Below are 56,503 nucleotides of genomic sequence, written 5' to 3' on the forward strand. Positions count from 1 at the left end.
GCCCTCCCGGCTGCTAGAGAACTGTCACCTATGTAAACGGTCCGTTCTGTTACCTATCTATCCGGGTCGGACACCCGCCGGGCATCTCCCCCACAGGTGGGGAGATTGGCTGGGCGCAACGACTCGCCCAAACAATCAGCGGCTCAGCTCGGCTTAACGTTCAAGATGCGGGAAGGTCATGCCACTTGTGATCTCCCCACCTGTGGGGGAGATGGCCGGCAGGCCAGAGGGGGGCCTGCTCGGCACGAGTCGGGTTGTAAATCAAACTTATTCGAACCGAAACGCCAACCGCTTGTTCGTCAGTCTCGACAGCTGCTGCAGGCGGCCGTCCAGGCGTTCGCCGGCGAAATCGCGATATTCGGGGGGCACGACGAATTCGAGGTCGAGGTCCGGGTTCGAGGATTTACGGAAGGTCAGATTTTTGACGATGCCGGGCATCGAGGCCGAGAAGAGGTAGACGACGCGCAGCATGCCGCCGAGCAGCTTGGCGCGCTCGATGAGCTGCGGCGTGGCGATCTGCGCCAGCGGGCCGGTGGCGCCATCGTCATGCAGGCCTTCGAAACGGTAATAGTTGGACAGCGCGATGAAAGCGCGGCCGGGATGGCTGATGCCGACGAAAGAAGAGTGGGCGATGACGTTCAGCGCCTGCAGGCCGCGATAGTCAGGATGGGCGCGCCAGCTGATATCGGCCAGCAGACAGGCGGCCTGACGGTAGCGACTTTCCTCGTCGGTTTCCTGGATGCCGAAAAGGGGCATCATGCGGCCGGTCCATTCCGCGAGCTCCCGGGCATGCTCCGGCGAACGCGCACGCAGGATCGCCAGTTCGCCGGCCGCGGCAAGCAGCGGATCCAGGCGGCGTTCGGACTCCGACAACAGCGAATAAAGATATCCCTCGCGCACACCCTGCGCCGAGAAGGAAATCACCGACGGCTTCATCGCGCTCAGGACTTCCTTCATGGCGATAGCGCCGAAGGGCAGCAGCGAACGACGGTGCTTGGAAACAACCTGCAGCGCCGGCTCCCGGGAATCGCGCGCGGTCAGCTGTTCGAGGAACAGCATCATCGCTTCGAAAGACACCTCATAACCCTGCATCATATGCAGCGGATAATGGGTGATTTCCATATGCAGCTTGGCAATGTTTCGCCAGGTGCCACCGACGGCGTAGAAGGTGCGGCCCTCGCCTTTCGACAACAGCTTTGCCGTCTTCAGTTGCTTGCGGGCAAAGGTCTGGGCCTTGGAGAGCGAACCGCCGGCATATTCCGACAGGCGCAGGCCGCCGAGCGGCAGCGTGATGCCCTTGCCGAACTCCTTGCCCTTGATATCGATCAGTTCCAGCGAGCCGCCGCCGAGATCGCCGGCAATGCCGTCAGGATTGTAGAAACCGCTGATGATGCCGAGCGAAGCGAATTTCGCCTCCTCCTCACCCGAGAGCACGCGGACCTTGCGGTTCAGGATGGTTTCTGCCTGATGAATGAAATCGGGACCGTTGCTTGCCTCGCGCGCGGCCGCCGTTGCCAGCACATACATGGTGGCGGCGCGCGCCTGGTCGGATAGAGCCTTGAAACGGTGCAGCGCCGCCAGAGCCCGCGCGACGCTGTCTTCATCCATCTTGCCGGTAAGGGCGACACCCTTGCCGAGGCCGCAGAGGACCTTTTCATTGAAGAGGACGGTGGGCGAACGGGACATGCCTTCGTAGACGACAAGACGAATCGAATTCGATCCAATATCGACGACGGAGACCGGGGCGATCCCCGGAAGGCGCCCCTGGGCTTCAGATTCAACCATTTAGGTCCAGTATTACTTGTTGTTGCGGCCTTCGAGCAGGCCGGCGATCAGCTTCGGCGCACTGGACTTCAGAGCTTCACCACGGCCTGACAGGCTCGGATTGGTCATGAAATACTGCTGCGCATTGAACGGTTCTTCGCCCCTGCGCACTTCCATGCGACGCGACGTACCGTCGGGCAATATCTCGTAGCTTTGTTGATTGTCAATCACGTTGCCGAGCATAATCTGTGACAAGACCTGCTCGTGGACGGTCGGATTTGTCAACGGAACCATGGTTTCGACACGGCGATCGAGGTTTCTCGGCATCATATCGGCCGAGCCGATATAAACCAGCGCCTTGTCGGACGGCAGGCCGTGGCCATTGCCGAAGCAGAAGATGCGGCTGTGTTCGAGGAAGCGGCCGACGATCGACTTGACGCGGATCTTTTCCGAAAGACCGGGCACCTGCGGACGCAGGCAGCAGATGCCGCGCACGACAAGATCGATCTCGACGCCGGCATGGCTGGCGCGATAGAGCGCGTCGATGATGTCGGGATCGACAAGCGAATTCATCTTCATCCAGATCGCCGCCGGCGCACCGTTCCTGGCGTGCTGGACCTCTTCCTCGATGTGACGCAGGATGCGCGAGCGCATCGTATAGGGCGAGATCGCGAGCTGCATGCCCTGTTCCGGCTCGCCGTAGCCGGTGATGAAGTTGAAGATGTTCGCCATGTCGTGGGCGATGACGGGATTGCAGGTGAAGTAGGAGAGATCGGTATAGATCTTCGCGGTGATCGGGTGATAGTTGCCGGTGCCGAGATGGCAATAGGTGCGCAGTTTGCCATCCTCGCGACGGACGACCAGCGACATCTTGGCGTGGGTCTTGAGCTCGATGAAGCCGAAGACGACCTGGACGCCGGCACGTTCGAGGTCGCGCGCCCAGCGGATGTTCGCCTCTTCGTCGAAGCGGGCCTTGAGTTCGACCAGCGCCGTCACCGACTTGCCGGCTTCGGCGGCATCAATCAGCGCGCGAACGATCGGGCTGTCGTTGGAGGTGCGGTAAAGCGTCTGCTTTATCGCCAGGACGTCAGGATCGCGCGCAGCCTGTAGAAGAAACTGGACCACCACGTCGAAAGATTCGTAGGGGTGATGGACGACCATGTCCTTTTCGCGGATGGCGGCGAAGCAATCGCCGGCGTGCTCGCGGACGCGCTCGGGAAATCGCGCATTGTAGGGGGCAAAGCGCAGATCGTCGCGCGGCGCCTTGGTGATCTCCGACAGCGTGTTCAGCGCCAGAAGACCCGGCAGAACGGCGACGCGGTTATCGGGGATGCTCAGCGCCTGGACGACGAACTGGCGCAGCGACGCCGGCATTTCCGAATCGGTCTCGATGCGGATAACCTTGCCGCGCCGGCGGCGTTTCAGCGCCGTTTCGAAGAAGCGGACGAGATCCTCGGCCTCTTCCTCGACTTCGATATCGCTGTCGCGGATGACGCGGAACGTACCGGAGCCCTGCACCTCGTAACCCGGGTAGAGCCGATGGATGAAGATGTTGGCGACATCTTCCAGCGTGATGTAGCGGATGGTGTTTCCATCATCCGGCAGGCGGACGAAGCGGTCGAGCGCCACCGGCAGGCGCAGCAGCGCCGTCATCGGCTCGCGGCCGTTCTTGCTGACGAGCTGCAGGCCGATCGAAAAGCCGAGATTCGGAATGAAGGGGAACGGATGGGCGGGATCGATCGACAGCGGCGTCAGCACCGGGAAGATCGCCTGTTCGAATTCGGCGGCCAGCCACTGGCGGTCGCCCTCGCTCAGGGCGCCGGGGCGCACGATCAGGATGTCTTCCTTGGCGAGATATTGTTGCAGCACAGCGAGCGAGGCCTGCTGCTCCATCTGCAGATGGTCGATCTCCTGCAGGATCGAATCGAGCTGCTCGGCCGGCGTCTTGCCGTCGGGGCTGCGGATGGCGATGTTCTGGCGTACCTGGCCTTCGAGGCCGGCGACACGCACCATGAAGAACTCGTCGAGGTTGGCGGCCGAGATCGACAGGAAGCGGACACGCTCGAGCAGCGGATGCTCGGTATTCAGCGTTTCTTCCAGGACACGGCGGTTGAACTGCAGCCAGGAGAATTCTCGGTTGATGAAGCGCTCGGGGCTCTTGAGCAGCTCTTCCAGCGGGGGGGTGTTGTCGTTGATTTCCGGAGTGAGTTCCTGATGTTCTGCGACTGCGCTATCCATGGTCCGCTTACCCCGTTTTCAATCGCCAAAGGCAATTATATCAGTTTGACGACGGAACTGTGACAGTCAATCGGCCGGTTCCGAATTTCCCAATTCATTCAATACTTCGGCAGCAAGAGACCGGGTAATTTTCGTGCCCCGCGACAGGGCCAGCCGGTCAAGCCTTTCGACGATTGTCTGGGCCGCGTTCAGCGACCGCTCCATCCGGTTCACGATATAAAGCACGAGTTTGTCATCTATATAAAGCTGCCGGTCGGCGAAGAGCTTGACGATCACCTGCGACAACAGCGCCTCATCGGGTTCGCCGATCTCGACGACGGTTGCCGCTTTCAGGCGCGAGCGCAGATCGGGCAGCGAAACCGGCCACGACATCGGCCAGAGACGGCTGGTGATCAACAGACTGGTGCCGTTTTCGCGGACGCTGTTGATGACGTGAAAGAGCGCATTGTCGTCGAAGCCGAGGCGGTCGGCGTCCTCGAACAGCACCGGGCCGGCGGCAGCTGCAACCGCCGCGTCCGAGCCAGGCTCGGGGTGGATGTCGACGGCGCCGCTCAATTCCCGCCAGATGCGGGCGAGATGCGATTTTCCCGAGCCGACGGGGCCGGCGAGCACGACCACCGGCGATGGCCATGCCGGCCAGGCATCGACGATCGAAACGGCGGCGGCGAGACGCTCCGAGATCAGGAGGTCGTCGCGCCCGCTTGCGGCATCGTGCGAAAAGACCAGCGGCAGTTGCTCTCCGGCCTTGCGCTTCGGATCAGCGTTTTTCACGTCATTCATTGGGAACTGATTTCGTCTTCCTGGCGCGGCCACTGAGCGATCCGCCAAAATAAAGATCGCTCTGAAGGTAGCGTGAAAGCGCGAAGCGAACAAGGACGCCAACGGCGGCGGCGGCCGGCACGGCAACCAGAAGTCCGACGAAACCGAAGAGCGCGCCGAAGGCAAAGAGGGCGAACATCAGCCAGACCGGATGCAGGCCGACGCTGGAGCCGACGAGCTTCGGCTGCAGAATGTTGCCTTCCAGGAACTGACCGCTGAAGAAGACGACGAGCACCAGGCCGATCCACGGATAATCGGGCCAGAACTGCACAAGCGCCACGCCGACGGCGAGAACGAGGCCGACCAGCGAGCCGACATAGGGAATGAAGCTGATCATGCCGGCAAAGAGGCCGATCAGCAGGCCGAAATTCAGCCCGACGAGAGAGAGGCCGACGGCATAATAAATGCCGAGGATGAGGCAGAGCGAGCCTTGGCCGCGGATGAAGCCGGCAATCGCCTGATCGATCTCCTTGGCGATCTGGCGGACATCGCTGACATAATCGCGCGGGATCCATTGGTCGACCTTGGCAACCATGCGGTCCCAATCAAGCAGGATGTAGAAGGCGACGACGGGCGTGACGACGAGCAGCGATATGACGTCGACGATCGCCTTGCCGGAATTCCAGATCTGCGCAAAGAGCCCGGTGAGGAAGCCCATGCCCTCCGACAGGATGCCCGAGAGATTGTCCTTGATCGTGCCCACCTGGTTCTCAACCCAGTCCGGCAGCAGCGAATTCTGCGCGTGCGCGATGAACTGCTGTAATTGGCTGATATAACCCGGCAGACGTTGAGCGAAGTCGTTGAACTGGCTGATCAGCACCGGAATGAGGATCATCAGCGCCAGCGCGAAGACGATCACGAATGCGACGAGAATGCCGATGGTCGCCATCATGCGGCTCAGTCCCAGCCGCTGCAACCTGTCTGCCACCGGATCCAGGAAATAGGCGATCGCCATGCCGGCGACGAAAGGCAGCAGGATCGAGCTGAAGACATAGAGAAAGACGATGAAGAAGACGAGCACCACCAGCCAGAAGAAAATCTGACGCTTGAGACTGTTGCCGCTGACTTGCTGTGGCATTGCTTCCCCGCTGATCGCTCGTCGCCGTCTGACGCCGCATCCGATCCGAAGCGGCCATTGAGCACATAGGATGCAGGCGCAAAGATGGTCAACCCTGTCGCGCCAAATCCCGGAAAGGCGGTAGGAAGACGCGGGAAATTGGGGGCTTTCGCCATGCAGCGCTTGCATAAAAGCCCCTGTCATGCAATTGCGACCGGCAGATGACGCGGCACGTTTGCCGCCGGAAATAGCCATCGGAGACCAGCATGAGCCAGTCTGGGAAAAACGGCCTGACATATAGCGATGCGGGCGTCGACATCGATGCCGGCAACCTGCTCGTCGAGAAGATCAAGCCGGCGGTGCGCTCGACCCGCCGTCCCGGCGCCGACGGCGAGATCGGCGGCTTCGGCGGGCTTTTCGATCTCAAGGCGGCAGGCTTTACCGATCCGGTTCTCGTCGCCGCCAATGACGGCGTCGGCACCAAGCTGAAGATTGCGATCGATGCCGACTATCACGACACCGTCGGCATCGACCTCGTCGCAATGTGCGTCAACGATCTCGTGGTACAGGGCGCCGAGCCGCTGTTCTTCCTCGATTATTTCGCGACCGGCAAGCTCGACCCCGACCAGGGCGCGGCCATCGTCGGCGGCATTGCCGCCGGCTGCCGTGAGGCCGGCTGCGCGCTGATCGGCGGCGAGACGGCCGAAATGCCCGGCATGTATTCCTCCGGCGACTACGACCTCGCGGGCTTTGCCGTCGGTGCTGCCGAACGCGGCAAGCTCCTGCCATCCGGCGATATTGCCGAGGGTGACATAATCCTCGGCCTTGCCTCCTCCGGCGTCCATTCCAACGGTTTCTCGCTGGTGCGCAAGATCGTCGAATTGTCCGGCCTCGATTGGGATGCACCGGCGCCGTTCACCGACGACAAGAAGCTTGGCGAAGCCCTGCTCGAGCCGACGCGTATCTATGTGAAGCCGCTTCTGAAGGCGATCCGCGAGACCGGCTCCATCAAGGCGCTGGCGCACATTACCGGCGGCGGCTTCCCGGAAAATATTCCGCGCGTGCTGCCGAAGCACCTGGCGGCCGAGATCGATCTTGCCGCCGTCAAAGTGCCGCCGGTGTTTTCATGGCTCGCCAAGACAGGCGGCGTCGAATCCAAGGAAATGCTGCGCACCTTCAACTGCGGCGTCGGCATGATCGCCGTCGTCGCCGGTGAGGATGTCGCGACGGTTTTCGCGGCACTCGAAGCCGAGGGCGAGACGGTTATCACGCTCGGCCGCATGATCGCCCGCGACGAGGGCGCTGCCGGCACGGTCTACAAGGGCACGCTTGCCCTATGAGCTCGCCGCGCAAACGCGCCGTCGTCTTCATATCAGGCAGCGGCTCCAACATGATGGCGCTGGTCGCGGCGGCGAAGGCAGCCGACTATCCGGCCGAGATCGTCGGCGTCATCTCCGACAAGACGGATGCCGGCGGGCTTGCCAAGGCTGCCGCCGAAGGAATCGCCACCTTTGCCTTTCCCCGCAAGGACTATGCCAGCAAGGATGCGCATGAGGCGGCGATCTTTTCGGCGCTCGATGAGCTTTCACCCGACATTCTCTGCCTGGCAGGCTATATGCGGCTGCTGACGCCGACCTTCATCCAGCGTTATGAAGGCCGGATGCTCAACATCCACCCTTCCCTGCTGCCGCTGTTTCCCGGCCTGCACACGCATCAGCGTGCGATCGACGCCGGCATGCGGATCGCCGGCTGCACCGTGCATTTCGTCACCGAAGGCATGGATGAGGGGCCGGTGATCGGCCAGGCGGCCGTGCCGGTTCTTTCCGGCGACACGGCCGAAAGCCTTGCCGCGCGTGTGCTCACCGTCGAACACCAGATCTATCCACAAGCCTTGCGGCTCTTTGCCGAAGGCCGTGTGACGATGGAAGACGGCAAGGCCGTCGGCGCGGAGGCCTCGACCGCTGTGCCCAAGGCTCAACTCATCTCGCTGATCGGCGACCGCATCTGAAGCGCATCGCCACGCGACGCGCTTCAGACTGGTGACAAACTCTTCTTTCGTGATGCTCGGGCTTGTCCCAATGCCGCGTGGATCGAATGGCTGCCCCTCATCCGGCTGCCGCCACCTTCTCCCCGTAAACGGGGCGAAGGGACCATGCCGCAACCTCTCGTATGGCACGTCCCCTCGCCCCGTTTACGGGGAGAGGGTTAGGGTGAGGGGCAGCCATCTCTCATTGTTTTATGCATATCTTCGTCCCAAAACCGCACTTTTGGGCGACATGCATCAAGCCGCCAGCGCCCTTAACGGATGCAACGTACCGTCGCTGTAGACGAAGTGGCCGGCGCGGAAGGTGGCGCGGATGCGGTTGATATCGCCCGGCTCGACCACGACCAGATCGGCGCGCTGGCCGATGGCGATCTCGCCACGATCCGACAGGCCGGCCGAGCGGGCAGCGTTGCCGGTCGCCATGGCAACGGCTGCCGGCAGGCCGCCTTCCACCATGTCGGCAAGCTTGAAGATGCCGAGCACGAAGGCTGCGGGATGATAATCGGCGGCGATGACGCTCAGCAGGCCGGCCTTCGCGGCATCGAGCGCGCTGAGATTGCCCGACATCGACTGGCCACGCAGTGCGTTCGGCGCGCCCATCAACGTCCAGAGGCCGCGACGGCGCGCCTCCTCCGCCGCAGGTGCGGTGACCGGAAACTCGCTGATGGTGACGCCAAGATCGTGCATCTCGGCGACCTTTTCGACGCTGTCGTCGTCATGGGAGGCAAGCGACAGCTTGTGCTTCAGCGACAGCGCGACGATCTCCTTCAGCTTGGCCTCGATGTCAGGATTGCTGCGCATGGCGATGCGCTTGGCGACGATCTCCGCCGCCGTTTCCTCGGAGACGGCGCGGCGCTCGGAAATGCTGAGGATGTAGCTCTGCAGGTTGTTGTACTGCCCCTGGCCGGGCGTGTGGTCGGTGAGCGAAACCATGTCGATCTGATCGGCATTCAGCAGGCGCTCGAGTGCCGCGGCTGCGCCGACATTGGTGATTTCGTAGCGGGCGTGGACACGGTGGTCGATCAGCAGATCGTCACGCAAGCGGTTGATGCCCTCGATCACCGCGGACGTCGTCTCCAGCGAGCGGACGTGGCCGTAGACGCTTTCGGTCGCGAAGGAGACGGCGGCAAACGCCGTGGTGACACCGGCGGCGGCAAGCTTCTTGTCGAGTTCGTGGATGCCGAAATCGATCGGCATCGTCGCATTCGGCCGCGGGGCGATCTCGCGCTCGATCATGTCGCCGTGCAGATCGACGAATCCCGGCATCAGCAGCCGTCCGCCGCCATTGATGACGGCACCGGCGACCGGCACCGGCCTGATCTCGGCGATGACGCCATCCTCAATACGCACGGAACCTTCGCTCACCACCTCGTTTGGGAGAACGAGGGTGAAATTGCTGAGCCACATGGGCTTTCTCCTGACCGCATCCGACGATTGACAAACCGCAGCGGATAGAACCGCTTCGTGACAGTCGTATGAAATTACGCGCCTTATCGTCTTAAAGCGGAAACTTGCGCTTTGGAAATGATCCGATGCGCCTGCCCCGCAGATTTCACCGGTCGCGATCCCGCGGAATGACCGCGATCAGCCCGTCAGCGTTGCCCTGTTCAACAGCGCCCATTGCAGAAGCACGATCGTCTTGACGTCGAATATTTCGCCGGTTTCGATCATCGCCGCAGCCTCGCCGAGCGGGATCTCGAGGACTTCGATATCCTCGTGTTCCTCGTCGAGACCGCCGCCTTCGGCGACGCGGTCGGCGGTGTCGACGAGGGCTGCGAAGAAATGCACGACTTCGGTGACGGCACCCGGCGAAGTATAGGATTTGAATAGGAAGCGCGCATCGCGCAGGTGGTATCCGGTCTCCTCCATCGCCTCGCGACGGATTGCCGCTTCGGGATGGTCGTCGTCGAGAAGGCCGGCCGGCACCTCGATTATCCAGGCGGGATCGCCGTTGAGATGAACGGCAAGACGGAACTGGCGGACGAGAACGACGAGGTCGCGCTTCGGATCATAAAGCAGGATGCAGGCGGCCGGTGTGCGGTGATAGACTTCCCGCTTCAACCGCTGGGTTGCGCCCCTGCGATCGATATAGTCGAGCAGATAGCTGCTCAACCGCGTCCATCCATTCGACAGGGTTTCTTCGCCGGCGATCTTCACGCGTGATTTTGGCTGCATCATACTGCGTCCCTGCGAAGCCAGACCTTGTTGTCGTGCACGGCTGCCCCGCCATAGGGCGCGACGGGGTCGGCGCCGGTCAAGACGTTGATGCCCTCGCCGTCGATATGCGCCTTGTTCGGCCAGAGCCCCTCGGCAATCAGCACGCCGGATTTCACTTCGGTGGTGATGCGGGCATGGATGCGCAGATCGCCGCGGCTGTTGCCGATGCGGACAAGATCGCCATGGACGATGCCGTTGGCTTCGGCATCGGCCGGATTGATCATCACTTCAGGGCGGCCCTCCTTCTGGCGAGAGGTCTTGGTCTCGGAGAAGCTCGAATTCAGGAAGTTGCGCGCCGGCGACGTGGCGAGACGGAAGGGATGCTCGGAATCGGCGACTTCGATGACATCGACCTGATCGGGGAAGGCCGGAAGCGCGGCGTGCGGCCCGAGCGCGCCGATCGCCGCCGGTGGCTTGTTCGGCGCCGGCTGATTGATCCAGTCCGGGCGGAAATGGAACTTGCCATCCGGATGGGCAAAGCCGTTCAGGTAATGCGCTTCCTCAAAAGCCGGCTGGCGGTCGAACCATTTGTGTTCGAGGAAATGGTCGTAGCCCGGCAGGCCGCTCGATTCGAGGATGCGGTCGACCATCTCGCGGGCGGTGAAGCCGAAGCCGGGGCGATCTGCGACGCCGAGGCGTTTGGCCAGTTCCTCGATGACGAAGAGATTGGTGCGCACGGTTGGCGGCGGCTCGACCAGCTTCGGCCCCAACAGGATATGGTTCTGGCCGCCGGCCCGGTAGATATCGTCATGCTCGACGAACATCGTCGCCGGAATGACGATATCGGCGATCTCAGCCGTTTCGGTCATGAATTGCTCATGGACGGCGACGAAGAGATCATCGCGGGCGAAGCCGCGTCTGACGAGGCGCTGCTCGGGCGCGATGTTTGCGGGATTGGTGTTCTGGATCAGCATCGCCGTGACAGGGCCGCGGTGGCGCAGCGCCACGGCATCGCCGGTCAGGACGCGGCCGATCTGCGACTGGTCGAGCATGCGGATATCGGCATCCTTCATCGACCGGCCGGTCAGTTCGGCACTGTTCATGCGGAAGATATCGCTGTTCGAATGGAAGGCGCCGCCGCCCTCATATTGCCAGGAACCGAGAACGGTAGCGATCGAGGCCGCCGCATGCATGGCGACCGCGCCGTTGCGCTGGCGGGTGAAGCCGTAACCCAGGCGGAAGAAGGTCTTCTTCGTCGTACCGACAAGGCTGGCGAAGGCTTCGATCTCCTCGACCGAAAGGCCGGTGACAGCGGCGGCCCATTGCGGCGTCTTGGTTTTCAAATGCGCTTCGAGACCGGCGGGATCATCGGCATATCTCGCCATATATTCGCGGTCGGCGTAACCGTCGCGGAAGGCGATGTGCATGACGGCGCAGGCGAGTGCGGCATCGGTGCCGGGCCTGACGATCAGCGCCATGTCGGCCTGCTTCATCGTCGGATTGTCGTAAATGTCGATGACGACGATCTTCGCGCCGCGCTCCTTGCGCGACTTGATGGCGTGCGTCATCACATTGACCTGCGTCGACACCGCATTGGTGCCCCAGATGACGACGCAATCGGTGCGGCCCATCTCGCGCGGATCGGGACCGCGCAGCGTGCCGGTCGCCATGGTAAAGCCGGTCCAGGCGGGATTGGTGCAGATCGAGGAGAAGAAGCCGGAGTAGCGTTTGGCATGACGCAGGCGATCGATCGAATCGCGCTGCACCCACCCCATGGTGCCCGCGTAAAAATACGGCCAGATCGCCTCGCTGCCGTCCCTTGCCTCGGACTTCACAAAGGCTTCGGCGATCTCATCCAGCGCATCGTCCCAGGAAATCTGCTGCCACTGCCCTCCCCCCTTGGCGCCGGCGCGGCGTAGGGGATGCATCAGGCGATCGGGATGGTAGAGCCGCTCGGCGTAACGGGCGACCTTGGCGCAAATGACGCCCGACGTGTAGGAATGGTCGTTCGCGCCGCGCACACGGCCGATGCGACCATCCTCCGATATCTCAACCTCCAGCGCGCAGGTGGAGGGACAGTCATGCGGACAGGCCGTGTGGCCTACCCTATTCTCCGGCTTGGATGATTTGGCGTGGATGGGGGTCGCAATGTTCATGGCATTTGTATATTCCAAGGCTTGCACGGCCAAAAGCCACAAAAATTCCCCATGACGCGAATTCATACGGACATCAGCAAAAATGAACTACCGCCACATCTATCACGCGGGCAACTTTGCCGATGTGCTGAAACATGTCGTGCTGACGCGGCTGATCCGCTACATGCAGAAGAAGGATGGCGGCTTCCGCGTGCTCGACACGCATGCCGGCATCGGGCTTTACGACCTCTCCTTGGAAGAAGCGCAGAAAACCGGCGAATGGCTCGATGGCATCGGCAAGCTGATGGAGGCAGACCTCGGCCCTCAGGTTTCTGAACTGCTGGAGCCCTACCTCTCGGCGATCCGCGAACTCAATCCGCAGGGCGGCATCCGCTTCTATCCCGGCTCGCCGAAACTTGCGCGCATGCTGTTCCGGCCGCAAGACCGCCTGTCGGCGATGGAACTGCATCCCGAAGATTATGTCAGGCTGCACCGGCTGTTCGAGGGCGATCACCACGCCCGCATCACCGAACTTGACGGCTGGCTGGCGCTCGGCGCGCATTTGCCGCCGAAGGAGAAGCGTGGCATCGTGCTCGTCGATCCGCCCTTCGAGGAGGAGGACGAATATCGGCGGTTGGCCGAGGGGCTGGAAAAGGCCTATCGGCGCTTTCCCAGCGGCACCTATTGCCTGTGGTATCCGCTGAAGAAGGGCGCGCCGATCAAGGAATTCCACGAGACCCTGCAGGCGCTCGATATCCCGAAGATGCTCTGCGCCGAACTTGCCGTTCGCAGCGACCGCGGCATTACTGGATTGACCGGCTCAGGCCTCGTCATCGTCAACCCGCCCTTTACGCTGAAGGACGAGTTGCACCAATTGCTGCCCGCATTGAAGGACCATCTGGCGCAAGACCGTTTCGCCTCGCACCGCGCCTTCTGGCTGCGCGGCGAGAACAAGGCGGTCAAGGACGATTGACCCGTTAAGCTGCTTGCGGAATAGTCCGCGCCGCAGCTCCACAATCTCATCAGGTGTTCCCCATGAAGCTCCTTTGTTCACCCGCCTCGCCCTATTCCAACAAGGTGCGGATGGCCGCGCATTTTCTGGGGCTGGAGCTGAACGCCATCCGGGTCGACACCAATACCGGACCGGCGATCCTGGTGGACAACAATCCGCTCGGCAAGATCCCGACGCTGCTGACCGATGACGGGATCTCGGTATACGACAGCGTGGCGATCATGCATTATCTCGACCGGCTGACGAAGGGCGGGCTCTACCCTTCCAAGAACGGCAAGCGCACGGATGCGGAAATCCTCGAGGCGCTCTGCGATGGCGTCTGCGACTGCCTGCTGGCGATCGTCTACGAGCGGCGCTTCCGCGACGAGGAAAAAATTCACCAGCCGTGGATCGACCGGCAATGGAAGAAGGCGACGAGCGGGCTCGCTCATCTCAGCGCCAATCCGCCGAAAACAGGCAAGAAGCTCAATGGCGGACATTTCGCGCTGGCCGCCACGCTCGACTATCTCGAGCTGCGCTTCAAGGACCAGTGGGAAGCCGATCATGCGCCGCTGATCGACTGGCTTGCCCAGTTCGAGAAGAAATTCCCTGCCCACCGCGAGCTCAAGTCTGAGGGTTGAGCTCCCGGAAACAACGAGATGACAGCAAAAAGCCGGGCGACGTGCCCGGCTTTTCCATGTTCGGATATTCGACCAGCTTAGAACTTGACGCCGATACCGAGCTTGACGCTGTTCTCGTCGTAACCGCGCGAGAAGCTGCCGGAGTCGAGGTCGTAATCCTTGCTCTGGTAGTCGGTGTAGCGATATTCGAGGCGCGTCGTGATGTTGTTGGTCACGAAGGCTTCGACGCCGGCGCCGACCGTATAGCCGAAGTTCGTCTTGCTTTCGTCCGAAGTGTCGTCGGAAACCTTGACGTCGCCGATGGCAAGACCGGCCGTGCCGTAGAGCAGGAAGGGGTTCATGTCGTAGCCGACGCGGCCACGGACGGAGCCGTTCCAGCCATACTTGTTCTCGACCCCGCCCGAGGAGACGTCGTCGCCGCTGTAGCCGAGATCGGATTCAACGCCGTAAACGATCTGGCCCTGCTGCCAGTTGTAGCCGGTGAAGACCTGGCCGCCGAAACCGTAGGTGTGGCGGTCGGAACCGAAGTCACCCATGTTATAGGTGCCGGCGCCGCCGAGGTAGAAGCCCTCCCAGTTGCCAGCCGGCTTGACCGGAGCTTCCTGGGCGACCGGTGCTTCCGGAACCTGGTCGACGGCATCGGCCGCCTGAGCTGCCGAGACGCCCGCAATTGCAAAAACGGAGGCCATGAGGCCAGCAATGAGTACACGCATACTTAGTCTCCTTTCAGTCCCGCGTCGCTTGATCACTGTCTATCAGTGAAGCATTGGCGGGATATTGCCAGATGTCCCTTCCGGATCGAGACTGAAATTGGAACTGAAATGCGGATTTGAAAGAGCCAAATTGTGATATCATTGTGGCTGCCGCATGGCCGAAATTCGATGTTGCTTTGGCGCAACATATACTTTGTTAACCCTACCGAAGAGTTAAACTTAAAATACTTATTTTAGGAAATCGCATTCTTAAATAATACATAGAATATCCGGCCCGCCGACGCAACTGGAACAGCCTATTTATATAATCTTCGCTGCCCCCTATATAGGTTGCGTACAGACTCGCGGGATCAGAAGGCAAGATTTTGGACCACAAAAGACTTCGCTCGGCCCTCATAACAGGGGCTGCTAAAAGAATAGGCCGGGCAATCGCCGAAGACCTTGCTGCAAATGGCTTTTCCGTCGCGATCCACGCGAACGGCTCCATCGGTGAGGCCGAAGCGCTGGTGGCGGAATTGCGGCAGAAGGGCTATCGGGCGATCGCCCTGCAGGCCGACCTTAGCGATCTCGGCGAAACGGGCGAGCTCATTACAAGGGCGTCGGAAGCGCTCGGGCCGCTCGATCTGCTCGTCAATAATGCGTCGGTCTTCCAGCATGATTCAGCGCGGAGTTTCAACGCCGCCAGCTGGGCATTGCACTTCGACCTGCATGTCCGTGCGCCCTCTATCCTTGCGGCGGCCTTCGCGCAGCAGATGCCCGCTGAGGCAGCGGGGCTGATCGTCAATATCATCGACCAACGGGTTTGGGCGCTGAGGCCCAGCTTCTATTCCTATACCCTCTCCAAATCCGCGCTGTGGACGGCGACGCAGACACTTGCACAAGCATTGGCGCCACGCATCCGCGTCAATGCAATCGGCCCTGGCCCCTCGATGCCGAGCGAGCGGCAGGCGATGGAGGACTTCCAAGCGCAGGTCTCAGCCCTTATCTTGCAGCGAGGGCCGGCGCTGGAGGAATTCGGACAAACGATTCGCTTCCTTTACGACACGCCCTCGATCACCGGCCAGATGATTGCCCTCGACGGCGGCCAGCACCTCGCCTGGCAGACGCCCGATGTGGCGGAGATTACGGAATGAACGGACGAAAGCTGCCGGATGGCGGCGTTCTCTACGACGACACGGACGAGAGCGAAGACGATATCGAGGTGGAAGGCGACGCTTCCGTCGCCGCGCCGCTTGCGGCGACGGTCGATTGGAATGCGGGCAGCCTCAATGAAACCGGGCTCCTCGGCGCGGAACTGATCGGCGAATTCGTCAAGCGGCTGCCGAACAGCCCCGGCGTCTACCGCATGTTCAATGCCGAGGGCGACGTGCTCTATGTCGGCAAGGCGCGCAGCCTGAAGAAGCGCGTCAACAACTACGCCGTCGGCCGCGTGCATTCCAATCGCATCGCCCAGATGGTGCGCCAGACGGCGAATATGGAATTCGTGACGACGCGCACGGAAACCGAAGCGCTGCTTCTGGAAGCGAATCTGATCAAGCGCTTGCGGCCGCGCTTTAATGTGCTTTTGCGCGACGACAAGTCCTTTCCCTATATCCTCATCACCGGCGACCACCGGGCGCCGGCGATCTTCAAGCATCGCGGTGCGAGAGCGCGAAAGGGCGACTATTTCGGACCCTTCGCTTCGGCCGGCGCGGTCGGGCGGACGATCAACTCGCTGCAGCGCGCCTTCCTTATCCGCACCTGCACCGACAGCGTCTTCGAAACGCGCACGAGGCCCTGCCTGCTCTACCAGATCAAGCGCTGTTCCGGACCGTGCACCCATGAGGTTAGCGACGAGGGTTACGGCGAACTGGTGCAGGAGGCGAAGGACTTCCTGTCCGGCAAGAGCCAGAAGGTGAAGTCGCATATGGCCGAGGCGATGAACCAGGCGGCCGAGGATCTCGACTTCGAGCGGGCGGCAATTTATCGTGATCGCCTGGCGGCATTGTCGCATGTGCAGAGCCATCAGGGCATCAATCCGGCGGGCGTCGAGGAGGCTGACGTTTTCGCCATCCACCATGAAGGCGGCATCTCCTGCATCCAGGTGTTCTTCTTCCGCACCGGCCAGAACTGGGGCAACCGCGCCTATTTCCCGAAGGCCGATCCACAGCTTTCGAGCGCCGAAGTGCTGAACTCCTTCCTCGCGCAGTTCTACGACGACAAACCGGTGCCGAAGCAGATCATGCTGTCGCAGACGGTGGAGGAGCTGGAGCTGCTCGCGGCCGCACTCAGCGAAAAGGCCGGCCACAAGGTTTCCATTCTCGTGCCGCAGCGCGGCGAGAAGCGGGATTTGGTCGACCATGTCGTCGGCAATGCGCGCGAGGCGCATGGGCGAAAGCTTGCCGAGACGGCGTCGCAGTCGCGGCTGCTCGAAGGTTTCAAGGAGACATTCGGGCTTGCCTATGCTCCGCAGCGCATCGAGATCTACGACAATTCGCATATCATGGGCACCAATGCCGTCGGCGGCATGGTGGTCGCGGGGCCGGAAGGCTTCGTCAAGAACCAGTACCGCAAGTTCAACATCAAATCGACCGACATCACGCCCGGCGACGACTTCGGCATGATGAAGGAGGTGATGACGCGGCGGTTCTCGCGGCTGATCAAGGAGGAAGGCATTCCTGACCGGACGGCGCAGGTGGCCACTCCCGATGCAGCCGACATGCCCTTCCCCACCTGGCCCGATGTGATCCTCATCGATGGCGGCCAGGGGCAGATGACGGCGGTGCGCGCCATCCTTGCCGAACTCGGCATCACCGACAGCGTGACGGCAATCGGCATCGCCAAGGGCGTCGATCGCGATGCCGGGCGCGAGCGCTTCTTCCCGCCGGGACGCGAGAGTTTCACGCTGCCGCCGCGCGATCCGGTGCTCTACTTCATCCAGCGCATGCGCGACGAGGCGCATCGTTTCGCGATCGGCTCGCACCGGGCACGGCGCAAGAAGGAGATGATCAAGAACCCGCTCGACGAGATCGGCGGCATCGGCCCGTCGCGCAAACGCGCGCTGCTCCAGCATTTCGGTACGGCGAAGGCGGTTTCGCGCGCCGCCCTGTCCGACCTGATGGCGGTGGAAGGCATATCGGAAGCCGTCGCCAGGCAGGTCTATAACCATTTCCACGACGACGCCGCGAAATAACCGGCGTCCGTCGCAAATTCCACGCAAAGGCGGTGAAAAGACAGAAAGAATGTTGACGGTCCGCGGCCAAAGCCGTCATCTACCGCATCGGCCCGAGCATGATGCGGAGGTTCTAAAGTGTTACAGCGTCCTTGGCTCGTCCGAAAAGGCGCGCGGCGCTGTAGCGGTGCATCAATTCAGAGAAACGATCCCATGGCATCGCGTGCGTACAGCATTCCCAATCTTCTGACCTACGGCCGTATCCTCGCCGTACCGCTGATCGTTCTCTGCTTCTTCATCGAGGGCAGGCTGTCGATCAGCAATACGGCGCGTTGGGTGGCGCTGTGGATCTTCGTCATCGCTTCGCTCACCGATTTCCTCGACGGTTATCTCGCGCGCATCTGGAACCAGACGTCGAATATCGGCCGCATGCTCGACCCGATCGCCGACAAGCTGCTGGTCGCCTCGATCCTCCTCCTGGTCGCGGCCGACCAGACGATCGCCGGCTGGTCGATCTGGGCGGCGATCACCATTCTCTGCCGCGAGATCCTGGTGTCGGGCCTACGCGAATATCTGGCGGCGCTGAAGGTCAGCGTGCCGGTGACGCGGATCGCAAAGTGGAAGACGACGCTGCAGCTTGTCGCCATCGCCTTTCTGCTCGCCGGCCCTGCCGGCGACGAGATTTTCCCCTATACGACGCAGACCGGCATCGCGCTGCTGTGGATCGCGGCGCTGCTGACGATCTATACCGGCTACGACTATTTCCGCGCCGGCGTGAAACATATCGTGGATGACGAGGAATGACGCGGCTTGTCTATTTTGCCTGGGTGCGCGAGCGCATCGGCAAGGGCGAGGAGGAGATCGACCTCCCCTCCTCCGTCGTCACCGTCGCCGATCTTTTGAATCATTTGAAGACGCTGGGCGAAGAATATGAGGCAACACTTCAATATCCCGACGTGATCCGCGTGGCGCTCGACATGGAGCATGTCGAGCATGACGAACCGATATCAGGCGCCCGGGAAATCGGGATATTTCCGCCGATGACAGGGGGGTGAGGCTGTGATGGTGGTGCCGTGTCGCTACCCCCCTCTGTCCTGCCGGACATCTCCCCCACAAGGAGGGAGATTGGCTGGGAGCACGAACTTTCCCAAGCAATCAACGTCGCAGCCCGGCGAAATGGTAGGTGGGCACGATGGTCGAGCCACACGTAATCTCCCTCCTTGTGGGCGAAATGCCCGGCAGGGCAGAGGGGGGTTGGCACGGCACGCCCTCTCCATAACCTCCGCTACGGCATCAAAGCAGCTGGGGATGTTATCATGAGCATCACCCCGACCATCCGCGTCCAGCATGAGGACTTCGACCTGCAGGCCGAGGTCGATCTGCTCTCCGACGGCAAACCCGGGATCGGCGCCGTCGTCACCTTTTCCGGCCTCTGCCGCGATGAAGGCGGGACGCTTGCGGCCCTCGAGCTCGAGCACTATCCCGGCATGGCGGAGGCGGAGATGCGGCGCATCGGCGATCTTGCCATCGGGCGTTTCGGACTTCTCGGCCTCACCGCCATCCACCGTTACGGAAAGATCGCAGTCGGCGAGAATATCGTGCTCGTCGTGGCAGCCGCGCCGCACCGGCAGGCGGCCTTCGACGGCGCCAATTTCGTCATGGATTTCCTGAAGACTGCTGCCCCGTTCTGGAAGAAGGAGCACGCCAGGGATGGCGCCACCAGCGACTGGGTCTCGGCGAAAGACGCCGACGACGCAGCCCGCGACAAGTGGAAATAAGTTAGAGCACCACTCGCTCCCTGCGGCTCATGACCAAGAGCAGGACGAGCAGCGAGAAGACGACCAGATCCCGCCAGACGAAGGGGCCGTAGGCGCCCCACATGGTTTCGACGACGGCGAGGCCGGCAGCGCCGCCTGCCGAGCGCAGCGGATCGGAATGGCCGCCGACGGCTGCAATCAGCAGCACCTTCAACCCGAACATAAGGCCGGCGCCGAAATCCATCGAGCCGTAGTAGAAAGTCGCGAGGATGCCGCAGATGGTGGCGACGAGGGCTGCGGCCCCATAGGCGACAAGAAAGACGCGGTTGGCGCTGGTGCCGCAGAGTTCGGCCGCCAGCGGATCATCGGTGACGGCGCGCCAGACGCGGCCCCAGGCCGTGCGCCTGAGGATCAGCGTACCCACGACGACGATGGCGCACATCAGCGCGGTGTCGATCAACTGGATATGGGTGAGCGTCACCTTGAACGGGCCGTCGCTCCAGAAGACGACCGTGTCGTTCAGGAACGGCGGCAGCCAGATGGCGCGGGTATTGGCGGCAAGCCGGGCGGTCTCCATGAGGACGATCATGATGCCGAGGGCAGCGACGATGACCGTATTCGACGACTTGCTGACCAGCGGCAGCATGATCGAGCGACCGATCCATAGGCCCGCCGCCAGCGAATAGACGATGGAAGCGCCGGCGCCGACGGCAAGGGCGGCCGGCAGCACCAGCCAGAAGCGGTTGAAGGCGAGTTCGGTGAAGAGCAGCAGGATCTGGCCCGCGAAGGCAAAGATCGCCCCATAGGTGATGTCGGCCCGCTTCGTCACGCCGAAGGCGACGGCATAACCGAAGGCGAGCGCGGCATAGAGGGCGGCCAGCGGAACCGCATTCGCCAGCTGCTGCAGAAGATAAGCCATTCCGGACACTCCGCGTCAGTAAAATTATAACTGGTAAAACCCATTTCGCCAGTTATAATTTATCATGAGCTTTTCCTGGACCCCTCACCGCTTTGCCGGCGGCGCACTGGCGCTCGATGTCGTCAACAGCGTCGTTCTGCGCCACGATACCACGCGGCGTATCGACCGCTTCGCGGTCAGGGACCAGATGCGGAGCTTTCCGCGCGCCGCCGCCGAATTCTGCGCCGAGCGGGCCCTCTTCGGCGACACCGCGCCGGTGGCGGCGGAAAACGAGGCGGATTTCATCGCGCTGCGGGAAGCGATCGACCTCTATTTCCGCAAGCGTATACTTGATGGAGGCGACGACCAACTGCTCGCTAGCCTGCTGGAGGCACTGGCGAAGGCGTTGCGCGACACGAGGCCCGACAGCTTGGTTGCGGCGACCGCCCATTCGGCGCTGCGGCTGATCGCCATGCCCGATCCGGAGCGCATGAAGATCTGCGGCAATTGCGGCTGGCTGTTCATCGACCGCAGCAAAAACAGAAGCCGGGCCTGGTGCGACATGGCGGTCTGCGGCAACCGCGCCAAGGCGAACCGGCACTATCGCCGCAAGAAGGAGGAGACACGATGAGAAAGCATTGGATCATGATGGCCGCCGCCGGGCTGATGCTGTCAGCCTGCCAGCGCCAGGCTGAAAACCTGGTCGAGGTCACCGGCCATCTCTTCGTCTTCAACTATCGGGTGGCGAGCGCCACCTACCTGCTGACGCTGAAAAAGACGGGGCCTATTCCCGACGGTTCGGTCATCATCGCTGAATTCGAAAATCCTGAAGGAGGCGATCCGCTGGTGCTGAACCAGAAGATCTATCCGATCGACGACAAGATCGCGCTGCAGAGCGAAAACCTGCATTGCGTGCGCAAGGACCGTCCCTATTCCGTCAGTGTCCGGCTGGTCGACAAGGACGGCAAGGTGCTGCAGGAATTGAAGACGCAGTTCCGGTCCGATCTCGACCAGACCGTCCTACCGAGCAAGCCACTCGTCGTCGGCGCGTTTTATGACAAGAACCCGGAGGTCTTCAAGCCGGACGGCAGCGTCGATTTCTCGAATACGGACAAATGCCCGGCATAGAGAAATGCACAGAAAAAGCCGGAGCGAAGCCCCGGCTTTCGAGAGTCAATTCAAGGTTTTGCCGGCGAATGCCGAAGCGAGGCCTCAGCCGACGATTTCGGTGTCGGAGAACCAGTACTTGATTTCCTGGGCAGCCGTTTCAGGAGCGTCCGAGCCGTGAACGGAATTTTCGCCGATCGACAGAGCGTGAACCTTCCGGATCGTGCCTTCGTCAGCGTTAGCCGGGTTGGTCGCGCCCATGATCTCGCGGTTCTTGAGGATCGCGCCTTCGCCTTCCAGCACCTGGACGATGGTCGGGCCGGAGATCATGCCTTCGACCAGTTCGCCGAAGAAGGGACGGTCCTTGTGAACGGCGTAGAAGCCTTCGGCTTCGCGACGGCTCATCCAGACGCGCTTGGAAGCGACGACACGCAGGCCGGCATCTTCGAGCATCTTGGTGATGGCGCCCGTCAGGTTGCGCTTGGTCGCGTCCGGCTTGATCATCGAGAAGGTGCGTTCAATCGCCATAGTCAAATCCTCTGTTTTCTCGGGAAAAGTGGGGGGTCTTTACCCGCCCCAACGCCCGAAAACAAGAGGTAGGCGGCAATTTCACGCCGCTGTCACAGTCCTGCCGCGGCTTTGGTGAAGATCGAGGCAGCGTTCGAACCAGGCCATGACGGGATCGTCGGCGGCCAGCATGGCGAGACCGGCGGACACACGCAGCCATTGCAGCGCGCCGAAGACGATATAGTCGGCAAAGAGCGGTGTCTGCCCGCCGATGAAGGGCTGGAACTTCAGCATGTGCCGGAGCGGCTCCAGTTTGGCGCCGAAGGTAGCCTTCTCCGCCTCGCTGTCGGCGGCAACCACCTCCAGCGGTTTGCCGAGCCGAGCCTCCCGGCTTTCGCGGAAATAGGCCTTGTCTGCCTCATCGAGGTTCGCATGGATGTCGAGAAGGGCAATGCGCATGATCGCCGGATGGATGATCATCTGCGAATAGCCTTCCACCATGCGCGACAGCGCCTTGCCGCCCTCGCCGTTGAACAGCGACGGCCGCTCGGGATAGGCCTCCTCCAGATAGAGGGCGATGTCGAAACTGTCGGGGATCAGCCGGCCATTGTCGTCGAGAACGGGCACAATCGACGAGACACCGCCGCCGATCGCGCGGATGCGGGCGTAGGTCGTCGGAATCTCCTCGAAATCGAGCCCCTTATGCGCCAGCGCCATCACCGCCTTCCAGCAATGGGGCGAAAAGAAGCGCCGTTCGTCGGCGCCGCAGAGGGAATAGAGGGCTCTGGTCATGACAGTCCTTTCGAGATCGCAGCTTAATGCATTCGACGACAGAAAGCGCCTGCGATCAAATCAGGAAATTTCATGGTGTCATCACTCGGCTTTCTAGGGAAACCGGCTAGACTGCCGATACGACACGGGAGGGGACAGGATGCTCAGACATTACAGGATGTTCGCCGCCTATAATCGCTGGGCCAACCGCCAAGTCTACGCGGCTGCGGCCGAACTCAGCGACGCGGAATTCCGCAGCGACCGTGGCGCTTTCTTCGGCTCACTGGATCGCACACTCAATCATCTGCTCGTCGCCGACCGGATATGGATGAAGCGCTTCACCGGCACCGGCGAAGCGCCGGCGACACTCGATGCCGTGCTCTTCGAAGATCTGGATGCGCTTGCCGGCGCACGCAAAGCAGAGGACGAGCGTATCATTGCCTGGACGGGCATGCTGGACGAGGCGGCGCTTGCCGCCAACTTCACCTATGTAACAGTGGTACAGCCGGTCGAGATCACCCAGCCTCTGTCGTCGGCGCTCGCGCATTTCTTCAACCACCAGACCCATCATCGCGGCCAGTGCCACATGACGCTGACGGCGCTCGGCAAGCCGAGCCTCGTGATTGATCTCATCTACTTCCTGCGGGTCGAGGGCCGCGAATGGATGTGAGGTCTTCGCCATCAAGGCCGCGTTAACCGCCTTTACGGGTTCCGCCCGCGAATCCAGGGCTTCCGATTAAAAGTTCAGCCTCTCTTAAAAGCTTGCGGGCATAGCGGAACATAGGAAAAGAGGCTGCCGCGAGGGATCGTCATGCAGAATGCAAGCGCAAACGCATTGGTGCCGCGCGAGGCTGCCCGCCCGGCGCCGATGGCGGATATTCAGAAGATCGCCCAGCACATGGCGCGTCTGAACGTCGCGGCCCTACCGCGCAATTACGAACTCTTTCACGAGGCGATCGTCGGGCTCAATGCCGGCCTTGCGCAGGATATCGCAGCGCTCGGATCGCAGCCGCAGCAGCCGATGCTCGACGAACTCGGCCTGAAATACCGCCTCGTCGGCCATTGCGGGCTGGCAGGCGAGACATCACGAAACGAGGCGAGCCGGATGCTGCGCGACGTGGCGGAAAGGCTTGCCGAAGGGCTGAAGCACAAGAACGCGTTTGCGCGCGCCTGTGGCACGATCCTGAAATCCGTTTCCGGCCAGGACGATCAGAGCCTTGCCGCCTTCCTCAGCGAGGTCGACTACCTCACCGCATCGCTTTCGACGGTTCTTGCCGTGGAGACCGACATCAGCGCGAAGCTGCAGGACGATATCAAGACGTTGGAAACGCTGGAGCGCGGCATTTCGGCGATGCAATCGGCCGCGATCGCCGACAGGATCACCGGGCTTCCGAACCGCATCGCGCTGAACCGGACGATCGCTGATCTCTACAAGCGCGAAGAAGGTGCGGCCGGCAGCGCGCTGATCATGGTCGATATCGACAATTTCACCGATCTCAACGACAAATACGGCACCCAGGCCGGCAACAAGCTCCTGAAGAAGTTCGCCGGCCTGTTCAGCAAGTCGGTCAAGAAGAACGATTTCGTCGCCCGCACCGAGGCTGACGAATTCGCCCTGTTGTTTTCCAATGTCGGCATGCAGAATGCGATTGCTATCGCCGAACGCCTGCGCGCCTCCGTCGAAGACAATCTGGTCTTTGCGACATCAGACAAGGCCGATCCCGGCAGGCTCACCATCTCGATCGGCGTGGCGCTCAGCACCGACGCGGCAACGCCGGGACAATTGCAGGCCAATGCCCGCGTGGCGCTTCTCGCCGCGCAATCGAACCCCCGACTGCCGGTGCAGGCTTTCGGCCGTTAGATCCAGCGGCGGGTCCGAAAACCGCTCCCACTTTCAGCATCATGCTCCAGGACTGACAAGCGCTCTTGCCTTGGCGGGCGCTTTCGGCCAAAACGCCGGCCATGATCACGATCACCGATATTTCCGCCCGCATCGCCGGGCGCCTGCTTCTCGACAATGCCAGCGTCTCGCTGCCTTCGGGCACGAAGGCGGGGCTCGTCGGGCGCAATGGCGCCGGCAAGTCCACGCTGTTTCGCGTCATCACCGGCGATCTCGGCTCGGAGAGCGGATCGGTGTCGATACCGAAGGCCGCCCGCATCGGCCAGGTAGCGCAGGAAGCGCCGGCGACCGAGGACGCGCTGATCGAGATCGTGCTTGCCGCGGACAAGGAACGCAGCGCTCTCGTTGCCGAGGCGGAAACGGCGACCGACCCGCACCGCATTGCCGAAATCCAGATGCGCCTCGTCGATATCGACGCGCATTCGGCCGAAGCGCGCGCGGCAAGCATTCTTGCCGGTCTCGGCTTCGACCAGGCGGCACAAGCGCGCCCCGCCTCCTCCTTCTCCGGTGGCTGGCGCATGCGCGTTGCGCTCGCAGCCGTGCTTTTTGCCGAACCGGACCTGCTTCTGCTCGATGAGCCCACCAACTATCTCGACCTCGAAGGCACACTGTGGCTGGAAGACTACATCCGGCGCTATCCGCACACCGTCATCATCATCAGCCACGACCGCGATCTTCTGAACAATGCTGTCAATTCGATCGTCCATCTCGACCAGAAGAAGCTTACCTTCTATCGCGGCGGTTACGACCAGTTCGAGCGGCAGAAGGCGGAAGCCGACGAGTTGCAGACCAAGGCCAAGGCCAAGAACGACGCGGCGCGCAAACATCTGCAGGGCTTCATCGATCGCTTCAAGGCCAAGGCTTCCAAGGCCCGGCAGGCGCAATCGCGCGTCAAGGCGCTCGAGCGCATGGGAACGGTCGCCGCTGTCATCGAGGACCACGTACAGCCGATCACTTTTCCCGAGCCGGAAAAACAGCCGGCCTCGCCGATCGTCGCGATCCAGAGCGGCGCCGTCGGCTACGAGCCCGGCAATCCGATCCTGAAAAACCTCAATCTGCGCATCGACAATGACGACCGCATCGCCCTGCTCGGCTCGAACGGCAACGGCAAATCGACCTTCGCCAAATTCATCTCCGGCCGGCTGGCGCCGGAGAGCGGTGAAGTGAAGATCGCGCCGAGCCTGAAGATCGGCTTCTTCGCGCAGCACCAACTCGACGACCTCATCCCCGAGCAATCGCCGGTGGAGCATGTGCGCCGGCTGATGCCGGGCGCGCCGGAGGCCAAGGTGCGCGCTCGCGTCGCCCAGATGGGGCTTGCGACCGAGAAGATGGCGACGGCCGCCAAGGATCTTTCCGGCGGCGAAAAAGCCCGCCTGCTGATGGGGCTTGCCGCCTTCAATGCGCCTAATCTGCTGATCCTCGACGAGCCGACCAACCACCTCGACATCGATAGCCGCCGCGCGCTGATCGAGGCGCTGAACGACTACGAAGGCGCGGTAATCCTGATCTCGCATGATCGTCACCTGATCGAGGCGACGGTCGATCGGCTGTGGCTGGTCAATGGCGGCACGGTGACGAGTTTCGAAGGCGATATGGACGAGTACCGCGACCTCATCGTCACTTCAGGTAAAAAAAAAGAAGAAAAGCCGCAGCTAGTTGAAGACGCGACGTCGAAGGCCGACCAGCGCAAGCTCAATGCCGAACGTCGCGCCTCGCTGACGCCGCTCAGGAAAAAGATCAACGAAATCGAATCCTTGACGGCGAAGCTGGAGAAACAGATTCAGGCGCTTGACGCGGAACTTGCAGATCCCGCCCTTTACGAAAAGACGCCCGCCAAGGCCGCCGAGAAGGCGAAGCAACGCGGCGAAGCCGCGGCAAAACTCGCTGCCGCCGAGGAAGACTGGCTGATGCTGTCGGCCGAATACGAAGAAGCGATGGCGGGATAGCCACAGGGTGACGCTGAAATTCAAGAAGACCGAGGTGCCCAACACCGTCGTCGCCTCGGCCGAATTCGTGACGATCCGGTGAAGCGGGTTGCCAAGTCGGGACCGGCTGCCTAGATCTGTCCGACGTCAACGGAAGCCGGCAGGTCGGATATGAACCTTCATCTCGAAACGGACGACGATCCGCGCACCCGCCAGTTCATCGACGAGCACAACCGGGTTTCCGACGCCGCACTGAGAACACCTGAATTCGAGAGGGATCGCGACGCGATCAAGGCGCTGATCGAGCGGCAGGACAGGCTGATCGTGCCGATGCGCCGAGGCGAGTGGCTGTTCGACTTCCGCCAGAGCAAGGACAATCCTCTCGGCATCTGGCTCCGCCTGCCGGCAGACCAGGAGCCGCTGCCGGACGCCGCCTGGGAGCCGGTCTTCGATCTCGACGCCTTCTGCGTCAGCGATGGCAAGCGCTGGAACTGGCGCGGCTCCGTCACCTGCCCGTGGGAGCCGATGCGGGTGCTGCTCACGCTTTCGGACGGCGGTTCCGACCTTCTCCGGCTGCTCGAATTCGACGCCGAGCGGAAACAGGTCGTCGAGGGCGGCTTCGATACACCGGCCACACGATCGCATGCCACCTGGCTGAGCCGTGACGAAATCTGCTATTTCGGTTCCATCGACAGATTTTCGGCGACCCGCTCCGGATGGCCGCGCGTCGGACGGCGATTGAAGCGCGGGCAGCGACCGAAAGATGCCGCCGTCATGTTCGAAGCCGCGGACGAGGACGTCTACGGCTTCAATCTCGTCATCGACCCGGCCCTATCAGGCGCTGCGGCGGATCGCGGATTGATCGATATTTTCGTCGCCGCCCACGAGATCGGCGTCGCGAGCGCTTTCCTGATCGCCAACGACGGCACACAGCGGCGCGTCGATCTGCCTAAGGAAGCCGATTTCCAGTTCAATCATGATCATTGCCTTTGGCGGGCAAAGACCGATGAACGCGTTGCGACCGGCAGCCTCGTGCTGCAACGCTTCGATCCCGCCTCGGAGACGGCCATGCTCGGGCCGGAGCGGATCCTGTTTCAGCCTGGCGAGGGCCAGTCCATCGCGCAGATGATGCTGATGCAAGAGTGGTGCGTCTTCATCATCTCCGATCGGCTGCGTCCGCGTCTCATGGTGCTGGACCTGACAAGGCCCGATGCCGAACAGCGCGAGATCGCACTGCCGGCGGATATGCAGACAGCTCACTTCAGGCCGCTCCATGCAGATCTGCATCTTGGCGACGATACGCTCCACATCGTCGGGCAGGGCTTCCTGCAGCCGCCCGTCTGTTACCGCCTCGAGCTGTCGGATCGCAGCAGAGAGGCCGAACCGATTTTCGTCGCCGCGGCGCCGAGCTATTTCGATGCGACCGATATGTCATCCGAACTGCTGGAGGCCGTTTCCGAGGACGGAACGAGGGTTACCTACCGGCTTGTCCTGCCGAAGCAATGGACCAAGGGCGCGCTGCCGGTGCTGCTTTATGGCTATGGCGGCTTCGATGTCCCGTTGTCGCCAAGCTATTCCGGCGCGACAGGACGCTGGCTGGAACAAGGCGGCGCCTATGTGCAGGCCTATATTCGCGGCGGCGGCGAATTCGGGCCCGACTGGTATCGCAGCGCCAAGCGGCAGGGGCGAGACCGGGCTTTTGCCGATTTCGTCGCCATCGCGCGCGATCTCGTCGCCCGCGGCTATACCCTGCCGTCGCGGATTGCCTGCCAGGGCGGCAGCAATGGCGGTCTGCTGACCGGCGTGATGCTGACGCGCTACCCGCAAGATTTCGGCGCCGTCTGGTGCCAAGTTCCGGTTCTCGACATGACACGCTTCCACCTGTTCAGCGCAGGGCAAGCCTGGATGGACGAATATGGCGATCCGGAGACGCCGGTGGACCGGGATTTCATGCTCGGCTATTCGCCGCTTCACAATGTCGGGCCGGCGACCAAGGTCAGCTATCCGCCGATCTACATCGAAAGCTCCGCCAATGACGACCGCGTGCATCCCTCGCATGCGCGCCGCTTTGCCGCGCGGCTGGAGGAAGAAGGGCACCGGCCGCTCTTCCATGAATTCGGCTCCGGTGGGCATGGCGGCGACGGCAATTCCGAAGAACGCGCCGCCCGCGCCGCGATGGGTTACAGCTTCCTTCGCCAAACCATCATGCGCTAGGATGCGATAGAATGGAGGAGGAGAGCTTGTCGGCGCGCCTCTTTCTGATACAAACAGGTCAATAAATCATACTTTTCATACAGGCTCGAGCGAAACACCATGTCTCCTATCAACCTCGCCATCGTCGGCGTCGGCAAGATCGTCCGCGACCAGCACCTTCCCTCCATCGCCAAGAACCCGGATTTCGAACTCGTCGCCACGGCGAGCCGCCACGGCACGGTCGAAGGCGTCAAGAGTTATACGACGATCGAAGCGATGCTCGACGCCGAGCCCTCCATCGATGCCGTTTCGCTCTGCATGCCGCCGCAATATCGCTACGAGGCAGCCTATAAAGCGCTCGTCGCCGGCAAGCACGTCTTCCTGGAAAAGCCGCCCGGCGCGACGCTCAGCGAAGTGGCCGATCTCGAAGCGCTGGCGAACAAGCAGGGTGCGTCGCTCTTTGCCAGCTGGCATTCGCGCTATGCGCCGGGCGTCGAAGCCGCCAAGGCGTTTCTTGCCTCGACGACGATCAAAAGCGTGCACGTGATCTGGAAGGAGGATGTCCGCCATTGGCATCCGAACCAGGAATGGATCTGGCAGGCAGGCGGCCTCGGCGTTTTCGATCCCGGCATCAACGCGCTGTCGATCGTCACCCATATCCTGCCGCGGCCGATCTTCATCACCGAGGCCGTGCTCGAATTTCCCGAGAATCGCGATGCGCCGATCGCGGCCGACATTCACTTCCGCAATGCTGACGGTCTGCCGGTTCACGCCGAATTCGACTGGCGCCAGACCGGCAAGCAGAGCTGGGACATCGTCGCGGAGACGGCAGCCGGCCAGATGGTGCTCGCCGAGGGCGGCGCCAAGCTTTTGATCGACGGCGCGCTGAGATTCGCCGAGCCGGAGCAGGAATATCCCTCGCTCTACCGTCGCTTCGCCGAAATCATCAAGGCCGGCAAATCGGATGTCGATCTCGCGCCGCTGCGCCACGTCGCCGATGCCTTCATGCTCGGCAAGCGGAAATTCGTCGACGCCTTCCACGACTGAGCGTCGCAATAACGTCATAGAAACCGGCAAGATTTGCCGGCCTATGGCAATCGTGTTCGGGGGCAGCCGCTCATGAGCAACAAAATTGGCCGCAAGGGCCGATTTTTCCGCGTGTTGAATATTGGCATCCTTGTGGTGCCGCTTCTCGGCCTTGCAGCATGTTCGGGCGAAGAGGTCGTCATGCCGCCTGAGCCACCGGGCATTTCCCGATCCGAGGAATATTCCTTCGGATCGGCGACCCAGGCCCAGGATTGGCAGGCCACCCGCAAGGTGCTGGGCCAACTGGAAGGGCGGTTCGGAGAGAAGTCCATGCGTATCCTGGCGCGCAATCTTGCCAGCACCACCGACCCGCAGACCATCAAGGCTTATTATGCCGAACGCCTTGTGCATCAAGCCGGCTGGGCAGAAATGCCGGTCAGCACCTTTGCCGACAAGGCGTGGGCATTCGCTTTGGTCAGTCCGAATGGAAAGCATGTTTTGGCAGTCGAGGCGCTCGACCCATCGGAAAGTGCTGGCGGGATCGTACCCCTCAATATCTTGACAAACCTCGACGAGGATAAAGGTTCGAAACGGTAGCGGCGTTCGCTGGCGGGAGAGCGAAGCTGGACGGCTTCATGCAGCAATTCAAAGTGTTACAGCGTCCTTTGCGGCTCTCGAAAAGACGCGCGGCGCAGTAGCGTCGTAGCGAACGATCAGGCCTTCTTCTCCCATCGCCCTTCCGGTGTCTGCTGCCAATAGGTGAGGTTGTGCCCCTCGCCTTTCAGCTTCTTCCACTGCGTACGGGCGGCTTCCAGTTGCTCCTGGTCGTGACCGTCGAACATGAAGACGACGCGCTCATAGGCATCGACCGGCGGCGGCTCGGCGCCGTCGACGATGAAACGCACAGTCGCCGCATTGGCATTCTCTGATGTCACCGTCAAAAGCACCGGCTGGCTTTCGGCGAAATCGGCCTCGTCGGTGCCGTGCGGCAGGAAGCTCTCCTCGCGGAAAGTCCAAAGATGCTGATCGAGAGCATCACGCCGCGCCGGCTCGCGCGTCTGGACGGCAACGCGCCAGCCGCGCTCGACGCTTTTGTCGATGAGCGGCGGAAGCGCGTCCTCCAGCCTGGTTTCGGTCAGATGGTAGAAGAGGACGTCCGTCATCAGGATTCATAATGGGCGCGAACGAGCTCATCGAGCAGGCGCACGCCGAAGCCGGAGCCCCAGGATTGGTTGATCTCGTCCTGCGGCGAGCCCATCGCCGTGCCGGCAATATCGAGATGCGCCCAGGGCGTGTCCTGCACGAAGCGCTTGATGAAATGCGCCGCCGTGATCGAGCCAGCCTGCCGGCCGCCGGTGTTCTTCATGTCGGCGAACTTGCTGTCGATCAGCTTGTCGTAGTCCCTGCCGAGCGGCATGCGCCAGAGCTTCTCGTTTGTGGAAAGGCCGGCTGCCGTCAGTTGGGCGGAAAGCTGGTCATCGTTGGAGAACAGGCCGGCATGCACATTGCCGAGCGCCACGACGATCGCGCCGGTGAGCGTTGCAAGATTGATCATGAATTGCGGCTTGAAGCGGTCGTTGCAGTACCAGAGCGCATCGCAGAGCACCAGGCGGCCCTCGGCATCGGTGTTGATCACCTCGATCGTCTGGCCGGACATCGAGGTGACGATGTCGCCCGGGCGCTGGGCGTTGCCGTCGGGCATGTTCTCGACCAGGCCGATGATGCCGACGGCGTTGACGGCGGCCTTGCGGGAGGCGAGCACATGCATGAGACCGGTGACGGCTGCCGCACCGCCCATATCGCCCTTCATGTCCTCCATGCCGGCGGCCGGCTTGATCGAAATGCCGCCCGTATCGAAGACGACACCCTTGCCGATGAAGGCGACGGGGCGATCCTTGCCCTTGCCGCCCTTCCACTGCATGACCGCCAGGCGCGGCGGACGCACGGAACCTTGGGCGACGCCCAGAAGGGCGCCCATGCCGAGGCGGCGCATCTCCCGCTCCGTCAGTATTTCCACTTCGACGCCGAGCTTTTCCAGTTCCTTCGCCTTGGCGGCGAACTCGACGGGACCGAGCACGTTCGGCGGTTCATTGACGAGGTCACGGGCAAGGTTGACACCGCCGGCAATCGCTTCGGAATCGGAAAACGCCTTCTTGGCACCACCCGGATCGGCAGTGACGATCGTCACCTTGACGGATTTCGCCGGCTTCTCCTCCTCGTCGCTCTTCTTCGTCTTGTAGGTATCGAAGCTATAGGCGCGCAGTAGCATGCCGAGCGCGAAATCGGCAGTTGCTCGCGCGCTGGTCTCGAGCCCGGGCACATCGATGAAGACGGCGGCCTTGTCGGTGTTCTTGATTTTCGATGCCGCAGCACCGCCGGCCTTCAGCCAATCATGGACGGTGAGCTCGGCGGCCTTGCCGAGCCCGATGACGACGATGCGCTCGACGGGCGCGCCTTCGGGGGCAACGATATCGAGCCCGCTCATGGATTTCGCGGAGAATCGGGCGATCCTGGCAGCCTTGGCGATCACGCCTGCCGGGTCGACTGATTCGGCGCCGGCAGCGCTGTCGGCCTCCGCCGTCTTCAACAGGATCGCCAGGCCGCCATTGAGCTTTGCCGACTTCGAGAATGAAATTTCCAACTTTACTGACATGTCTTCTCCGCTGGGATTCTTTGAAATCCGTCCCTCGCGGATAATTTCGCGTTTGGCGGGTCTGTCAATGGCTTGCGACAATTGTTATGGTCGCCCGCGGCCATCACGGTCCTCATGTTTTCGTCAGTTTCATAGATATTCGCGTTGACAGTTTTTTCGAAAAATCGATGGCGGGACCTGGCAATCCGCCTGCCGAAAACGACTTTCGGTGCATTCATGCTGCTGTTTTGGATGTGGTGGGCGCTGCTTGCCGTCTTCCGCGCCTTTCCCGGAATAGACATCTATTTTTCCCAGCTTTTTTTCGTGGGCGCAGATTGCGACGCGACTGCTGCTGCCGGGGGCATCTGCGGCGGCTTTCCCTATCGCGACGTCGCGGCGTTCGACCTGCTGCGCACCGTCTTCTTCCGCCTGCCCTATGTGGTGGCGATCGTGATGCTGTGGAAACTCGTCGAATGCTACCAGCAGCATGGCGCAACCTTCAACGCCGAGCGCGCGCAAAAGCTCAAAGTTGCGCTTGGAACGCTGCTGATCGGGCCGGTGCTGCTCGTCAATGTCGTCCTGAAGGAACATTGGGGCCGGCCGCGGCCGATACAGACCGACATTTTCGGCGGTCCGCTGCATTTCGTCGAGGCAGGTTCGCTTGCCGGAAAATGCGTTTCGAACTGCTCGTTCGTCTCCGGCGAGGCAGCGAGCGCCGGCTGGCTCCTCTGCCTTCTGCACTTCGTTCCGAAACCCCTGCGTTATGCGCTGGCGGCGCCTGTGGCGGTGATCTCGATCCTCACCCCGGCGATGCGGCTATCCTTCGGCGCGCACTACCTTTCCGACGTCGTTCTTGGATGGCTTTCGTCGCTTGTCGTCTTCGCCGCATTGCTGGCGTTAACTGAGTCGCAACAGCATCAAAAAAATTCTGAAATTTGAATGAATTTTTGACACCAGCTTGTCGCAAAAGCGCGACAAAGAGCGTAGAGGGATTCTCCTGCAAAGCCGTTTGGGCGTGCAGGTGCTTTCAAGGGCAGGCATGAAACTACTCGAGACATACATATTGCGGCGCGTCGGCCAGATGTTTCTCGTGGCGCTCCTGCCCGTTCTGGCGATCATTTGGACGACTCAGGTTCTGCAGCGCATCAATCTGGTCACCGACAGCGGCCAGTCGATCGGCTCGTTCGCCAAGCTGGCGACGATGATCCTGCCGTCGATCATTCCCGTCGTGCTGCCCTTCGCTCTCGTTATCGCGATCACCCAGACGCTGACGACGATGAACAATGATTCCGAGCTCACCGTCATCGACGCGGCCGGGGCGCGGCGCAGCGTGCTGATCCGCCCGATCCTGCTGCTTGCCGCCGTCATCAGCGTCTTTTCCTTCTTCGTCGACAACGTCGTCGAGCCGCGCGCAAAGACCGTCGTGCGCCAGATGATCGCCGAGACCTATGCTGACCTCCTCTCTTCGGTGATCGAGGAAAAGACCTTTCGCAAGCTCGATGAAGGCCTCTACGTACAGATCTCGCAGCGGATGGCAGGCCGCATGCTCAAGGGCCTTTTCGTCGCCGACGAGCGCGACCCGGCCTACGAACTGATCTATTATGCGAAGGAAGGCGCCGTCGACGACACGGGCACGACGCTGATCATGCATGAAGGCGAAGTGCACCGCAAAACGCCCGACGGCAACGTCTCGGTCATCAATTTCGATTCCTATTCCTTCGACCTCTCGGACATGACGGAGAATCGCGGTCAGGCGACGCTGCGCGCCAGCGACCGTGACCTGTGGTTCCTGTTCAATCCGGACCCGGCCGACAAGGACTATACGATCCGGCCGCAAAGCTACCGCGCCGAACTGCATCGCCGGCTGACCGACTGGATCCTGCCTGTCGTCTTTGCCCTGTTTTCACTGGCGATCGCCGGCGACGCGCGCTCGCACCGCGAAGCGAGGCTGCATCCGATGGTGAGCGCTCTCGCGTATGCCTTCGCGATGCGATGGGCGGCCTTCTACGCGGCCAATCAGATCGATACCGACCCTGAATATATCGCCGTCCTCTACGCCATCCCGATCGTCAGCAGCATCGTCTCGATCGTCTTTCTCGGCCTGCACAAACGACTGGTCATGCCTTCGTTCATCCGCGACCGGATTTCGTCTTTCTGGAGGCGGATGCAGGAAAGGCTGCTTGCCGCAACCGGCAGGACCGGCGGGGGCACTGCCCAATGATGTTCGGGACATTGTCGCGTTATTTCTTTCGCCGCTATCTGGTGACGACAGGCTGGTTCCTGATCGGCGTCTCGGCGATTTCTTTCCTCCTCGATTTCAGCGAGACGGCGGGCCGCATGTCCGGCCTTCCCGGCTACACGATCGGCGGCGGCGTCTTGATGACCGCCGTGCGCCTGCCGCTCATCCTGCAGCAGACGGTGCCGTTCATCGCATTGTTCGTCGGCATGACGGTGCTGATCGGTCTCAACCGCAAATATGAACTCGTCGTCACGCGCGCAGCCGGCATTTCGGTCTGGCAGTTCATGTTCCCCTTCATCGCCGGCTCGCTGGCGCTCGGCCTGCTGACGATGGCGGCGCTGAACCCGCTTGCCGCCTGGGGACAGCGCCAGGCACTGCTGGTCGAATCCGACTGGCGCGGCGAGAACGCGGTTCTGCGCAAGGCGCCGCAGATTCCGTGGCTGCGTCAGATCAGTGGCCGGGACGATGTCATCATCGGCGCCCAGACGGTCCAGGAGAACGGAACGAAGCTGATCGACGCCGTGCTGATCCATTTCGATTCAAGCGGTCAGGTCATTCTGAGACAGGACGCCGCCACGGCAAAATTGGAAGATGGTTACTGGCAACTTAACACCGTTGTCGAGCGCAAGCCTGGCGAAATCCCCGTGCGTAAAGCTTCGGTTCAACTTCGCACCAATCTGAAACAGGACTTCGTCCAGGAGCGGCTGACAGCGCCGGAAACAATTGGTTTCTTTGACCTTTCCAACCGGATTGCGGCGGCCAAATCCTTCGGCATTTCGACCAAGGCGCTGGAGACGCAATTCAACTCCCTGTTGTCCCAGCCCTTGCTGCTGGTGGCCATGACTTTCATAGCCGCAACAGTGTCCCTAAAATTTAGCCGGTTCAACCAATCCCGCTCCGTGATTCTGGGTGGCATCCTTTCGGGCTTCATGCTTTATGTCATCACCGTGCTTGTAAAGGCATTCGGAAGCAGTGGAGTCGTGCCCCCCTTTGTGGCGACGTGGATACCGGTGGTCGTCGCGCTGGCCTTGGGTGCGACTATTCTGCTTCATCAGGAGGACGGCTAGTGGCGGCAGGCGACCGCAAGTATTTTAGTAAACAGTTGGTTGCCCTGCTTGTCGGTGCGGCTTTATGTTCATATTTCGGCAGCGCCCCGGCCTCTTTCGGCCAGGCCAGCGCGCCCGAACAAGATATAGAGAAGAAGATTCCCGAAGGGGCCAAGCTTCTGCTTTCGGCCAATGAACTGGTCTATAACCGTGACGCCGATCTGGTGTCGGCGGTCGGCGGCGTGCAGATCAATTATGCCGGCTATAAAATGGTCGCTCAGAAGGTCGAGTACAATCAGAAGACCGGCCGGATGATGGCGATCGGCAATATCGAGCTGGTCAGTCCCGACGGCAACCGCATCTATGCCGACAACCTCGACGTGACCGACAATTTCGCCGACGGGTTCATGAACTCGCTGCGTATCGAAACCGCCGACAATACGCGTATCGCCGCCGAAACCGGTGAGCGCGTCGGCGGCACGAAGATGATTCTCAACAAGGGCGTCTACACGGCCTGCCTTCCCTGCGCCGAAGATCCGAAGCGTGCCCCCTTCTGGCAGGTCAAGGCCCAGCGGGTGATCCAGAACGGCGAGACGCATACGATCCGGCTGGAGAGAGCGCGCTTCGAACTGCTCGGCCATCCGATTGCCTTCCTGCCGTTCATCGAAGTTCCCGACAATACGGTGAAACGCAAGTCCGGCTTTCTGTTTCCGACGATGAGCCTGTCGCAGAATCTCGGCTTCGGTCTTTCCGTTCCCTATTACTATGTGATCTCGCCGAGTATGGACGCGACGGTCACCGCCACGGGCTACACCGCCCAGGGCTTCCTCATCGAAGGCGAATTTCGCCAACGTTTCGAAAATGGCACGCATATCCTGCGCGTCGCCGGCATCGACCAGGCAACACCGGGCAACTTCAGCTCCGGCACCAGCGATGCCGAAGCCGAGCAGCGTGGCATGGTGGCTTCCAAGGCTGACTTCCGCATCAATCCGCGCTGGACGTTCGGCTGGGACGTCATGACGCAGAGCGACAACAATTTCTCGAAAACATACAAGCTGCGGGGCCTGACCGGTACGGATCGTACCAACCAGATCTACCTGACAGGGCTCGGGAAACGCAATTATTTCGACATGCGGGCGTTCTATTTCGACGTCCAGGATGCCGATCGGACGAATACCGCTGAAAAGCAGCAGGCGATCGTCTATCCCGCGCTCGACTACCACTATGTAGCGCCGCAGCCGCTGGCCGGCGGCGAGCTTTCGGCGGATGTCAACCTGACGAATATTTCGCGCACACATGACGACTTCTATACCGTCGACGGCTTCGACCGTTTCCGCGGTCTGAAAGGCCAGACATCGCGGCTGACTGCCGAGCTGCAATGGAAGCGCACCTACGTCACGCCGACCGGCCTGGTGATCACACCGTTACTGGCCGCGCGCGGCGATGCTTTCGCGCTGAACATGGATGACCCCACAGGCTACACCGGCAACTACGTCGACGGCAATTCTGCTACCCGCTCGATGTTCACAGCCGGTCTGGAGATGCGTTATCCGATCCTGATGACGACGGCTAACAGCACCCATATCCTCGAGCCGATCGCGCAGATCTATGCCCGCCCCGACGAGCAGCTGGCAGGCCGCCTGCCGAACGAGGATGCGCAAAGCTTCGTCTTCGACGCCACCTCGCTGTTCGACCGCGACAAGTTCTCGGGCTACGACCGGGTCGAAGGCGGCACGCGCGCCAATATCGGCGTTCAGTACACCGGTACATTCGATAGCGGTTACAAGCTGCACGGCATCTTCGGCCAGTCCTATCAGATCGCCGGCCAGAACTCGTTTGCGACCGATGACCTCGTCAATGTCGGCGCAGATTCGGGCCTTGAAACCGACCGCTCCGATTATGTCGGCCTTGGCGGCGTCGAAACACCGTACGGCGTTTCCGTTGCAGCCTCCTATCGGCTCGACGAAAAAGATTTCGAATTCCGCCGCGGCGATCTGACGACGGCCTACCAGAACGACACCTTCGCGACGCAGCTGACCTACACCCATCTCAGCGCCCAGCCGGCATATGGCTTTGCCGAGGACAATGACGAGATCCAGACGAACAGCAGCGTCAAGTTCAAAGATTACTGGTCGATTTTCGGCGGCATTGCCTGGGATCTGAACAATGATGTGATCAGCCGGCGGACGATCGGCCTCTCTTATGAGGACGAATGCACGATCTTCACGATCGCTTATACGGACAGCAGAGATTCCGACGACGAGTCGGGAAGCGACTGGACAATCGGCGCACGGCTGACCTTCCGCACCCTTGGCGACATCAAGATCGGTTCCGACACCCTCGAATGACGGGCGATCGGCGCAAACATGGCCTGAAGCCATTCTTTCGCCGTAAGCCTGTGCAGGACATTGCCGCCAGTCGGTATCTGAGGCATAGGGGTTTCGCGCCGTGGTGGAAGCGATTTCAGCGTGTCTCACACTGTGGTAAGAACGCCGCGAACAACGTCTCGCGACGCTATCGGGAGGTCAACAGATGATTGACGCGAAAAAAGCCATAACCAAGTTCCTCGCCGGGGCAGCGCTTGCATTGCTGACAGGCCTTGCCGCTCCAGCGCTTGCGGCAAGCGAAGTCAAAGCCGTGGTGAACGGCACCGCTATCACCAGCGGCGATGTCGCCAAGCGCCAGGCCTTCCTGCGCCTGCAGCGTACGAAGGCCGATGCCAAGACTGCCCAGGAGCAATTGGTCGACGAGGCGCTCAAGCGGCAGGAAGTCGCCCGCGTCCGTATGTCGGTTTCGCAGCAGGACGTCGATGCGTCATTCGCGCGCTTTTCGAGCGGCAACAAGCTATCCCCAGAGCAGATGTCGCAGATCCTCGATCGGGCCGGCGTCGGTGTCGACCATTTCAAGAGTTTCATCGCCGTGCAGATGAGCTGGCCGCGCGTCGTCAACGCCCGCTACGGCTCGACCTCGCGGCTGTCGAATTATGATCTCGTTTCGCGCATGATGCAGAACAACAAGCAGAAGCCGGTGACGACGGAATATATGCTGCAGCAGATCATCTTCGTCATTCCGCAAGCCAAGCGCGGCGCCATCACCGGCAAGCGCAAGGGCGAGGCCGAGGCGTCGCGCTCCAAATTTCCGGGCTGCGATCAGGCAAAGGTGTTTGCTGCGACGATGCGCGACGTTTCCGTGCGCGATCTCGGCCGCCTGCTCGCCCCCGAGATCCCGCCGGATTGGAAGCCGCTGGTCGAGCAGGCCAAGGGCAACACGACAGGGACCCGCGTCACCGACAAGGGCGTCGAGTATCTGGCAATCTGCAGCCAGCGGCAGGTCTCCGACGACCAAGCCGCCGAAATGGTCTTCCGCCAGGAAGATCTCGACAAGTCCAAGGCCGGCAAGGATGCCAGCCCGGAAAACGAAAACAGCAAGAAATACCTGGATGAACTGCGCAAAAAGGCGCAGATCGCCTATCGCTGACCGACAATGGCGATACCGTTTTCGCGACCGCTTGTGCTGAGCCAGGGCGACCCCGCCGGCATCGGGCCGGATATTACTCTGATGGCTTGGCTGAGGCGGCGAGAACTCGGGCTGCCGCCTTTCTTCCTGATCGGCGACCCCGATGTTCTGGCGTTGAGAGCCCGCCAGCTCAATCTGGCGGTCTCGATCCGCGAGACCGATGAAGCCAGCAAGGCCGCCGGCATGTTTGCCGATGCGCTGCCCGTCATGACCATATCGGCCGGTATCGAGGTCGTGGCCGGCGAACCGCATGCGGCAACGGCGAAAGGCACGATCGCGTCGATCGAGAAAGCCGTGTCGCTTGTCATTCACGGCGAGGCGCTCGCAGTCGTTACCAATCCGATCGCCAAGGCCGTGCTTTACGAGGCGGGTTTCCGGTTTCCCGGCCATACCGAATTTCTCGCGGATCTCGCCGCGAGGGCGACCGGCCGGCCGGTAACACCGGTAATGATGCTGTCCGGACCGAAGCTCCGGGCCATTCCCGTCACCATCCATATTCCGGTCCGCGACGTGCCGCAGGCGCTGACGGGCGAACTGATCATGGAAACCTGCCGGATCGCCCATGAAGATCTGAGGCAGCGCTTCGGCATCGAGGCGCCGCGGCTTGCCGTTGCCGGCCTCAACCCGCATGCTGGCGAAGGCGGGGCGATCGGCACGGAGGACGAGGACGTCATCCGTCCGGCGATCGAGCGCCTGCGCGACGAGGGCATCGATGCGATCGGCCCCCTGCCCGCCGATACGATGTTCCATGACGAGGCACGGGCACGATACGACGTCGCCGTCTGCATGTATCACGATCAGGCGCTGATCCCCGCCAAGGCACTTGGTTTCGATGACAGCGTCAACGTCACGCTCGGTCTTCCCTTCGTGCGCACCTCGCCGGATCACGGCACCGCTTTCGGCATTGCCGGCAAGGGACTGGCGCGCGAGCACAGCCTCGTTGCGGCGCTGAAGCTCGCCGCCCAGCTCGGCCGCAGCGCGGAAAGCCGCCGCTGATGGCAGCACTTGATGGCCTGCCGCCGCTTCGCGACGTCATCCAGCGTCACGGCCTCGATGCACGAAAGGCGCTCGGGCAGAATTTCCTGCTCGACCTCAACCTCACGCAGAAGATCGCCCGCACGGCGGAGGCGCTCGAGGATGCGACCGTTTTCGAGGTCGGCCCCGGCCCCGGCGGACTGACGCGCGCGATCTTGGCGCTCGGCGCCAGGAAGGTTATCGCCATCGAGCGGGATACACGCTGCCTGCCGGCACTTGCCGAGATCGCCGATCATTATCCCGGACGGCTGGAGGTGATCGAAGGCGATGCGCTGAAGACGGATTTCGAGACATTGGCGCCGGAAGGGCCGATCAAGATCATCGCCAACCTGCCCTACAATGTCGGCACGCAGTTGCTGGTCAACTGGCTGCTGCCGAAAGCCTGGCCGCCGTTCTGGCAGTCGCTGACGCTGATGTTTCAGAAGGAAGTCGGCGAGCGTATCGTCGCCAACGAAGACGACGACCATTACGGCCGTCTCGGCGTGCTCTGCGGCTGGCGGACGGAGGCACGCATGGCCTTCGACGTGCCGCCGCAAGCCTTCACGCCGCCGCCGAAAGTGACGTCGACGGTCGTGCAACTGACCCCCCGCGAAAACCCGATCCCCTGCGCTGTCGGCAATCTGGAAAAAGTAACACAGGCGGCCTTCGGCCAGCGCCGCAAGATGCTGCGCCAAAGCCTGAAATCGCTCGGCGGCGAGAGCCTGCTCGTTAAGGCCGGGATCGATCCGGCGCGTCGGGCGGAAACTTTGTCCGTCGAGGAGTTCTGCCTGCTGGCGAACAGCCTTTAAAGTGCGTCGCAATCTTTCAGATCTGATGTCTCATCGCGAAATCGCGCAGACTTTTCGGCATCACGCTTTAAAGCGACGGCGTCTCTTCCAGCAACTCGCGGACGAAGTCGAACATGCCATGGCGGCGGTCGCGGCGCAGGCGTTCGGCCTTGACGATCGACTGGACGGCGTCGAGGGCGGCGTTGAGATCGTCATTGACGATGACATAGTCGTATTCGCGCCAGTGGGCGATCTCGGCGCGGCTGTTGGCGAGGCGCGTCTGGATGACCTCCTCGGAATCCTCGGCCCGGCGGTGCAGCCGCGACTGAAGCTCGGTCATGGTCGGCGGCAGCACGAAGATCGAGATGACGTCGGCCGACATCTTCTCCTGCAATTGCTGGGCGCCCTGCCAGTCGATGTCGAAGAGCATGTCGCGGCCTTCGGCCATGGCCTGCTCGACCGGTTCGCGCGGCGTGCCGTAGAAATTGCCATGCACCTCGGCCCATTCGAGCAGCGCGTCGCTATCGCGCAGCCGCTCGAACTCGCGCACGCTCTTGAAGTGGTAATGCACATCCTCAACTTCGCTCGGGCGGCGCTGGCGCGTGGTGACGCTGACGGAAAGGCCGATTTGCCTGTCGGTCTCCAGCAGCGTGCGCGCGATGGTGGACTTGCCGGCGCCAGATGGCGACGAGATGACAAGCATCAGACCGCGGCGGGCGATCTGCACGGGCGAGGATTTCGCCGGTTTCATGTCTTACTCCAAATTCTGGACCTGCTCGCGGAACTGGTCGATCACGACTTTCAACTCGATGCCGGCGGCGGTGACCGCCGAGGCATTCGACTTCGAGCAGATGGTATTCGATTCGCGGTTAAATTCCTGTGCAAGGAAGTCCAGCCGGCGCCCGGCTGGGCCACCTTTCACCAGGAGATCGCGCGCTGCGGCGATATGGGCCTTCAGACGATCGATTTCCTCGCGCAGATCCGCCTTGGTCGCCAGCAATGCGGCTTCGGCATGCAGCCTGTCGCGGTCGAGTGCGGCCATGCCGTCCATCAACAAGGCGACCTGCGCGGCAAGCCGCGCGGCGATCTCCTGCGGCGAGCGCGAGGGATCAAGCTCGATCGTCCGTGTCAGGCCTTCGATCGTCGTGACGTGGTCGTGAAGAATGCGGGCCAGTGCCGATCCTTCCTGTTCGCGCATTGCTCTCAGATCGGCAAGCGCGGCCAGCAGGCCGGCAGCGATATCGGCGTCACGGGCGGCAAGCGCCTCCTCACCATCCTCGCTTTCGCGGAATTCGACGATGCCGCGTACCAGAAGCAGCGTATCTAGCTTCAGCGGCGCCGGATCGATGACACCGTCCAACTGCTCGCGCATGGCCAGCACAGCGGCAAGAGCCTCCTTGTTCAGCACCGCCTCGAAACGGTTCTCGTCGGCGCTGACGGATAGCGATGCCTGCAGGTTGCCGCGGCTGAAACTTTCGCCGGCGAGGCGGCGGACCTCTGCCTCCATGCGTTCGAGACCGGGCGGCAGGCGCAGGCGCAGGTCGAGACCCTTGCCGTTGACCGAGCGCAGTTCCCATGCCCAGCGCCAGCGGCCGCTCGTTCCCTCGCGCCGCGCAAAACCGGTCATGGACTGCAAAGCCATGCGAGCCTCCCGAAAGTCTCAGTTGATCTTCTTTTTCTTCGGCGGCGCGGCGGTCGCGCCATTATCCGCCGGCTGATCTTCCGGCTGGCCGTCGACTGCGATGTTCGGGTCCGAACCCTTGTCGGCTTCGAGCTTGCGCCAGCGCTTGACGTTGGCATTGTGCTCCTCGAGCGTCGCAGAGAAAACATGGCCACCGGTGCCGTCGGCGACGAAATAGAGATCCTGCGTCTTCCAGGGATTGGCGACGGCTTCCAGCGCATCCTTGCCGGGATTGGCGATCGGCGTCGGCGGCAGACCCTTGATGACATAGGTGTTGTAAGGTGTGTCCCGCTTCAGGTCCGACTGGTAGATCGGCCGGTCGGCCGGTTTACCCTCGCCGCCGAAGAGGCCGTAGATGATCGTTGGGTCGGACTGCAGGCGCATGCCCTTGCCGAGCCGGTTCAGGAAAACGGAGGCGACATGAGCACGCTCGTCGGGAACCCCGGTTTCCTTTTCGACGATCGAGGCGAGTGTCACGAACTCCTCCTTGGACCGCAGCGGCAGCGACGAGTCACGCTTGTCCCAGATCTGATCGACGAGCTTCTGCTGCGCAGCCGCCATCTGTTCGATGATTTCCGAGCGCTTGGTGCCGCGCGAGAATTTGTAGGTATCCGGACGCAGGCTGCCCTCGGCCGGCAATGCCGCCGGCAAGTCGCCCTCCAGCACGGTATCCTGCAGCATGCGGTCGAACATCTGGCGGACAGTCAGACCCTCGGGGAAGGAAACGGAATAGAGAATGGACTTGCCCGATTTCAGCAGCTCCATGATATCCCTCATGGAGGCCCTTGCCTTGATCTCGTATTCACCCGCCTTCAGGCTCTCACCGGCAGAAAGATGCGTTGCCGTGAGATAACGGAAGATGCGGGCATCGCTGATGATCGCGTTGCGCTCGAGGTTCGAGGCGATTTCGGTCAGACCAGCGCCGTTGCGGACGATGAAATTGGTGTTGGTCTGCAGCGGACCCGGGTTCCGATAGGTCGATGTGGCGTAGTAGAAGCCGATGATGGCGACGACGCAGACCAGAACCGCCATCGTCATGATGAAGTTCAGGAAAAGAACGATCTGGCCGCGGGCTTTCTTGGACCGCTTCGGCGGCTCCGGAACGCGTTCCGGACGCAGGGCTTCGCTCGGCGACTTCGGGATAATCGGTCCCTTCTGCGCCTGCCGGTCGTTCTCGCCCTGCGGGGTATCGTTGCTCTGGTTCGTCGTATCGCTCACCGGCAATCCTCTAAAACTTGACCCTCACTTCGCTATTTCGCGAAGCAATGCGGCAAAAGCAGGTTCTGCCGCCGTTCAACGACGCCACTGCCGGTCGTTATGCTTTCGCACGCCCCCTTACGCAACGTAGAGGACGGCCGGTTTGCGGTGCAAGGGAGACCCGTCACACCGCTTGCAGGACTCTTATTGCGCGTAACGGCGCAGTACGAGCGAAGCGTTCGTGCCGCCGAATCCGAACGAGTTGGACAGCGCCACATTGATGTCTCGCTCACGCGCCTTGTGCGGAACAAGATCGATCGCCGTCTCCCGTTCGGGATTGTCGAGATTGAGCGTCGGTGGCGCGATATTGTCGCGAATGGCGAGTGTGGTGAAGATCGCCTCGATGGCGCCGGCAGCACCGAGAAGGTGTCCTGTCGCCGATTTGGTCGAGGACATGGAAATCTTCGACGCCGCATTGCCGACCAGCCGCTCGACGGCGCCGAGTTCGATCGTGTCGGCCATGGTCGAGGTACCGTGGGCATTGATGTAATCGATATCGGCCGGCGTTAGCCCGGCGCGCTTCAGCGCCATCGCCATGCAGCGGCCGGCGCCCTCGCCGTCTTCGGAGGGTGCGGTGATGTGATAGGCGTCGCCCGACAGGCCGTAACCGACGATTTCGGCATAGATCCTGGCACCCCGCGCCTTGGCGTGTTCCAGCTCTTCAAGCACGACGATGCCGGCGCCTTCGCCCATGACGAAGCCGTCGCGGTCGCGATCATAGGGACGCGACGCCTTCTGCGGATCGTCGTTGTGCTGGGTCGACAGCGCCTTGCAGGCGGCAAAACCTGCAAGCGAAATGCGGCTGACGGGGGATTCCGTGCCGCCGGCGACCATGACGTCGGCATCGCCAAGCGCGATCAGGCGCGCAGCATCGCCGATCGCATGCGCGCCCGTCGAGCAGGCGGTGACGACCGAATGATTGGGTCCGCGCAGCTTGTGGCGGATCGAGACCTGGCCGGAGACGAGGTTTATCAGGCGGCCGGGAATGAAGAAGGGGGAGATGCGGCGCGGGCCCTTGTCGCGCAGGGTGTAACCCGCCTCGACAATGCCTTCGATGCCGCCGATGCCGGAGCCGATCAGCACGCCGGTGGCAATCTGGTCCTCATCGGTTTCAGGATGCCAGCCGGCATCGGCAAGCGCCATGTCGGCGGCGGCCATGCCGTAAATGATGAAGGGGTCGACCTTGCGCTGCTCTTTCGGCTCCATCCACTGATCGACATTGAAGGTGCCGTCGGTGCCGTCACCGATAGGAATACGGCAGGCGATCTTGGCGGGAAGGTCGTCGACCTCGAATTCGGTGACGAGGCGGGCGCCGTTCTGACCGGCAAGCAGCCGGGACCACGTCACCTCGGTTCCGCATCCCAAGGGTGATACCATGCCGGTACCGGTGATGACGACACGTTTCATCGCGTGCTTTCCCCCGTCTCTTATGTTCTATGGAGAAATATGCCGAAAAGAAAAGGGCGGACTCCAGGCCCGCCCTTTCTCAAATTCACAGGATCAGGCCTGGGCCTTCTCAATAAACTTCACTGCATCGCCGACCGTCAGGATCGAGTCGGCAGCGTCGTCAGGAATTTCAACGCCGAATTCTTCTTCGAAAGCCATGACAAGTTCGACCGTGTCGAGCGAGTCAGCGCCCAGATCGTCGATAAAGCTGGCGCTCTCGACGACCTTGTCGGCGTCGACGCCAAGATGATCAATAACAATTTTCTTTACGCGTTCTGCGATATCGCTCATGTCGGTTTCCTCGACCTTATGTCCTGATCGGAATGCCATCGCGGCACCCCTACCCTGTTTCAGCCTGCGATGTTTTCAGACATCCTCGGCAAACTCGTTTACCCGGCTTCAGAGATGTCCCAGGCTTGCAAAAAGCCCGCCGGTCCGTCTGCTTTCTCGGGACGACTGTTCACAGTCATGGCCCGCTTAACATGCTTTATGTCTGCCGCAAAGCCAGAAAATCAACGGTTCGTGATTGCTCAACATGCTATTGGCGGAATTATTCCCATGCCAACAGTTTGTCGTTTCAGATCATCGCCATGCCGCCGTTTACGTGCAGTGTCTGGCCCGTCATATAGGCGGCCTCGGAGGACGCGAGGTAAGCAACCGCCGAAGCCACCTCGCCGCCCGTGCCCATGCGCTTCATCGGGATCGCTCCCATGATCGCTTCCTTCTGCTTGTCGTTCAGCTTGCCGGTCATGGCGCTCTCGATGAAGCCCGGTGCGACGCAGTTGACCGTCACGTTGCGGGTGGCAATTTCTTGCGCCAGGGACTTGGTAAAGCCGATCATGCCGGCCTTGGAGGCGCAGTAATTGGCCTGGCCCGGATTGCCGGTGACGCCGACGACGGAGGTGATGTTGATGATGCGGCCATAGCGGCGACGCATCATCGGATGCGTCAATTCGCGCGTCAGGCGGAAGGTCGCCGTCAGGTTCACTTCGATGACGCTGTCCCAGTCCTCGTCGCTCATGCGCACGAACAGGCCGTCGCGGGTGATGCCGGCATTGTTGACGAGGATGTCGACGCCTTCGAGATCGGCCTCGGCTTTCTGGCCGAGCGCCTTGACCTCATCACGGTCGGAGAGGTTGGCCGGGAAGATCTTGACGCGCTCGCCGAGATCGGCGGCCAGCGCTTCCAGCTTCTCGACGCGGGTGCCATGCAGGCCGACGATGGCGCCTTGCTTATGAAGAAGGCGGGCGATTTCCTCGCCGATACCGCCCGATGCGCCTGTGACGAGAGCCTTGCGGCCGGAAAGATCGAGCATGGAAAAGTTCCTTATAACAGGGACACCAAACCCGGTGTCCGGAAATACCAATCAGGCCATGAGGGCGGCGACGGCCGCGTCGATATCCGCCGGACCGTTGACGGAGATGCCGTTGATCGTCTTGTCGATGCGGCGGGCAAGGCCGGTCAGCACCTTGCCGGAACCGAGTTCATAAAGCGTCGTCACGCCATTTGCGGCGAACCATTCCACCGTCTCGCGCCAGCGGACCTGACCGGTCACCTGCTCGACCAGCAGGCCGGCGATCTCGTCGGCGCCGGTCACCGGGGCGGCACGGACATTGGCGATGACGGGCACGACGGGATCGGACTTGGCGACTTTTGCCAGCGCTTCGCGCATGGCGTCGGCGGCAGGCGCCATCAGCGTCGAATGGAACGGAGCAGAGACTGGCAGCAGAATGGCGCGCTTGGCGCCCTTGTCGGTCGCAAGGGCGGCCGCCTTTTCGACGGCTGCCTTCTCGCCCGAGATGACGATCTGGCCGCCGCCATTGTCGTTGGCGATCTGGCAGGCGCCGATAGCGGCCGCGGCCTCACAGACGGCAACGACGTCGGCATGTTCGAGGCCGATGATCGCTGCCATGGCGCCGACGCCGACGGGGACGGCGGCCTGCATGGCATTGCCGCGGATGCGCAACAGCCGCGCAGTGTCGGCGAGCGAAAAGCTGCCGGCGGCGCAAAGTGCCGAATATTCGCCGAGCGAGTGGCCGGCGACATAGGCGACCTTGGACTTCAGATCCAGCCCTTTGGCCTCCAATACGCGGACGACGGCGATGGAGACGGCCATCAGCGCCGGCTGGGCGTTCGCAGTCAAGGTCAACATATCCTCGGGACCGTTGAACATGACGTCCGAAAGCTTTTCACCGAGTGCCTCATCGACTTCTTGGAAAACCGCGCGGGCTTCCGCGAAATTCTCGGCGAGATCCTTGCCCATGCCGACGGCCTGACTGCCCTGACCGGGAAAAGTGAAAGCAATGGTCATTCTCATGTCCCTGGCTGATGCCCTGATTGCGCCCCTTGAGGCTGTTTTGCCTCCAATTGACATTCTTTCCGGCAGAGTCAAGTGGCGGCTCATTCTCCGCAAAGCCTCTCGCATGCACGCAAAAGCCCGGTTTTTGCTCTTGCGCTCCGCCAATTCCAGCCTAGATTTGCCCGGACCTTCCCAAGGCTTTCACCTCTCTCCCAAGGTTTTTCCATGAAGTACCATTCACTAGGCCGCACCGATATTTCCGTTTCAGAGATTTGCCTTGGCACCATGACCTGGGGTTCGCAGAACAACGAAGCCGATGCGCATGCGCAGATGGATTACGCCGTCGAAAAGGGCGTCAATTTCTTCGATACGGCCGAACTTTATCCAACCACCCCGGTTTCGGCCGCGACACAGGGCTGGACCGAAGACTATATCGGCAGCTGGTTCAATAAGACCGGCAAGCGCGGCGATATCGTTCTCGCCACCAAGGTCGCCGGCCGCGGCCGCGAGTATCTGCGCGGCGGCGAAGGTGCGGATGCAAAGAATATCCGCCTGGCGCTCGAGGCCAGCCTGACGCGGCTGAAGACGGACTACGTCGACCTCTACCAGATCCACTGGCCGAACCGCGGCCATTTCCATTTCCGCCAGAACTGGAGCTACAACCCGTTCACCCAGGATCGCGACAAGGCGGTCGCCAATATGCTCGACATCCTGGAAGCGCTCGGCGCTCTGGTGAAGGAGGGCAAGATCCGCGCGATCGGCCTTTCCAATGAAACCACCTGGGGCATACAGAAATACCTGACGCTCTCCGAACAGAAGAGCCTGCCGCGGGTCGCCAGCGTTCAGAACGAATACAACCTGCTCTACCGCCATTTCGATCTCGATCTCGCCGAACTCTCGCATCATGAGGATGTCGGGCTGCTCGCCTATTCGCCGCTCGCCGGCGGCATCCTCTCCGGCAAATATATCGACGGCGGCAGGCCGAAAGGTTCGCGCGGTTCGATCAACCCCGATATTGGCGGCCGCCTGCAGCCGCTACAGGAGCCGGCGACCAAAGCCTATCTGGAGATCGCCGCAACATACGGCATCGACCCGGCAGCGATGGCGCTCGCCTTCTGCCTGTCGCGTCCCTTCATGGCCTCGGTCATCATCGGCGCGACGTCGATGGAGCAGTTGAAAATCGATATCGGCGCGGCAGATATTACGCTTTCGAACGAGATCTTGGCGGAAATCGCCAAGGTGCACCGGCAGTATCCGCTGACGCTTTGATCCTATTTGTTTGGCGCCTGCCCGATGCCGACCATTGGCCGGCATCGGGTTCGGGTGTCCGATTGCGCTTGCCTTTGCCCAAAAAATCCGTATAAGCCGCCCTGTTCGTTAACCCGGTCTTCTGGCTGGTGGCTGAACGGAGGGCCGGTTTCCTCATGGAAATCGTTCGGAACGGAAGCGTTCCAGCCTCCCGTGTCTCCGCTCTCGACCGTCTCGGAAACGCTTTCTTGCCTGGGTCCGCCCAATCAGGAGCAGTCGTTGAGGCTTAGCCGCCGAATATCGGGTTGAACCAAACGCAAGAAAGGCAAAGCTGTCATGGCTCTTTATGAACATGTATTCCTTGCCCGGCAGGATATTTCCGCTCAGCAGGTCGATGCCCTCGTAGAACAGTACAAGGGTGTGATCGAAGCGAATGGCGGTAAGGTCGGGCGTATCGAGAACTGGGGCCTCAAGTCCCTCACCTACCGCATCAAGAAGAACCGCAAGGCGCACTACGCCCTGATGGACATCGATGCACCGGCGGCTGCCGTCCAGGAAATGGAACGTCAGATGCGCATCAGCGAAGACGTTCTTCGCTACATGACGATCGCCGTCGAGAAGCATGAAGAAGGTCCGTCTGCCATGATGCAGAAGCGCGACCGTGACGACCGTCCGCGCGAAGGCGGCCGTGGCCCGCGTGAAGGCGGCTTCGGCGATCGTGACCGTGGCCCGCGTCCGCCGCGTGAAGGTGGCTTCGGCGACCGTGACGACCGTCCGCGCCGTCCGCGCGAAGACCGTGTATAAGGGAGATCTGAGATATGTCTGAAACTTCCTCCGCTCCGGTCCGCCGCCCGTTCCATCGCCGCCGCAAGACCTGCCCGTTCTCCGGCGCCAACGCACCGCGGATCGACTACAAGGACGTCCGCCTGCTGCAGCGCTACATTTCCGAGCGCGGCAAGATCGTTCCGTCCCGCATCACGGCCGTTTCCCAGAAGAAGCAGCGCGAGCTCGCCCAGGCGATCAAGCGCGCCCGTTTCCTCGGCCTGCTGCCATACGTCGTCGCCTGATCATCGGCCGACGCACACACCCTTGAGGGAAGGCATTCGTGCCTTCTCTTCTCCCTTCCGCGATGGGCGCGGATCGGAACTCTTAAAACCCATGTTGAGACGTTTCTGAATTTGATTCAGCAACATCCTCTAACTGCTTGATGAAGCAGGACAGCGACCTTGAAACGACCGAACATTAAAACGCTGCTGATCGGCGCACTCGCCGGATTGACCGCCGCCCTGCTGGTGCTGGGCGCGAGCATGCAGCCGTCGTTTTTCAGCGCGCTTCTCTACACGGCTTCGGCTCTGCCGATCCTGATCGTCGGGCTCGGCTGGGGCAATGCCGCCGCGGTCTCGGCCGTCGTCACCGCCGCGGCACTCGGCGCGATCTTGATCTCGCCTTCCTTCGCGCTGATCATGACGATGGTGACGCTGCTGCCGGCCGGTTGGCTGAGCCATCTCGCCAATCTGGCGCGTCCGGCCGCCGAACTCGGCGGCCCCGACCATCTGCTTGCCTGGTACCCGCTCTCCGATATCCTGCTGCATCTGTGCGGTCTGGTAACGCTCGCCGTCATCGTCATCGGTGTGATCATCGGCTACGGGCCCGAAATTACCGATCCGATCGTCGATCTGCTGATCACCTCGCTCAAGCAGCAGCAGCCGGAATTCATGCCTGATCCTGCAGCGACCGCGCAGACCAAGTCGCTGATCCTGCTGATGCTGCCGGCTTTGCAGGGCGGCATGTGGGTCAGCATGCTGTTTGCCGCCTATTATTTTGCCGTGCGCATCGTCGCAGCCTCCGGCCGCGGCCTTCGTCCGCGCGAGGACATTCCCTCGTCGCTGCGGATGAACCGCAACTCGATCTTCATCTTCCTGGCCGGGCTTGCCGCCTGCTTCTTCGGCGGCGTTCCGGCACTGGTCGGTGCGACCGTGATCGGCGCCTTCGGCGCCGGCTTCATGCTCTCCGGTTTCGCCTCGCTGCATTTCCGCACGCGCGGCAAGGACTGGCGCATACCGGCCCTCGTCCTCTGCTATCTGGCCTCGATGCTCATGCTGCTGCCAGCTCTCCTCATCCTCGTCCTCGGTCTCAGCGATACGCGCAAGGCGATCGCACTGACCCCGACGAAAGATGCTGATATCCCCAAACAATCCGATACGAAAATCTGAGACACAAGAAAGGAAAAAGAAAATGCAAGTCATCCTTCTCGAACGCATCTCCAAGCTCGGCCAGATGGGCGAAACCGTAAAAGTTCGCGACGGCTTTGCCCGCAACTACCTGCTGCCGCTCGGCAAGGCGCTGCGCGCCAACGCCGCCAACAAGACCCGCTTCGAAGCCGAGCGCGCGACGCTCGAAGCCCGCAACCTCGAGCGCAAGTCGGAAGCCCAGACGGTCGCCGACGTTCTCGACGGCAAGTCCTTCATCGTCGTGCGCTCCGCCGGCGAAACCGGCCAGCTCTACGGTTCGGTTGCCGCCCGTGACGTCGTCGACATTCTCGCAGCCGAAGGCTTCAACATCGGCCGCAACCAGGTTCACCTCAACACCCCGATCAAGTCGATCGGCCTGCACAAGGTCGAGCTGCAGCTGCATGCCGAAGTCGAAATCCACGTCGAGCTGAACGTTGCCCGTTCTGCCGAAGAGGCAGAGCGCCAGTCCAAGGGCGAAGAACTCACCTCGGTCGACGCGATCTACGGCGTCGACGAAGACGCGCTGCGTCCTGAGGATTTCTTCGATCCGGAAGCCGATGGCATCGACGAAGACGAAGCATAATTCTCGTCGGAGCGATCCGCGAGAGAGAAGCCCGGCCACCGCGCCGGGCTTTTTCGTTTCCATCCCTTCGATGTGAGCTGCCGATCGGTTCGCTTTTTTTAAGGGGATCTTCCGGATGTTTTTGCTGCGTGCCTTATCGCAGCGCGCTAAAATGACATTCTCCGAAACGGATGGGCTGAGTCGGCGCCATACCGTGTCGTGCGGGTGACACTGCCAGTATTTCTCCTTTGTGTCGCCCAAGACTGTGGAGAAGTCGAACAACGTGCACAGCGTTCAGGATTTAGACGAAGCGAGCCCCCGCTCCTTTCGTAGCCTCTTGATTTTCGCGTCCGGAATTGCAAATCCGGAGCTGGAAAAAGACAGAACGGATGATGATGAACGACGCCGCTCGAAAGATTGCAGCCGTTGCTCCGTCGGAGCAGCATTATCGCGAGGCACCCAACAATATCGAAGCCGAGCAGGCGCTTCTGGGTGCGATCCTGATGAACAACGACGCCTATTACCGGGTGTCGGACTTCCTGAAGCCGATCCATCTCTATGAGCCGCTGCACCGGAAGATCTTCGAGGTTGCCGGCGATATCATCCGCATGGGCAAGATCGCCAATCCGGTGACGATCAAGACCTTCCTGAAGGCCGACGAGAAGGTCGGCGACATGACGGTTTCGCAATATCTGGCGAGCCTCGTCAGCAATGCCGTCACCGTCATCAATGCCGAGGATTACGGCCGGGCGATCTACGACCTGGCGCTGCGCCGGGCGCTGATCACCATCGGCGAGGACGTCGTCAACATCGCCTATGACGCTCCGCTCGACATGCCGCCGCAGTCGCAGATCGAGGATACCGAACGCCGCCTCTTCGAACTGGCGGAAAACGGCCGCTACGACGGCGGCTTCCAGGCCTTCAACGATGCGGTTGCGCTGGCGATCGACATGGCGGCCGTCGCCAAGGAGCGCGACGGCGGGCTTTCCGGCATTTCCACCGGCATCCATTCGCTGGATTCCAAGATGGGCGGCCTGCAGCGGTCGGACTTGATCGTGCTTGCCGGACGTCCGGGCATGGGCAAGACCTCGCTTGCCACCAACATCGCCTACAATATCGCCGCCGCCTACGAAGGCGAAGTCCAGTCGGACGGCAGCATGAAGGCAAAGAACGGCGGCGTCGTCGGCTTCTATTCGCTCGAAATGTCGTCGGAACAGCTCGCCACCCGTATCATCTCCGAGCAGACGGAAGTCTCCTCCTCGAAGATCCGCCGCGGCGACATCAACGATGCCGATTTCGAAAAGCTCGTCGCCTGCTCAATGATGATGCAGAAGGTGCCGCTTTATATCGACCAGACCGGTGGTATCTCGATCGCGCAGCTTTCGGCCCGCGCGCGCCGTCTGAAGCGCCAGCGCGGCCTCGACGTGCTTGTGGTCGATTACATTCAGCTGATGACCGGCTCGGGCAAATCCAGCGACAACCGCGTGCAGGAAATCACCCAGATCACCACCGGCCTCAAGGCGCTCGGCAAGGAGCTCAACGTTCCGATCATCGCGCTGTCGCAGCTCTCGCGTCAGGTCGAAAGCCGAGACGACAAGCGGCCGCAGCTGTCCGACCTTCGCGAATCCGGCTCGATCGAGCAGGACGCCGACGTCGTGCTCTTCGTGTTCCGCGAGGAATATTACGTCAAGAATTCGGAGCCGCGCGACATCCACGATCCGAAATATCCGGAATGGGAAGCGCTGTTCGACAAGGTGAAGGGCACGGCCGACGTTATCATCGCCAAGCAGCGCCACGGGCCGACAGGCACAGTGAAGCTCGCCTTCCAGGCGGAATTCACACGCTTTGCCGATCTCGCCGATCCCTCCTTCACCCAATATGAAGAGCACTGATCGTGCGGATGCTGCAATGCAGCGCCGGGCTTTCCCTTGACATAGTTGATCTTTAAACTGGCCGGAGAATCCTTCTCCGGCCTCTTTTCGATGTGGATCATGAGCGAATTTTTCGACGCCCCCGAAGACGACAATTTTGCCTCGGCCGGCCTGCGGCTGACCGTCGACCTGACCGCCCTGACAGAGAACTGGCGCGACATGGCGCGCCGCTCCGGTGCGGCGCGCTCCTCGGCAGTCGTCAAAGCGGACGCTTACGGCATGGGCATCGAGGATGCCGGCGAAGCGCTCTATATGGCCGGCGCGCGCGACTTCTTCGTCGCGACCGTCGACGAGGGTGTAACACTTCGCCTCTATGCGCCCGAGGCGCGCATCTTCGTGCTCTCAGGCATCTGGCCGGGCACCGAGCGGCGCTTCTTCGAAAACGATCTGGTGCCGGTGATTTCCTCCGACGAACAGCTCGCCTTCTGGATGGCGGTGCTTGCCGATTACGGCGACTACCCCTGCGCGCTGCATGTCGATACCGGCTTCAATCGGCTCGGACTGCATATCGACGATGCGATCGCGCTCGCCGCCGACGTCTCACGGCCGGCGAGCTTCGCGCCCGTGCTTGTCATGAGCCACCTCGCATGCGCCGACGATCCCACCCATGCGATGAACCGGCAGCAGCTCGAGTCATTCCACAGGGTTAGCGCCGCCTATGAAGGCATCGATTCAAGCCTTGCCGCTTCGGCCGGCATCTTTCTCGGTGAGGATTATCACTTCGACCTGACCCGTCCCGGCATCGCACTCTATGGCGGCGAAGCGGTCAGCGGCATGGCGAACCCGATGCGGCCGGTCGCAACCGCGGAAGCGCGCATCATCCAGGTGCGCAGCGTCGAGGCCGGCGAGACCGTCAGCTATGGACGGGCGCTGCAGCTTCGCCGCGAGAGCCGGCTGGCGATCGCCTCGGCCGGTTATGCCGACGGCTACATGCGCAGCCAGTCGAGCGGCGGCGTGCCGCTGCGCCAGGTGGTGCCGCAAGGCGGGCAAGGCTTCATCGCCGGACACAAGGTGCCGGTTGCCGGCCGGATCACCATGGACCTGACGATCTTCGATATCACCGACCTGCCTGACAACGCGGTTCGCGCCGGGGATTATGTCGAGCTGTTCGGAAAGAACCTGCCGGTGGACGATGTGGCGCGGACATCCGGCACGATCGGATACGAGATCCTGACCGGCATGGGGCTTCGCCACGAGCGGCGCTACGTGGCCGAGGAATAGCGGCTTTTTATCAGCGGCTGCTGAGGGCGAGACGGACACCGAGCGCGAGGAAAAGCGCACCGAGGCCGCGATCGAGCCAGAGGCCGACTTTTTGATTATGCCTGATTGCATCCGCAAGGCGCCCGCCGAGAAGGACGAGCGGCGGTTCGATGAAGGCGGCGACGACGATGATGAGCCCGCCATGCAGCATGAGCTGCGCCCATGCCGGCCCTGCCCCTTCGACGACGAATTGCGGCAGGAAGGCCAGGAAGAATATTGCCACTTTCGGATTGAGCAGCGACACCAGAATTCCCTGCCGATAGATTCTTGCAACCGGCAAACTTTCACCGGCAGCCTTTATCAGGCCATCGCCGCCACCGGAGCGCAAAGCCTGAATGCCGAGCCAGACGAGATAGGCGGCGCCGATCCATTTGACCGTGGAGAAGGCGACGGCGGAAGCGGCAAGTATGGCGGAGAGGCCGAGTGCAGCCATCAGCACGTGCAGGCAGGCGCCGGACCAGACGCCGAACAGCGCGGAAAAACCGGCACGTTTTCCGCTTCTCATCGTGTGACCGAGGATGAAGGCGATGTCGGGACCGGGCGAGAGGTTGAGCAGAACCGCCGCCGACAGAAATGCAAGCCAGTGGGCAAACGAATAATCGAACATCTTCATCATTCCAAATAAGCAGAAGCAAAGGATAGGCACGGGCGCGCTGATGGGGAAATCATTAGTTTTGATCCGTTGCGATAACCATTATCTCAAGCACGACAATGATTCGGTGAAGCGGCGCGTCGCTTCGCTCACGAACCCGGACTGAAAGAGTAATGGATGGCGAAGGCCAGGACACAATTCATCTGCCAGAGTTGCGGCACGGTTCATAACCGCTGGGCCGGCAAATGCGAGAACTGCGGCGAGTGGAACACCATCGTCGAGGAAGACCCGATGGGCGGGATCGGCTCCGGTCCCGGCAAGACGCCGAAGAAGGGCCGACCGGTGGCGCTGACGGCGCTCTCCGGCGAGATCGAGGAAGCGCCACGCATCCATACCGCGATGTCGGAGCTCGACCGGGCGCTCGGCGGCGGCTTCGTGCGCGGTTCGGCGGTGCTGATCGGCGGCGATCCCGGCATCGGCAAATCGACGCTGCTGATGCAGGCAGCCGCCGCCCTTGCGCGGCGCGGCCACAAGATCATCTACGTCTCCGGCGAGGAAGCCGTGGCGCAGGTCCGGCTGCGGGCGCAGCGCCTTGCGGCGGCCGATACCGACGTGATGCTGGCAGCCGAAACCAATGTCGAGGATATTCTGGCGACGCTCGCCGAGGGCAAGCGGCCGGATCTCGTCATCATCGATTCCATCCAGACGCTGTGGAGCGAACTTGCCGAATCCGCGCCGGGAACGGTGACGCAGGTGCGTACCGGCGTGCAGGCAATGATCCGTTTCGCCAAGCAGACAGGGACCGCCATGGTGCTCGTCGGGCATGTGACCAAGGACGGGCAGATCGCCGGGCCACGCGTCGTCGAACACATGGTCGATGCCGTGCTCTATTTCGAAGGCGATCGCGGCCATCACTACCGCATCCTGCGCACGGTCAAGAACCGTTTCGGCCCGACCGACGAGATCG

General features: G+C 61.8%; 53 protein-coding genes (1 of these 53 cut by a window edge). 32 read left to right on the top strand and 21 right to left on the bottom strand.

The annotated features are described in order from the left end of the window. Positions 1-267: 267 nt before the first annotated feature. The 4 genes from ppx to V8P77_RS20750 form a co-directional block, all read right to left on the bottom strand. Positions 268-1,785 (bottom strand): exopolyphosphatase, encoded by a 1,518-nt coding sequence (ppx, locus tag V8P77_RS20735; RefSeq protein WP_168258216.1) that lies wholly within the window; start codon positions 1,783-1,785, stop codon positions 268-270. A gap of 12 nt (positions 1,786-1,797) precedes the next feature. Continuing rightward, complete coding sequence (locus V8P77_RS20740; protein WP_077976173.1) at positions 1,798-4,002, bottom strand: RNA degradosome polyphosphate kinase; 2,205 nt, start codon at positions 4,000-4,002, stop codon at positions 1,798-1,800. 66 nt (positions 4,003-4,068) lie between these two features. Then, positions 4,069-4,782, bottom strand: coding sequence for a DnaA regulatory inactivator HdaA (gene hdaA, locus V8P77_RS20745; RefSeq protein WP_131622371.1), 714 nt, complete (start codon positions 4,780-4,782; stop codon positions 4,069-4,071). Next, a complete protein-coding gene (locus V8P77_RS20750; RefSeq protein WP_335914052.1) occupies positions 4,775-5,899 on the bottom strand; it encodes an AI-2E family transporter in 1,125 nt (374 codons plus the stop codon). Before V8P77_RS20750 ends, hdaA begins: the two co-directional genes overlap by 8 nt. A 245-nt stretch (positions 5,900-6,144) precedes the next feature. On the opposite strand from V8P77_RS20750, the gene purM reads away from it, so the two are divergent. Then, positions 6,145-7,218, top strand: a complete 1,074-nt coding sequence (purM, locus tag V8P77_RS20755) for a phosphoribosylformylglycinamidine cyclo-ligase (protein WP_335914053.1) — start codon at positions 6,145-6,147, stop codon at positions 7,216-7,218. Then, positions 7,215-7,886: a phosphoribosylglycinamide formyltransferase gene (gene purN, locus V8P77_RS20760; RefSeq protein WP_335914054.1), complete on the top strand. Its 672-nt coding sequence runs from the start codon at positions 7,215-7,217 to the stop codon at positions 7,884-7,886. The genes purM and purN overlap by 4 nt, the downstream gene beginning before the upstream one ends. 273 nt (positions 7,887-8,159) lie before the next feature. On the opposite strand, the gene V8P77_RS20765 is transcribed toward purN, so the two are convergent. The 3 genes from V8P77_RS20765 to V8P77_RS20775 form a co-directional block, all read right to left on the bottom strand. Further along, positions 8,160-9,329 carry an alpha-D-ribose 1-methylphosphonate 5-triphosphate diphosphatase gene (locus tag V8P77_RS20765; RefSeq protein WP_335914055.1) on the bottom strand — a complete coding sequence of 390 codons (1,170 nt, stop codon included), beginning with the start codon at positions 9,327-9,329 and terminating at the stop codon, positions 8,160-8,162. Between the two features lie 177 nt (positions 9,330-9,506). Then, positions 9,507-10,100 carry an NUDIX domain-containing protein gene (locus V8P77_RS20770; protein WP_335914056.1) on the bottom strand — a complete coding sequence of 198 codons (594 nt, stop codon included), beginning with the start codon at positions 10,098-10,100 and terminating at the stop codon, positions 9,507-9,509. Next, positions 10,097-12,301 carry a molybdopterin-containing oxidoreductase family protein gene (locus V8P77_RS20775; RefSeq protein WP_335914057.1) on the bottom strand — a complete coding sequence of 735 codons (2,205 nt, stop codon included), beginning with the start codon at positions 12,299-12,301 and terminating at the stop codon, positions 10,097-10,099. The genes V8P77_RS20770 and V8P77_RS20775 overlap by 4 nt, the downstream gene beginning before the upstream one ends. A gap of 16 nt (positions 12,302-12,317) precedes the next feature. On the opposite strand from V8P77_RS20775, the gene V8P77_RS20780 reads away from it, so the two are divergent. After that, positions 12,318-13,187, top strand: a complete 870-nt coding sequence (locus tag V8P77_RS20780; protein WP_335914058.1) for a 23S rRNA (adenine(2030)-N(6))-methyltransferase RlmJ — start codon at positions 12,318-12,320, stop codon at positions 13,185-13,187. Positions 13,188-13,249: 62 nt separating this feature from the next. Further along, positions 13,250-13,846: a glutathione S-transferase gene (locus tag V8P77_RS20785; RefSeq protein ID WP_335914059.1), complete on the top strand. Its 597-nt coding sequence runs from the start codon at positions 13,250-13,252 to the stop codon at positions 13,844-13,846. Positions 13,847-13,923: 77 nt separating this feature from the next. On the opposite strand, the gene V8P77_RS20790 is transcribed toward V8P77_RS20785, so the two are convergent. Beyond that, positions 13,924-14,559, bottom strand: a complete 636-nt coding sequence (locus V8P77_RS20790) for an outer membrane protein (protein WP_003547106.1) — start codon at positions 14,557-14,559, stop codon at positions 13,924-13,926. A 365-nt stretch (positions 14,560-14,924) separates the two neighbouring features. On the opposite strand from V8P77_RS20790, the gene V8P77_RS20795 reads away from it, so the two are divergent. The 5 genes from V8P77_RS20795 (at position 14,925) to V8P77_RS20815 (ending at position 19,488) form a co-directional block, all read left to right on the top strand. Continuing rightward, positions 14,925-15,692 carry an SDR family oxidoreductase gene (locus tag V8P77_RS20795; protein ID WP_335914060.1) on the top strand — a complete coding sequence of 256 codons (768 nt, stop codon included), beginning with the start codon at positions 14,925-14,927 and terminating at the stop codon, positions 15,690-15,692. After that, entirely contained in the window at positions 15,689-17,731 is a 2,043-nt protein-coding gene (gene uvrC / locus V8P77_RS20800; RefSeq protein ID WP_335914061.1) for an excinuclease ABC subunit UvrC, read from the top strand. The genes V8P77_RS20795 and uvrC overlap by 4 nt, the downstream gene beginning before the upstream one ends. 192 nt (positions 17,732-17,923) lie before the next feature. After that, entirely contained in the window at positions 17,924-18,514 is a 591-nt protein-coding gene (gene pgsA, locus V8P77_RS20805) for a CDP-diacylglycerol--glycerol-3-phosphate 3-phosphatidyltransferase (protein WP_003547103.1), read from the top strand. Further along, positions 18,511-18,765, top strand: coding sequence for a molybdopterin converting factor subunit 1 (moaD, locus tag V8P77_RS20810; RefSeq protein WP_335914062.1), 255 nt, complete (start codon positions 18,511-18,513; stop codon positions 18,763-18,765). The genes pgsA and moaD overlap by 4 nt, the downstream gene beginning before the upstream one ends. 261 nt (positions 18,766-19,026) lie before the next feature. After that, a complete protein-coding gene (locus V8P77_RS20815; RefSeq protein ID WP_335914063.1) occupies positions 19,027-19,488 on the top strand; it encodes a molybdenum cofactor biosynthesis protein MoaE in 462 nt (153 codons plus the stop codon). Between the two features lies 1 nt (position 19,489). On the opposite strand, the gene V8P77_RS20820 is transcribed toward V8P77_RS20815, so the two are convergent. Continuing rightward, a complete protein-coding gene (locus tag V8P77_RS20820) occupies positions 19,490-20,386 on the bottom strand; it encodes a branched-chain amino acid ABC transporter permease (RefSeq protein WP_335914064.1) in 897 nt (298 codons plus the stop codon). 64 nt (positions 20,387-20,450) lie between these two features. Here V8P77_RS20820 and V8P77_RS20825 point away from each other — a divergent pair, with 64 nt between their 5' ends. Beyond that, positions 20,451-20,996, top strand: coding sequence for a CGNR zinc finger domain-containing protein (locus V8P77_RS20825; protein WP_025393986.1), 546 nt, complete (start codon positions 20,451-20,453; stop codon positions 20,994-20,996). Further along, positions 20,993-21,493, top strand: coding sequence for a hypothetical protein (locus V8P77_RS20830; protein WP_335914065.1), 501 nt, complete (start codon positions 20,993-20,995; stop codon positions 21,491-21,493). Before V8P77_RS20825 ends, V8P77_RS20830 begins: the two co-directional genes overlap by 4 nt. 84 nt (positions 21,494-21,577) lie before the next feature. Here V8P77_RS20830 and ndk read toward each other — a convergent pair whose 3' ends face one another. Then, a complete protein-coding gene (ndk, locus tag V8P77_RS20835; RefSeq protein WP_335914066.1) occupies positions 21,578-22,000 on the bottom strand; it encodes a nucleoside-diphosphate kinase in 423 nt (140 codons plus the stop codon). 81 nt (positions 22,001-22,081) lie between these two features. Then, positions 22,082-22,771 (bottom strand): glutathione S-transferase family protein, encoded by a 690-nt coding sequence (locus tag V8P77_RS20840; RefSeq protein WP_222060366.1) that lies wholly within the window; start codon positions 22,769-22,771, stop codon positions 22,082-22,084. A gap of 139 nt (positions 22,772-22,910) precedes the next feature. On the opposite strand from V8P77_RS20840, the gene V8P77_RS20845 reads away from it, so the two are divergent. The 6 genes from V8P77_RS20845 to V8P77_RS20870 all read left to right on the top strand — a co-directional run bounded on the left by V8P77_RS20845 (position 22,911) and on the right by V8P77_RS20870 (position 30,391). Then, positions 22,911-23,420 carry a DinB family protein gene (locus V8P77_RS20845; RefSeq protein WP_335914067.1) on the top strand — a complete coding sequence of 170 codons (510 nt, stop codon included), beginning with the start codon at positions 22,911-22,913 and terminating at the stop codon, positions 23,418-23,420. 141 nt (positions 23,421-23,561) lie between these two features. After that, complete coding sequence (locus V8P77_RS20850) at positions 23,562-24,611, top strand: GGDEF domain-containing protein (protein WP_335914068.1); 1,050 nt, start codon at positions 23,562-23,564, stop codon at positions 24,609-24,611. A gap of 101 nt (positions 24,612-24,712) precedes the next feature. After that, entirely contained in the window at positions 24,713-26,596 is a 1,884-nt protein-coding gene (locus tag V8P77_RS20855; protein WP_335914069.1) for an ABC-F family ATP-binding cassette domain-containing protein, read from the top strand. Positions 26,597-26,746: 150 nt separating this feature from the next. Next, positions 26,747-28,789: a prolyl oligopeptidase family serine peptidase gene (locus V8P77_RS20860; protein WP_335914070.1), complete on the top strand. Its 2,043-nt coding sequence runs from the start codon at positions 26,747-26,749 to the stop codon at positions 28,787-28,789. Between the two features lie 99 nt (positions 28,790-28,888). Next, a complete protein-coding gene (locus V8P77_RS20865) occupies positions 28,889-29,815 on the top strand; it encodes a Gfo/Idh/MocA family protein (RefSeq protein WP_335914071.1) in 927 nt (308 codons plus the stop codon). 72 nt (positions 29,816-29,887) lie between these two features. Next, positions 29,888-30,391, top strand: coding sequence for a hypothetical protein (locus V8P77_RS20870; protein WP_335914236.1), 504 nt, complete (start codon positions 29,888-29,890; stop codon positions 30,389-30,391). A gap of 116 nt (positions 30,392-30,507) precedes the next feature. On the opposite strand, the gene V8P77_RS20875 is transcribed toward V8P77_RS20870, so the two are convergent. Beyond that, positions 30,508-30,957 (bottom strand): DNA polymerase III subunit chi, encoded by a 450-nt coding sequence (locus tag V8P77_RS20875; RefSeq protein ID WP_335914072.1) that lies wholly within the window; start codon positions 30,955-30,957, stop codon positions 30,508-30,510. Further along, a complete protein-coding gene (locus V8P77_RS20880) occupies positions 30,957-32,447 on the bottom strand; it encodes a leucyl aminopeptidase (protein WP_335914073.1) in 1,491 nt (496 codons plus the stop codon). Before V8P77_RS20880 ends, V8P77_RS20875 begins: the two co-directional genes overlap by 1 nt. Before the next feature lie 144 nt (positions 32,448-32,591). Between V8P77_RS20880 and V8P77_RS20885 the strand changes: the two genes are divergently transcribed. From V8P77_RS20885 to rsmA, 7 genes are all read left to right on the top strand, one after another. Continuing rightward, on the top strand, positions 32,592-33,365 hold the full coding sequence (locus tag V8P77_RS20885; protein WP_335914074.1) for a phosphatase PAP2 family protein: 774 nt from the start codon (positions 32,592-32,594) through the stop codon (positions 33,363-33,365). A gap of 100 nt (positions 33,366-33,465) precedes the next feature. Continuing rightward, positions 33,466-34,647, top strand: coding sequence for an LPS export ABC transporter permease LptF (lptF, locus tag V8P77_RS20890; protein WP_129418637.1), 1,182 nt, complete (start codon positions 33,466-33,468; stop codon positions 34,645-34,647). Continuing rightward, on the top strand, positions 34,644-35,732 hold the full coding sequence (gene lptG / locus V8P77_RS20895) for an LPS export ABC transporter permease LptG (protein ID WP_011651253.1): 1,089 nt from the start codon (positions 34,644-34,646) through the stop codon (positions 35,730-35,732). Before lptF ends, lptG begins: the two co-directional genes overlap by 4 nt. After that, on the top strand, positions 35,732-38,059 hold the full coding sequence (locus V8P77_RS20900; protein ID WP_335914075.1) for an LPS-assembly protein LptD: 2,328 nt from the start codon (positions 35,732-35,734) through the stop codon (positions 38,057-38,059). The genes lptG and V8P77_RS20900 overlap by 1 nt, the downstream gene beginning before the upstream one ends. A 184-nt stretch (positions 38,060-38,243) precedes the next feature. Continuing rightward, entirely contained in the window at positions 38,244-39,188 is a 945-nt protein-coding gene (locus V8P77_RS20905; protein WP_335914076.1) for a SurA N-terminal domain-containing protein, read from the top strand. A 6-nt stretch (positions 39,189-39,194) separates the two neighbouring features. Beyond that, complete coding sequence (pdxA, locus tag V8P77_RS20910) at positions 39,195-40,223, top strand: 4-hydroxythreonine-4-phosphate dehydrogenase PdxA (RefSeq protein ID WP_335914077.1); 1,029 nt, start codon at positions 39,195-39,197, stop codon at positions 40,221-40,223. Beyond that, entirely contained in the window at positions 40,223-41,050 is an 828-nt protein-coding gene (gene rsmA / locus V8P77_RS20915) for a 16S rRNA (adenine(1518)-N(6)/adenine(1519)-N(6))-dimethyltransferase RsmA (protein WP_335914078.1), read from the top strand. Before pdxA ends, rsmA begins: the two co-directional genes overlap by 1 nt. A gap of 67 nt (positions 41,051-41,117) precedes the next feature. Here rsmA and gmk read toward each other — a convergent pair whose 3' ends face one another. The 7 genes from gmk to fabD form a co-directional block, all read right to left on the bottom strand. Next, positions 41,118-41,780: a guanylate kinase gene (gene gmk, locus V8P77_RS20920; RefSeq protein WP_221986411.1), complete on the bottom strand. Its 663-nt coding sequence runs from the start codon at positions 41,778-41,780 to the stop codon at positions 41,118-41,120. Positions 41,781-41,783: 3 nt separating this feature from the next. Further along, positions 41,784-42,671 (bottom strand): YicC/YloC family endoribonuclease, encoded by an 888-nt coding sequence (locus V8P77_RS20925; protein WP_335914079.1) that lies wholly within the window; start codon positions 42,669-42,671, stop codon positions 41,784-41,786. A gap of 18 nt (positions 42,672-42,689) precedes the next feature. Next, positions 42,690-43,928 carry an endolytic transglycosylase MltG gene (gene mltG / locus V8P77_RS20930; RefSeq protein WP_335914080.1) on the bottom strand — a complete coding sequence of 413 codons (1,239 nt, stop codon included), beginning with the start codon at positions 43,926-43,928 and terminating at the stop codon, positions 42,690-42,692. A 183-nt stretch (positions 43,929-44,111) separates the two neighbouring features. After that, complete coding sequence (gene fabF, locus V8P77_RS20935) at positions 44,112-45,374, bottom strand: beta-ketoacyl-ACP synthase II (protein WP_335914081.1); 1,263 nt, start codon at positions 45,372-45,374, stop codon at positions 44,112-44,114. Between the two features lie 93 nt (positions 45,375-45,467). Beyond that, entirely contained in the window at positions 45,468-45,704 is a 237-nt protein-coding gene (locus tag V8P77_RS20940) for an acyl carrier protein (protein ID WP_003547058.1), read from the bottom strand. Positions 45,705-45,990: 286 nt separating this feature from the next. Continuing rightward, positions 45,991-46,728 (bottom strand): 3-oxoacyl-[acyl-carrier-protein] reductase, encoded by a 738-nt coding sequence (gene fabG, locus V8P77_RS20945; protein ID WP_011651245.1) that lies wholly within the window; start codon positions 46,726-46,728, stop codon positions 45,991-45,993. A gap of 51 nt (positions 46,729-46,779) precedes the next feature. Beyond that, a complete protein-coding gene (gene fabD / locus V8P77_RS20950) occupies positions 46,780-47,724 on the bottom strand; it encodes an ACP S-malonyltransferase (protein WP_335914082.1) in 945 nt (314 codons plus the stop codon). A 213-nt stretch (positions 47,725-47,937) separates the two neighbouring features. On the opposite strand from fabD, the gene V8P77_RS20955 reads away from it, so the two are divergent. The 7 genes from V8P77_RS20955 (at position 47,938) to alr (ending at position 54,905) form a co-directional block, all read left to right on the top strand. Continuing rightward, positions 47,938-48,981 (top strand): aldo/keto reductase, encoded by a 1,044-nt coding sequence (locus V8P77_RS20955; RefSeq protein WP_335914083.1) that lies wholly within the window; start codon positions 47,938-47,940, stop codon positions 48,979-48,981. Positions 48,982-49,296: 315 nt separating this feature from the next. Beyond that, positions 49,297-49,764: a 30S ribosomal protein S6 gene (gene rpsF, locus V8P77_RS20960; RefSeq protein ID WP_003547040.1), complete on the top strand. Its 468-nt coding sequence runs from the start codon at positions 49,297-49,299 to the stop codon at positions 49,762-49,764. Positions 49,765-49,778: 14 nt separating this feature from the next. After that, entirely contained in the window at positions 49,779-50,027 is a 249-nt protein-coding gene (rpsR, locus tag V8P77_RS20965) for a 30S ribosomal protein S18 (RefSeq protein WP_003547038.1), read from the top strand. Between the two features lie 159 nt (positions 50,028-50,186). Next, the gene (locus V8P77_RS20970) at positions 50,187-51,173 is read left to right on the top strand and encodes a DUF2232 domain-containing protein (RefSeq protein ID WP_335914084.1); all 987 of its coding nucleotides are present in this window, start codon (positions 50,187-50,189) and stop codon (positions 51,171-51,173) included. Positions 51,174-51,195: 22 nt separating this feature from the next. Then, positions 51,196-51,774 (top strand): 50S ribosomal protein L9, encoded by a 579-nt coding sequence (gene rplI, locus V8P77_RS20975; RefSeq protein ID WP_335914085.1) that lies wholly within the window; start codon positions 51,196-51,198, stop codon positions 51,772-51,774. 374 nt (positions 51,775-52,148) lie between these two features. Next, a complete protein-coding gene (locus V8P77_RS20980; RefSeq protein ID WP_063474885.1) occupies positions 52,149-53,645 on the top strand; it encodes a replicative DNA helicase in 1,497 nt (498 codons plus the stop codon). Positions 53,646-53,735: 90 nt separating this feature from the next. After that, positions 53,736-54,905: an alanine racemase gene (gene alr, locus V8P77_RS20985; protein ID WP_335914237.1), complete on the top strand. Its 1,170-nt coding sequence runs from the start codon at positions 53,736-53,738 to the stop codon at positions 54,903-54,905. 10 nt (positions 54,906-54,915) lie between these two features. On the opposite strand, the gene V8P77_RS20990 is transcribed toward alr, so the two are convergent. Beyond that, a complete protein-coding gene (locus V8P77_RS20990) occupies positions 54,916-55,551 on the bottom strand; it encodes a LysE family translocator (protein ID WP_131644687.1) in 636 nt (211 codons plus the stop codon). 162 nt (positions 55,552-55,713) lie between these two features. On the opposite strand from V8P77_RS20990, the gene radA reads away from it, so the two are divergent. Then, positions 55,714-56,503 carry the 5' portion of a DNA repair protein RadA gene (gene radA / locus V8P77_RS20995; protein WP_335914086.1) on the top strand. The gene runs 611 nt beyond the window's last position, so the window shows 790 of its 1,401 coding nt (coding positions 1-790); its start codon is at positions 55,714-55,716; its stop codon lies off the right edge, out of view.

The sequence above is a fragment of the Rhizobium aouanii genome, assembly GCF_037002925.1.
In the GTDB taxonomy this organism is placed as follows: Bacteria; Pseudomonadota; Alphaproteobacteria; order Rhizobiales; family Rhizobiaceae; genus Rhizobium; species Rhizobium aouanii.

Excerpts from the sequence above, each read along its gene's own strand:
- ppx (WP_168258216.1), bottom strand. The coding sequence starts at position 1,785 with ATGGTTGAATCTGAAGCCCAGGGGCGCCTTCCGGGGATCGCCCCGGTC.
- V8P77_RS20740 (WP_077976173.1), bottom strand. The coding sequence starts at position 4,002 with ATGGATAGCGCAGTCGCAGAACATCAGGAACTCACTCCGGAAATCAAC.
- hdaA (WP_131622371.1), bottom strand. The coding sequence starts at position 4,782 with ATGAATGACGTGAAAAACGCTGATCCGAAGCGCAAGGCCGGAGAGCAA.
- V8P77_RS20750 (WP_335914052.1), bottom strand. The coding sequence starts at position 5,899 with ATGCCACAGCAAGTCAGCGGCAACAGTCTCAAGCGTCAGATTTTCTTC.
- purM (WP_335914053.1), top strand. The coding sequence starts at position 6,145 with ATGAGCCAGTCTGGGAAAAACGGCCTGACATATAGCGATGCGGGCGTC.
- purN (WP_335914054.1), top strand. The coding sequence starts at position 7,215 with ATGAGCTCGCCGCGCAAACGCGCCGTCGTCTTCATATCAGGCAGCGGC.
- V8P77_RS20765 (WP_335914055.1), bottom strand. The coding sequence starts at position 9,329 with ATGTGGCTCAGCAATTTCACCCTCGTTCTCCCAAACGAGGTGGTGAGC.
- V8P77_RS20770 (WP_335914056.1), bottom strand. The coding sequence starts at position 10,100 with ATGATGCAGCCAAAATCACGCGTGAAGATCGCCGGCGAAGAAACCCTG.
- V8P77_RS20775 (WP_335914057.1), bottom strand. The coding sequence starts at position 12,301 with ATGAATTCGCGTCATGGGGAATTTTTGTGGCTTTTGGCCGTGCAAGCC.
- V8P77_RS20780 (WP_335914058.1), top strand. The coding sequence starts at position 12,318 with ATGAACTACCGCCACATCTATCACGCGGGCAACTTTGCCGATGTGCTG.
- V8P77_RS20785 (WP_335914059.1), top strand. The coding sequence starts at position 13,250 with ATGAAGCTCCTTTGTTCACCCGCCTCGCCCTATTCCAACAAGGTGCGG.
- V8P77_RS20790 (WP_003547106.1), bottom strand. The coding sequence starts at position 14,559 with ATGCGTGTACTCATTGCTGGCCTCATGGCCTCCGTTTTTGCAATTGCG.
- uvrC (WP_335914061.1), top strand. The coding sequence starts at position 15,689 with ATGAACGGACGAAAGCTGCCGGATGGCGGCGTTCTCTACGACGACACG.
- pgsA (WP_003547103.1), top strand. The coding sequence starts at position 17,924 with ATGGCATCGCGTGCGTACAGCATTCCCAATCTTCTGACCTACGGCCGT.
- moaD (WP_335914062.1), top strand. The coding sequence starts at position 18,511 with ATGACGCGGCTTGTCTATTTTGCCTGGGTGCGCGAGCGCATCGGCAAG.
- V8P77_RS20815 (WP_335914063.1), top strand. The coding sequence starts at position 19,027 with ATGAGCATCACCCCGACCATCCGCGTCCAGCATGAGGACTTCGACCTG.
- V8P77_RS20820 (WP_335914064.1), bottom strand. The coding sequence starts at position 20,386 with ATGGCTTATCTTCTGCAGCAGCTGGCGAATGCGGTTCCGCTGGCCGCC.
- V8P77_RS20825 (WP_025393986.1), top strand. The coding sequence starts at position 20,451 with ATGAGCTTTTCCTGGACCCCTCACCGCTTTGCCGGCGGCGCACTGGCG.
- V8P77_RS20830 (WP_335914065.1), top strand. The coding sequence starts at position 20,993 with ATGAGAAAGCATTGGATCATGATGGCCGCCGCCGGGCTGATGCTGTCA.
- ndk (WP_335914066.1), bottom strand. The coding sequence starts at position 22,000 with ATGGCGATTGAACGCACCTTCTCGATGATCAAGCCGGACGCGACCAAG.
- V8P77_RS20840 (WP_222060366.1), bottom strand. The coding sequence starts at position 22,771 with ATGACCAGAGCCCTCTATTCCCTCTGCGGCGCCGACGAACGGCGCTTC.
- V8P77_RS20845 (WP_335914067.1), top strand. The coding sequence starts at position 22,911 with ATGCTCAGACATTACAGGATGTTCGCCGCCTATAATCGCTGGGCCAAC.
- V8P77_RS20850 (WP_335914068.1), top strand. The coding sequence starts at position 23,562 with ATGCAGAATGCAAGCGCAAACGCATTGGTGCCGCGCGAGGCTGCCCGC.
- V8P77_RS20855 (WP_335914069.1), top strand. The coding sequence starts at position 24,713 with ATGATCACGATCACCGATATTTCCGCCCGCATCGCCGGGCGCCTGCTT.
- V8P77_RS20860 (WP_335914070.1), top strand. The coding sequence starts at position 26,747 with ATGAACCTTCATCTCGAAACGGACGACGATCCGCGCACCCGCCAGTTC.
- V8P77_RS20865 (WP_335914071.1), top strand. The coding sequence starts at position 28,889 with ATGTCTCCTATCAACCTCGCCATCGTCGGCGTCGGCAAGATCGTCCGC.
- V8P77_RS20870 (WP_335914236.1), top strand. The coding sequence starts at position 29,888 with ATGAGCAACAAAATTGGCCGCAAGGGCCGATTTTTCCGCGTGTTGAAT.
- V8P77_RS20875 (WP_335914072.1), bottom strand. The coding sequence starts at position 30,957 with ATGACGGACGTCCTCTTCTACCATCTGACCGAAACCAGGCTGGAGGAC.
- V8P77_RS20880 (WP_335914073.1), bottom strand. The coding sequence starts at position 32,447 with ATGTCAGTAAAGTTGGAAATTTCATTCTCGAAGTCGGCAAAGCTCAAT.
- lptF (WP_129418637.1), top strand. The coding sequence starts at position 33,466 with ATGAAACTACTCGAGACATACATATTGCGGCGCGTCGGCCAGATGTTT.
- lptG (WP_011651253.1), top strand. The coding sequence starts at position 34,644 with ATGATGTTCGGGACATTGTCGCGTTATTTCTTTCGCCGCTATCTGGTG.
- V8P77_RS20905 (WP_335914076.1), top strand. The coding sequence starts at position 38,244 with ATGATTGACGCGAAAAAAGCCATAACCAAGTTCCTCGCCGGGGCAGCG.
- pdxA (WP_335914077.1), top strand. The coding sequence starts at position 39,195 with ATGGCGATACCGTTTTCGCGACCGCTTGTGCTGAGCCAGGGCGACCCC.
- rsmA (WP_335914078.1), top strand. The coding sequence starts at position 40,223 with ATGGCAGCACTTGATGGCCTGCCGCCGCTTCGCGACGTCATCCAGCGT.
- gmk (WP_221986411.1), bottom strand. The coding sequence starts at position 41,780 with ATGAAACCGGCGAAATCCTCGCCCGTGCAGATCGCCCGCCGCGGTCTG.
- V8P77_RS20925 (WP_335914079.1), bottom strand. The coding sequence starts at position 42,671 with ATGGCTTTGCAGTCCATGACCGGTTTTGCGCGGCGCGAGGGAACGAGC.
- fabF (WP_335914081.1), bottom strand. The coding sequence starts at position 45,374 with ATGAAACGTGTCGTCATCACCGGTACCGGCATGGTATCACCCTTGGGA.
- V8P77_RS20940 (WP_003547058.1), bottom strand. The coding sequence starts at position 45,704 with ATGAGCGATATCGCAGAACGCGTAAAGAAAATTGTTATTGATCATCTT.
- fabG (WP_011651245.1), bottom strand. The coding sequence starts at position 46,728 with ATGCTCGATCTTTCCGGCCGCAAGGCTCTCGTCACAGGCGCATCGGGC.
- fabD (WP_335914082.1), bottom strand. The coding sequence starts at position 47,724 with ATGACCATTGCTTTCACTTTTCCCGGTCAGGGCAGTCAGGCCGTCGGC.
- V8P77_RS20955 (WP_335914083.1), top strand. The coding sequence starts at position 47,938 with ATGAAGTACCATTCACTAGGCCGCACCGATATTTCCGTTTCAGAGATT.
- rpsF (WP_003547040.1), top strand. The coding sequence starts at position 49,297 with ATGGCTCTTTATGAACATGTATTCCTTGCCCGGCAGGATATTTCCGCT.
- rpsR (WP_003547038.1), top strand. The coding sequence starts at position 49,779 with ATGTCTGAAACTTCCTCCGCTCCGGTCCGCCGCCCGTTCCATCGCCGC.
- rplI (WP_335914085.1), top strand. The coding sequence starts at position 51,196 with ATGCAAGTCATCCTTCTCGAACGCATCTCCAAGCTCGGCCAGATGGGC.
- V8P77_RS20980 (WP_063474885.1), top strand. The coding sequence starts at position 52,149 with ATGAACGACGCCGCTCGAAAGATTGCAGCCGTTGCTCCGTCGGAGCAG.
- alr (WP_335914237.1), top strand. The coding sequence starts at position 53,736 with ATGTGGATCATGAGCGAATTTTTCGACGCCCCCGAAGACGACAATTTT.
- V8P77_RS20990 (WP_131644687.1), bottom strand. The coding sequence starts at position 55,551 with ATGTTCGATTATTCGTTTGCCCACTGGCTTGCATTTCTGTCGGCGGCG.